Here is a 57,334-nt window from a genome sequence, read left to right as displayed (position 1 = left end):
CGCTCCGGGCGGATCCGGAAAACCGGCTCTTGTGGCGCATGAACCTGCGCCGGTTGGAAGCGGAAATCCTGCGTGATTCCATCATGGCCGCCAGCGGCAAGCTGGACTGGACCATGGGTGGACCTCCGGTCGAGGGCCCGCTGATGGCCGACGGCCTGAAGACGCTGAACCCGCACACCGATTCGCCGGGTGAGATTGCCGACGCCCAGGCCACGGGAGTCTGGCGGCGCAGCGTCTACCTGCTGGCCCGGCGCTACTTCCCGTTGGGATTCCTGGAGACCTTCGACGCTCCCATCATGCAGACCAACTGCAGCCGGCGGTTGAACTCGGTCTCGCCGCTCCAGTCGCTCACGCTGATGAACGACGATTTCGTCGTGGAGAACGCCCAGGCCTTCGCCCAGCGGGTCGCCGCCCTGTCCAACGGCGATCCGGACGCGGCGATCGAGAAGGCCTACCTGCTGGCCCTCTCCCGCCCGCCCTCAGCCGAGGAAGCCCAGATCGCCCGGGCGCATCTGGCTCGCCAGAAAGATCTCTATCTCAAGGCCAACGCCGAAGAGGCACAGGCCGAGAAGAAAGCCCTGGAGAGCCTCTGCCACCTGCTGTTCCTCACCAACGAGTTCCTCTATATCGGGTAGGAGTGGGGACATTCCTGTCCCCCGCAACTCCTCAAGGAGCGGCGGTTTCCTAACCGCCGAACTCCGGTGTAACAAACTTGGCGACGAAGACTGGGCGATTGGAAACCACCGCTCATTTTCCTCCGAATGGGGGACAGTCTTGCCCCCAATTGGCTTCAACGAAGGCGTTACGGGGACAATTGGGATTGATCATGCAAGGAGGGGCTTTATGGAGGTGGACTTGCTTTCGCAATCGTGGGTGGAAGTCGAGAAGGACTATAAGGGAGGCCTGCTGAACTCAGAGCGTTGTTTGCAGGCCTCGATGTACCGCGCGTTCAGATTGCATGCACCGGGGGAACTCGACACGTTTGTCGAGCCGGAACTTTCCCTTCGGTCCAAAAAGTATCGGCCGGATCTCGTAATCTGCGAGGACACTCGCGTCAGTGCCATTGTCGAGATCAAGTTTGTTCCTCACCGGTTTGCGCGTTACAAACGAGACATCGATAAGCTTCAAGAGTTAGCGGACATGGATGATCAACCGATTTCCATAGATCCAGCGACAGGAGAATGGTCGTCGACAACATATCGGGCCGATTGCTGCACAAAGCTGGTGTTCGCCGTCGTGGCGCGGCACGATTCGGCGGCGCTGGACTCGCATTCGATTTCGGCCCGACTGAAACCAGAGTTCAAAAAAAGGTTCTTCCTGTTGTCGGGTTCTATCGGTGGCTCGCACGGTAGCTGTTTCGGATGTTATCCCTGCACCTGAAACGGGAAACGATGGCCGCAGACGTGGTTGACCGGTACGAGCGCTGACCCCCGTTACAGCGTCTCCCAGGGATTGACAACGCCGAGGTCCAAGCTGCTGAAGTCGGCGACGTTCCTGGTTGCAAGCGCCAAGTCGTGGGCCCTGGCGGTGCCGGCAATCAGTGCATCTCCCAAGTCCAACATGCGCCCGGCGCGATGCGCCTGCGCGCGAAAGTGGGCGGCCCATTCCGCGCCCATCCTCTCCAGAGGAAGGACGCGGTCTTCATATCCGGTGATGAATTCCGACAGCGTCGCACGCAAGCGGTCGCGGCGCTGTCCCAGCGGCAGCAGTCGCAAGCCGAATTCCAACTCGTGTAACGCGATGGCGGAAACCCACAGATCTTGGTGTTCGGACAGGAAAGCGACACCCGATGGCGCCCCAGGGTCCTGATGCGCAAGAAGACGTCGGTACGCACTAAAGGCGACTCGGTGAGAAATGCAGATTGCAACCTTTCCACACCAGATAACGTGGAAACTCACACTTTTCCCACAGACTTTTTCACAGGAATCAGCGAATTTGCCCTTCGAAACAAGTTAACCGGTTGGAATGAGGATCTCGCAGGCAGGACCCGTGGCCCGCTCGAGCCTCCGGTCAAGTGTCGCCAGCGAACACCCCAACGCTTCGGCCAGCGCCACGTACCACGCATCGTAGCTGGTCAGGTTGCTCCGAAGTGCCCACACCCGGTCAGCGAATGGCGCGAACGGGAACAGGTCCAGATCGAGCCGAAGCAGATCGCGCTGTGCACTGTTGGCCTCGAGCCTCGAAATTTTCCCGATCCCTTCCAACCGGCGCAAGATGTTGCTCACCTCCGCCAGGAGCAATTCCGGACCGGCCAGAGAGTCCTGGGCCATTAACGACTCCGCCCACACCCCTTCGCGTCCCGAGTCGACCAGGGCCGCAACCAACACGGACGCATCGACGACGATGGTCACATCCGGTCCGCATCCCGGACGCGCAAAATGCTGGAGGGGCGAACGCGAGTGCCCGCCGCCGCCTTCCGCTCGCGAACGCGTTGGAGCCAATCGTCGAGGGACGGCCGGGAGGCGATCCGTTCCAACTCGTGACGCAGAAATTCCTGCATGGATTGGCGCCGCAACGCGGCGCGCGCCGCGAGTTCGTCCCGCACCTTTTCGGGGACACGCCGGATGGTGATCTGTACCGGCATGCTGTCATTATGACTGCATAGACATGGATATGAAAGCAAAATACAGTAAAGTCCAGCATTGTCAGCGGCATGCGTGCTCGTTCGCAAGGCTTGCCTCTGGGTGCCCTCACCCGACTCGAAGGCCGCAGACAGACGGGACCGGTACGGTGAGATGGCAGGCGAGAGTGCGGAATGGGATCTTGCCCGGATCTCCCAGTAGGACTATGACTTGGTTGTAGGGGTTTCATCCCCTAGAGCAGCAATACCAGTCACTGCTATGGGTGGACGATCGGGGAATTCCGCCACCAAGCTCAACTTCCCGCCCATTGCCTGGACGTAGCCACTGAGGGTGGAAATCAACAGATCGGTACGTTTCTCGATACGGGAAATGTTTTCTTGGTTGATCCCGAGTTCTTTTGCGACCTGTACCTGTGTCTGTCTCCGAGCCTTGCGGAGATCTCGGAGACACATCTCTTCAGCGATCAGCGCCTTCGCCCGCTCCTCAACCTTTTGCCGGCGCGACGCGGGGAGTTTGGTCAATCTCTCAGTGAGAGTCTTCATTTTGCCCTCCTTTCGTCTGTCAATCTGTCGAGGTGCGCATCGAACCTTTGGTCCGCCGTCTTGATCAGCCGTTTGTAGAATCGCCTCGTGTTTGATCCGGATTTGTCCCCAGCCACAAGCAGTATGGCCTTTCGCTCAGGATCGAAGGCAAAAGCGACTCGCCAGACACCGTTGTCGACCTGAAACCGCAGTTCTTTCATGTTGGCGTGGTGTGATCCTTTGAGGGTATCCACGCGGGGGCGCCCCAGGGTCGGACCGAATCTTTCAAGTAGCATTGCTAACGCAAGTAGCTCATCCTGCACAATGGTCGACAGGCTATCGAATTCCGTGTCAAAGACCGGGTCGAATCGGACTTCCCAGCTCACCGACAAAATTATGACTTTCATTACATATGACTTCAATCGCATGAGTTTTGCGACTGGCTCCTGGCGAGATCCCCTCTGTCTGCCGGCTAAGGAGGAAACAAGTAGTCTGCCGGGACGCAGCGCCCGTCGAATGGCATGTACCGCGAGTTGCTAGCCCAACTCTTTTTCCAGATCCCTGATGAATCTCGCTGAATCTCGCGCGATGTTTTCGGGGCCGTGTTCGAAATGGAAGACCTCGAGCGACACCCAGCCCGGATAGGCGAGATCCTTCAACGCCTGTAGGACCGGCTTGAAGTCGTAGTCGCCGGTCCCCGGATGGCGGCCGTCCAGTTCGTTGACGTGGACGTGCTTGATGTAGCGGTCGTATTTCCGGATCGCTTCACCGTGAGGCAGGGTCTCGCCGACGGCGTTGTGGGTGTCGAAGACAGGAGGGGACAGTCTTGTTCCCCAGTCCAGCCGACCTGATCGCTCACATTTTTCCCACAGACTTTTCCACAAGAGGTATACATGTCGTGCGTGCCTGGAGACTGCGGCGATTGTCGGCAGTATTCGACGCACAAATGCGGCGATAAATTGCCTTCTGCGGCGATTATGTCCTACAATCTCCGCGAATTATGCGGAGAATGTACATCTACGAACATCCCGACTGGCCCCATCTCCACTGGAAGAATGACAGCCTGATCGAAATGCTGGCGACCGTCCGGTATCGACAGGGACGGTTGATCGGTCAGATGGAGGCCCTCGGCTTCGATCTACGGCAGGAGGCGGTATTCGAAACCCTTACGGAGGACGTGCTGAAGACGAGCGATATCGAAGGGGAACGACTCGACGCGGATCAGGTCCGCTCCTCGGTTGCCCGACATCTCGGTCTCGACCTCGGCGGTCTCAGGCACGCCGACCGCAGGGTCGAGGGGATCGTGGAAATGATGCTGGATGCCACCGGACGCCATGAGGAGCCGCTGACCGGAACTCGACTCCACGGCTGGCACGAGTCTCTGTTTCCGTCTGGCCGTAGCGGCCGGCGGCGGATCAGGGTGGGAGGTTGGCGCGATGACCGCACCGGCCCGATTCAGGTCGTGTCCGGTCCCATCGGTCGTGAGCGGGTGCATTTCGAGGCCCCGCCCGCGGTCCGCCTTGCCCGGGAAATGGAGGCCTTTCTGGATTGGTTCAATGCGCCTGCCGACACCGATGAAGTGGTCAAGGCCGGGGTTGCCCACCTCTGGTTCGTCACCCTTCACCCCTTTGACGACGGCAATGGCCGCATGGCGCGGGCGATTGCGGACATGGTCCTGGCCCGCTCCGAGGGGAGTTCGCAACGCTACTACAGCATGTCGTCGCAAATTCGGCAGGAACGCGCCGACTACTATGACGTCCTCGAACGGACGCAGAAGGGTACGACGGACATCACGGCTTGGTTGGTCTGGTTCCTGGTCTGCCTGGGCCGTGCCATCGAGAATTCACGGAGGACGCTGGCGACGGTCCATAAAAAAGCACGATTCTGGAAACGTGTTGCCGATGTTCCTCTCAACCGGCGCCAGAGACGGGTCCTCGACCGCCTCCTGGGTGAGTTCGAGGGGAAGTTGACCACTTCGAAATGGGCCAAGCTCGCCAAATGTTCCCAGGATACGGCCCTGCGGGACATTACCGATCTGGTCCGGCGCGGTCTCCTCGCCCGCAATCCGGGAGGGGGCCGAAGCACGAGCTACAGTCTGGTCGAAACTTCGACATCATGAGCCGGTAGGCGAACTCGCGGCGTGGGCCCCGTCTGCGTCTCTCAGGAACTGGAGCAAGTTCTGACGGAGGACTTTGGGGAGCTTTGGACCGTATCGCAGTCTGTATCGTAGACCAGCTTCTTCTCCAGATCCCTGATGAATCTCGCCGAATCTCGCGCGATGTTTTCGGGGCCGTGTTCGAAGTGGAAGACTTCGAGCGACACCCAGCCCGGATAGGCGAGATCCTTCAACGCCTGCAGGACCGCCTTGAAGTCGTAGTCGCCGGTCCCCGGATGGCGGCCGTCCAGCTCGTTGACGTGGATGTGCTTGATGTAGCGGTCGTATTTCCGGATCGCTTCACCGTGAGGCAGGGTCTCGGCGACGGCGTTGTGGGTGTCGAACATGGATTGCACCGCCGGGCTGCCGATCTGCTCCACGATGGCGGTCGCCTCCCCCAGGTTGTTGACCACGTCGCAGAGATGCGGCGCCAGGGGCTCCAGGAGGATCCGCACCCGGCGCGCCTCGGCATCGGGAGCCACCTTGGCCAGCCCCGCGGCCAGGCGGCGCCTGGCCTCCCGTTGCGTTGCTCCGTCCACCGTGCCGCGCTGGCGGGCCGAGCCCAGGATCATCAGGCCGGCGTCGCCCAGGTCGCCGCACAGGTCGACGAGGCCCCGGAAGTAGTCCCAGCTTCTCTCCCTCCGGGTCCGGTCCGGCGTCGTCAGGTGAAGCCGGCGGGGGGCCTTGAGCATGTTGTGCAGCCCGGCGTAGAGGAGTCCTTCCGATTTGCGGATGTCCCGCAGCTCTCTGCGCCGGGCGGCGGAGAGGGAGTTGGGATCGTCCGAGAGCAGGTGCGGCGCGATCTCGATCCCCTCGTATCCGGTCCGGACCGCCCCCTTGCAGGCCTCGGTGAAGCTCCAGCCCTGGAACGTCCCGCTGCAGACGGCGAGGCGGAATCGGTAGCCGGCGGGCTTGCGGGGAGTTCTTCCTTCAGACCCTGCCTGGGAACGGCCGGACACCGGGTTCATAGCTGGAAGAGCGTCTTCGCGTTGCCGGTATAAATTTTCTCCAGATCCGCGGCCGGCAGGCCGAGGCTGTCGATTTTCGACACGATCAGATTGGGGTCCACCCACGGATGGTCGCTGGCGTAGAGCAGCCTGTCCGGACCGGCGAAGTCGTAGCCGTAACGGATGGCCATGGCGATGGGCGAGACCGTATCGAAATAGATCTGACGCAGGTACTCGCTGGGCGGCCGGTGGATGTTCTCCGCGCCCCGCTTGAGCACCTGGGTCTGATGGTCCATGCGCCCGATCAGATAGGGCAGCGCCCCGCCCACGTGCGGGCAAAGCAGCTTGAGCCGGGGGTGCCGGTCCAGGATCCCGGCCAGGATGATCCGGGCCAGGGCGATGGTGGTGTCGAACATCAGGCCCAGGCCGCCCACCAGGGAGCGTCCCTTCACGGCGTCGTACGTCATGGGGTAGGCGGGATGGAGCAATATGGGAATGCCCATCTCTTCGGCCCGTTTGAACAGGGGCCGGAACTCCTCTTCGTCGGGAAAACGGCCCGCCAGATTGGAGTAGAGCAGGATGCCGCGGAACCCGAGCTGGTCGACGCAGCGGTCCAGTTCCCGGAGCGACTCCTCCATGTGATGGAGCGGCAGTGTCGCCAGCCCGAAGAAACGTCCCGGATACGACTCGGCGGCGTCTCCGATGAAGTCGTGCGCCAGCTTGGCCACCTTGGGGCCGTCGGCGCCGAAGCACTCGGGTCCGGGGTCGTTGATGCTGAGGGCCGAGGTCCGGATGCCGGCCCGGTCCATGTCGGCGATCTTGGCGTCCACGTCCAGGTGTTGCGGCCGGACGCGCCGGCGCCATTCCCCCGTGAGGGTGTAGTAGGCGCCCTCCTGCTCGTAGGCCCGGGGGAGGGTGTCCCGGGTCATCATGAACTCGAGGACGGGAGGCGGGACCATGTGACTTTGGACGTCGATGCGGAAGAGGTTCGCGTCCGTCCGCACCCGCTCGCCAGTCGCCAGGCCCGGAACGGACGCGCTGCCGGTGGTGGAAGGAGACTCACTCCGATCAGACAATTCGTCTCCTCTCTCCATGCTTGCGGGTGAGCAGCGTCGCCCCTGCGAGCCGGGCTGGCTTCCGGTCGAAGGTGTACAGCGGATGGGCTCCCGATCGTTCGACCGCAGCCAGGATCATCAGGTCGGAAAAACCCGCTCCGCCTGTCCGATAACGGAACGCCGACCGGGCCACATCGCCGTCCGCCTCGACCACGATCCCTTCGGTGGCCACCAGTTCCTCCAGCACTGCCGCAATCCGGTCGCGGGAATGGCCATAGGCCCGTTCCAACACCCAGACGAGTTCGACGACCACTTCGCGGCAGACGTAACCGGGTCGGTCTGCCGTGAGCGAATCCAGCAACGAACGGGAGGCTTCCGCCTGATTGGCGTCGTCGCGAACCAGATAACGGACGAGGACGTTGGTGTCGAGTGCGATCACTCCACAATTGCCCCGTCGGCTACGGCCTGCTCCATTTGCTCCACGGTAACGGCGGGCCCTTCATGCCGGAGCACCCCATACAACCGGCCGATGGGCCGGACCGGCAGAATTCGCACGTTGCCCTCGGAAATGACGTAGCGCACCCGGTCCCCGGCCCGCAGGCCGAGCACCTCCCGCACGGGCTTGGGAAGTGTCGTCTGGCCCTTCTTGGTAATGGAAGATTCAATCATGGCAATATCCAATATTGACTTACAATATAGAGTATTACCTTACTAATATCAATAAAGTAAGGATACCGGTGGGGCTACGGCTCTAGAAGTTCCAGTTGTCTGGGGCTGGGAAAAATCCTCGAGATGAAAAGACGCTTGACATAACAGACAAATGTCTGTTATTCTCTCCGTTCCTGGTTTTTCCGGTCACTTGGCCGGTCAGGGAGGGAGAAATGGCCTATACGCCGCCTGGGGAGACGCGAAAAAAGGTCTACGAGTTCGTGCGGGAGAGGATCCTGAACGGATCGTCGCCCACCGTCCGGGAGGTGCAGCGGGCCTTCGGGTTCCGGGCGGTCCAGTCGGCGAGGCAGCACCTGGAGGCGCTGGTGGCCGAGGGGAAGCTGGTCAAGGACTCGGGCAAGGCCCGGTCCCACCGCCTGCCGGAGTTGGGGCGGGTTCGCTCCTCCCACCTGATCCCCATGCTGGGCCGCGTCCAGGCGGGGGAGTTGACCACGGCCCTGCAGGACCCGGGCGATTATCTCCTGGTGCAGAAGACCCGTTTCGACGACCGGGAGCTCTTCGCCCTGACCGTTCGGGGGGAGAGCATGCTCCAGGCCGGCATCCTGCCGGGAGACACCGTGATCGTCCGCCGGCAGCCGGCCGCCAGGCCGGGGGAGATCGTGGTGGCCCTGGTGGGGGAGGAGGCGACCGTCAAGCGGTACCGGGAAAAGAAGGGCCGGGTCGAGCTGCATCCCGAAAACGATGCCTTCGAGCCCATCGTCCCCCGGGAGGACGGAGAGCCGTTCTCGATCCTGGGCAAGGTCATCGAAGTCAGAAGGAACCTGGAGTAACAGCCCGTGGCAAAAGTCATCACGGCATTCGACCGTCCCTGCACAGGCGCGGACGGCGTTGCTATGGGCGCACATACTCCCGGTATGCGCGCCCATAGCGCCTTGTCCGGCGGGCGCAGGAACGGTCTCGGTGCTCGCGGGACTTTCACCACGGACTGATAAAGGAGGGAACATGTCAGCCTTGCAAGCCATCGATCTGCGGGGTCTCAGGACCCATCTCGATTGGGCGGCGGCGACGCCGCGGACGGAAACGCCGCTCTGGTCCCGGGAGCACTTGGCCGGCCGCCTCTGCGAGCTCTCCTCCAGGTCCGGAGCCGCGCTGCTGACGTCCGCCTTTCGCCTGGTGCTGGATGCACAGATGGAGGGCGAGCCGGTGGCCTGGGTCGCAGCCGGGCCGGACACCTTCTTCGCCCCGGATGCGGCCGGGAACGGCGTGGACCTGAACGCCCTGGTGGTGATTCGCGTCCCGGACGCCCAGTCCGCGGGACGCGCGGCGGACCGGCTCTTGCGGTCGGGAGCCTTCGGACTGATCGTGATGGATCTGAACTTCAATCCCACCATTTCGGTGCCGTTGCAGACGCGCCTGGTCCAGCAGGCGCGGACTCACGGTGCCGCCCTCCTCTGCCTGACCTCCAAGGCCCGGGGGGCGCCTTCGCTGGGGACCATGGTCTCGCTGCGGGGGCAGACTTCCTGCCGGCGTCTGGAGGTCGACCGCTTCCAGTACCGGATCGAGATCTTGAAGGACAGGAGTCATGGACCGGGTTGGAGCCACACCGAGGTCTGCCGTGGACCGGAAGGCCTGCATTAACATCCGGGCCCTGCCGCTGCAGCTCCTGATGAGGAGGCATCCGGAGTGGAGGCAGAGGCCGGTGGCGGTGGTGGAGCAGGAGAAACCCCAGAGCCCCATCCTCTGGGTCAACTCCGCGGCTGCGGGGTCCGGCATTCGGCCGGGGATGCGCTATGCCTCCGGCCTCTCCCTGGATCGGAACCTGTGTGCGGGCACGGTGTCCGGGAAGGAGATCGAGTCCGCGGTCCGGCAGGTGCACGAACTGCTGGCCGATTTCAGTCCCGGGGTCGAGCCCTCCCAAGACGAGCCCGGGGTCTTCTGGATCGATGCCAGCGGACTCGACAAGCTTTACGGCTCTTTCGAGAACTGGACCCGGCAGATGGCCGTCCGCCTCTCCCGGGAGGAGTTGCCGGCGAGCATCGTGGTGGGCTTCAGCCGTTTCGGCAGCTATGCCATCGCCAAGGCGGAGAACCGGGTGACGGTGCTCCCCTCCTTCGAGATGGAGGAGGTCTGCAGCCGCAAGGTGCGCCTGCAGCATCTGGGGATCAATCCGAGCTTGCGCGACCGGTTGGAGAAGCTGGGGATTCACACCGTCGGAGACTTTCTGGATCTTCCCCAAGGCGGCATCGTCCGGCATCTGGGCCAGGAGGCCTGGGCACTGTACCGTCTGGCGGCGGGCGAGCTTTCGTTGCCGCTCCAGCCCCGAATGATCCCCGAGCCTCTCCGTGTCCGGACGGAACTGGAGGAGCCTGAATCCAACGCGGCAAGACTCCTTTTCCGGATCAAGCAGTTGCTGGACCCCTTGCTGATGGCGGCGGCGGACAGGAACCAAAAGGTGTCCGTCCTCCGGTTGCAGCTTCTGCTGGAGGATGGAGACCGCCGCCTCGAGCAGATCCAGCCGGCCCGGCCCACCTTGAAGGTTTCGGTCCTGCTGGATCTGGTCCGTTTGCGCCTGGAGAGCCTCTCCCTGCCGGTTCCTCCGGTGGAGCTCTCCCTGGAAGTGGAGGGGGTGTCCGCCTCTCCCCAGGTGCTGAGCCTCCTGCAACGGAATCCGCGCCGGAACCTGGAGGCGGCCCTGCGCGCCCTGGCCCGGGTCCGGGCCGAGTTCGGCCCCGATTCGGTGCTCTCGGCCCGGCTCAAATCGGGGCATCTGCCGGAAGCCCGTTCCGAGTGGCGGCCCTTGGAGAAGCTCAAGGCGGCCAATCCCCGTTCGGTCTCCCTGCGCCCCCTGGTGCGGCGCGCCCACGCCCGCCCCCGGCCCCTGAAACGGTCTCTCTTGGAGTCGGCGGGCCGGTGGAAGCGATCCCCGGGACTGGGACGTCTACTGGGCTATCTCATCAACGGAGGGTGGTGGAGCCGGGAAGTCCGGCGGGACTACCGGTTCGTCAACACCGGCCGGGGCGAGATCCTCTGGGTCTACTACGACCAGAAAAGGCGGCGCTGGTACTCGCAGGGCCGAGTCGAGTGAGGAGGGGCGGTTTTCCTACCGCCCATTCTTTTCCCCCCTGATTCCCTGATGCGCCCATTTTCTCCTTCTCCCGTCTCCCACTGTCCTGTCGTGACTCCGGAGTCCGGCGGCAAGAAAGCCGCCGCTCCTCAGCCCTACGTCCCCCTCTGGTGCAAGAGCAACTACTCCTTCCTGGAGGGGGCCAGCCACCCCGAGGAACTGGTGGAGGCCTGCCGGGAGCAGGGGCTTTCCGCCCTGGCCCTCACCGACCGCAACGGGGTGTACGGGATCGTCCGCGCCCACGTCCGCGCCCGCCGCCTGGGCGTCCACCTGATCGTGGGCTCCCAGGTCGACCTCCGGGACGGATCGGAGCTTCTGCTGCTGGTCCAGGACCAGGAGGGCTACCGCAATCTCTGCCGCCTGTTGACCGGCGGGCACCTCCGTTCCTCCAAGGGGGAGTGCCGGCTGGGTTGGCGGGAGGTCTGCCGGCACAGCCCCGGCCTGATCGCCCTCTGGGGGATCCCACCGCCAGACTCCGGGTCTCACGCCCGGACCGAACCGGAACCTGTCCTGGAGCGGCTCCAAGCCGCTTTTCAGGATCGCCTCCACGTCTTGATTCCCAGGCACCGCCGGGCGGAGGAGGTGATGCGGGAGGCCAGGCTCCGGGAGTTGGCGGACCGCTTCGGGCTGCCCACGGTGGCCGCCGTGGAGGTGCTCTACCACTGTCCCGGCCGACGCCGCCTGCAGGACGTCCTGACCTGCATCCGGGAAGGAGTGACCCTGCCGGCGGCCGGCCGCCTCATCCGGCCCAATGATCAGCACGCCCTGAAGAGTCCGGACGATCTGGCCCGCCTCTTTGCCGACGATCCCGAGTCGGTCAAGCGGACCCGTGAAGTGGCCGCCCGCTGTTCCTTCTCGCTCCAGGAACTGCGTTACCGCTATCCGCTGGAACGCCTGCCGGAAGGAATGGACTCCAGCCGGTACCTGCGCCGGCGGACCTTCGAAGGAGCCGAGCACCGCCTGGGAGGGAAGTTCCGCAGCCAGATCCCGCAGTTGCAGAAGGAACTGGACCTGATCCGGGAGCTGGAGTACGAGGGCTATTTCCTGACCATGCACGAGCTCGTCGAGTACTGCCGCCGCCACGGCATCCTCTGCCAGGGCCGGGGGTCGGCCGCCAACTCCACCGTCTGCTTCGCCCTGGGAATCACCAGCGTGGACCCGACCCAGGTGGACCTCCTCTTCGAGCGTTTTCTGTCCCGGGAGCGGGCCGAGCCGCCCGACATCGACCTGGACATCGAGCACAACCGCCGGGAAGAGGTGATCCAGCACGTGTACCGGAAGTACGGGCGCGACCGCGCCGCCATGGTGTCCAACGTGGTCCGTTACCGCTACCGGTCCGCCATCCGGGAAGTGGGAAAGGTGCTGGGAGTCTCGGCCACCAGCCTGGACCGTCTGGCCAAGCTGGTTTTCCACGAGCGCTGGGGCGAAGAACTGGTGGGACAGGCAGGACTCGACTCCCGGAGCCCGGCCCTGGGCCACCTGGTGAATCTGGTGCAGGAGATCCAGGATTTCCCCCGCCATCTCTCCATCCATCCCGGCGGCTTCCTGCTGGGCCACCGGCCCGTTCACGACCTGGTGCCCATCGAGAACGCCTCCATGGAGGGCCGGACCGTCATCCAGTGGGACAAGGAGGACGTGGAACAGGCGGGCCTGTTCAAGGTGGACCTGCTGGGGCTGGGCGCCCTCACCCATCTGCACCTCTGCTTCGATCTCCTGCGCCGGCACCGCCGCCTGAGCCTTTCCCTGGCCACCCTCCCCAGGGAGGATTCAGCCACCTTCGACATGGTCTGCCGCGCCGATACGGTGGGGGTGTTCCAGATCGAGAGCCGGGCCCAGATGGCTATGCTGGGCCGCCTCAAGCCGCGCAACTACTACGACCTGGTGATCGAGATCAGCATCGTCCGTCCCGGACCCATCACGGGAGGCATGGTGCATCCCTACCTGCGGCGGCGCAAAGGGGAGGAAGCGGTCGAATATCCCCATCCCCGTCCTGAAGAAGACCCTGGGGATTCCCCTGTTCCAGGAGCAGGTGATGCAACTGGCCATGGTGGCCGCCGACTACACGCCGGGCGAGGCCGACCAGTTGCGGCGGGACATGGCGGCCTGGCGGCGTTCGGGACGGATCGAGCGGCACCATGAAAGGCTGGTGTCCCGCATGGTGAGGAAGGGAATCCGGAAGGAGTTCGCCGAGCGCGTCTTTCAGCAGATCCGTGGATTCGGCGACTACGGTTTCCCCGAGAGCCATGCCGCCAGCTTTGCCCATATCGCCTACGCCACCGCCTATCTCAAGTGCCACTATCCGGCGGAGTTCACCTGCGCCCTGCTGAACGCCCAGCCCATGGGGTTCTACTCTCCCTCCACCATCGTCAACGACGCCCGGATTCATGGGATCGGGATTCACCCCGTCAGCATTCTCGAAAGTGGCTGGGACTGCAGCCTGGTCCCGGCTCCGGCCGCTCCCGGACGGTCCGCCAAATTCGCGGTCCGCATGGGGTTGCGCTACGTCAAGGGGATGGGAGAGGGGGACTGGGACGGATTGGACGAAGCCGCCCGGCAGTCCCCCTTCAGCGATCTCCCGGACGTCGTCCGGAGGAGCGGACTCCGCCAGGACAAGCTGGAGACCCTGGCCGAGGCCGGCGCCTTCGAGTGCTTCGGCCTGGACCGCCGGAGCGCGCTCTGGCAGATCCAGGGCCTCGCCGGCCGGCGGCCCCCCCGGTTGCCGTTGAGCAGCCGCGCTTCTCCGCCCCCGTTCCCTCCTCTGAGCCGGCTGGAGAGCATCGTCTGGGACCATCGGGTCACCAGCCACAGCTCCCAGGCCCACCTCCTGAAACCGCTGCGGCCCGTTCTGACCGCCTGGGGACTGCCCACCGCCCTCCAACTCAACCGGATGCCGGACGGCCGCCGCGTCCGCTACGCGGGCATGGTCATCTGCCGCCAGCGCCCGGGGACCGCCCGGGGCGTCACCTTCATGACCCTGGAGGACGAGACGGGGTTCGTGAACCTGGTCATCTGGCAACAGACCTTCCAGCGCTATTCCGTCCTGGCCAAGACCCTCTCCTGCATGGGGGTCACCGGCAACCTCCAGGCGGCAGAGGGAGTCACCCACCTGGTGGTCGACAAGATCTGGAGGCCCAAGCTGGACAAAACCTCAATCCGCCTCAAAAGCCGAGACTTCCAATAGGAGCGGGGACTGTTAGTCCCCGACTGGGGGGTGCAGGGGGGCGATAGCCCCCCTCCGCGCTTCAAACAACCGAAAAAACCCCGGCCCATCGCAATTCCCCAAACCCCACCTCTTCCCTCTTTGCTCTCTCCCCTTTACTCTCTCCCCAGCACCACCATGCCCCCACCGCCCTCCAACAGACGAAGCTTCCTCACCCACCTGAGCGCCGGCGCCCTCCTCTCAGCCGCGCCGCCCCTCCGGGTCACATCCCAACCAGCACCCCACACCCACCCCCAAGACCTGGGCCTCGATCGCGCCTACGCCCTGGTCCAACGCATGCTCTCCCCCCGCCCCGAATACGGCGCCGCCATCCTGGCCGGCCGGCGCGACCGCATCCTCCCTCCCCGCGCCTTCGGCCGAATGGGCACCCTCGACGCTCCGGAAGTGCGTCCCGACACCATCTTCCTCATCGCCTCCTGCACCAAGCCCATCGTCGCCAGCGCCGCCTGCCTCCTGATCGAACGGGGCCTCCTGGAACTCGACCAACCGCTCCACGAGATCATTCCGGAAATCGCGGAAGAGCAGCACGGAATCCGCCTCATCCACCTCATGACCCACACCTCCGGTTTCGGCTCCATCCCCCGCAACCAGGAATTCCGGGCTACTCGTCAACCCCTGGACCGGTTCCTTCGCGAGATGTTCAAACGGCGAACGTCCGACTTCCCGCCCGGCACCGGTGTCAAGTACTGCAACGCCGGCTTCCTCCTCCTGAGTGAAGCGATCCGCCGCGCTAGCGGCATGTCCACCCCCGATTTCCTGAAAAAGGAGTTCTTCCGGCCCCTGGGTATGCCCGACTCGTTCCTGGGACGGACCGACCAGGACCGGAGCCGGATCTCAGACTGTGTCCTGCCCCCCGAGCTGGCGGCGGCGGTGAGCAACTGGAACACCGACTACTTCCACCGCCTGGCCAACCCCTGGGGCGGGATCTTCTCCACGGTGCGCGACTACAGCCGGTTTCTCCAGATGCTCCTCAACGGCGGAGAGTACCGGGGAGTTCGCGTTTTCAGCCCGGCCACGGTCCGGATGATGACCGGCAACCAGATCCCGCGGCTTCCCGGCTTGAGCCAGGCTCACCGGATCGCCCACGCCACGGGCCTGGGTTGGCAACTGCGGGACAACGGGCACTTCAAGTTCATGGGAAGCCTGGTCTCGCCGCAGTCCTACGGCCACTACGGTGTGACGGGCTGCTCGGTGTGGGCCGACCCGGAGACCGGCCTCTTCATGACCCTGTTCAGCAACAAGCCCTACAGCGACCGGGAGCTGGGAATCGTCTCCAACGCCGTCGCCGCCTCTCTGGTGGGATAGCCCGGAGGATTCCCGGCGCCTACTGCGTTGTGCCGCCCCGACCCTGCTGCGGAAGCTGCGAATAGGCTCTTTGGATCGCCGTCACCAGGGCGTGGCCGGGCCCCAGGCTCCGCTTGCCGATCTCCAGGGCCTCCCGGAGGAGCGGCTCCGCTTCCGCGTACCGTTGCTGGTCGCGATAGAGGAATCCCAGGTTTCCGAGGCTCCAGGCCACCTGTGGATGTCCCGGCGCCAGAGCCTTCTTGGATATCTCCAGTGACTGCTTGAAGAGCGGTTCGGCTTCGGAAAGCCTGCCCTGAGCCCGAAAGAGCTCGGCCAGGCCGCCCATGCTCCTGGCCACGTCGGGATGCTGCGGTCCAAGGACCTTCTCGTAGATGGCGATGGCCCTCCGGTAGAGGGGCTCGGCCTCGCCGTACCTGCCCTGGACTCGATGGAGTTCGGCCAGGGAGAAGAGGCTGGGAGCCGTCTGAAGGTGTTCCGGTCCCAGGATCTTTTCGTAGATGGCCAGGGCCTGCCGGTAGTAGGGCTCGGCCCGATCCGGTTTCCCCTGGATCCGGTGCAGGTCGGCCAGATTTTCCAGACCCGCCGCGACCTGACGGTTCTCCCCTCCCAGCGCCTTCCGGTAGATTTCGATGGCCCGGTTGTAGAGAGCTTCAGCTTGGGCGTACCGGTGCTGATGCCGGTGCAGGAACGCCAGGTTGTTGAGGCTGGTGGCCACGTCGGGATGCTCCGGTCCCAGTTCCTTTTCGACGATGGCCAAGGCCCGGGTGTAGAGCCCTTCCGCCTTGGAATAGTCCCCCTGGGCCCGGTGGATCAGCGCCAGGTTGTTGAGGCTGGCGGCGACGTCCGGATGCTCCGGCCCCAGAACCCGCTCGTAGATGTCCAGCGCCCTCTGGTAGAGGGGTTCGGCCTCGGCGTAGTTGCGTTGCTCCCGTTGAATTTCGGCCAGGTCGAAGAGGCTGGTGGCCCGGACCAGGCTCTGCTCCTTGTCCTCGTTCCAGGGGTTGTCGCCGCCGCCTGCGGCTCCCAGCAGCTCGGCGATCACCTTGTGGCCGGCGGCTTCCGCCATCGCCTTGGCCGTCATTCCGGCAGAGTCGGCGGCTCCCACCTCGGAGCCGGCGTCGATCAGGAACAGGACCGTCTCCCGGTGGCCGTTGGCCGCCGCCAGCATCAAGGGTGTCCGGCCCTGGTCGTCCCGTGCGTTCGGATCAGCTCCTGCGCCGGTCAACACCTTGACGATGGCCGTCTGTCCCTTCCCGGCCATATTCAGGAGATCCTGGTCGAAACTGGACTGGGGGAGCACCCAAGTGGATGCCAGAAGTAGAAGAATCGCCGTTCCCGGCCGTATTGCCAATCTCCGCATCGTGCCCACTCAGTCTACCGCTTCAAGAGCGTTCAACAACCTCTCCGCCACCCGGCGGCAGGTGTTCCGGGCGGCCCATCGAAATGCTCCTTGCTGGAGTTGGTTGTACCTCCCGTTGCGCCGGACCTCCTCGATCTTCTCCTGCAGTTCACCGGCAGATTCGAAGGCCAGGACGTTCTCTCCGTCGATCAGGCCGTGAGGCGCGCACCGGCGCGGCTTGCGGCCCAGGCGGAAAAAACAGGGGACCGTGTGATTGGCGGCGATCTCGTAGTGCCGCTGGCATTCCCAGCCCATCTTCTTCATGGTGACCGCGTACCGGGAACGGGCCAGGTCCCGGTAGTAGTCCTCCTCCTTTTCGAACAGATAGGACTTCCGGCAGTGCCTGCGAATGACCTCCAACTCGTACGCCTCCTCGCACTGGACGTGCCGGGCGAAGACCTGGTCCTTCTCCAGGGGCCGGGTCCGAAGCTTGGATCCGGGGATGGAAAAGTTGATCCTTCGGGAGCGAGGGAGAGCAAGCGGCAACCTGATCTCCCGCTTGAAGTAACGGCCGTAAGGAAGGGCCGGCAGGTAAGTCCGCTTGTGGTCCTCGCCGTCCAGGAACCCCACCCGGCGGAAACCGCGGCGCAGGTAACGCCTCGCGCGGAATTCCCGGAACTCCCGCTGTTGGCGCCAGATGTTGCCGAAGATCAGCGTCTCGAACTCGCCGTCTTCGATCCGCCGGTTCAGGTCCCCCCGATCCAATTGGATGTCGTCCAGCAGCTTCCAGACGGTGAATCCCCGGCCGTAGAGCTCCCCGCGGGGGACCGGGCAGTTCCGGTACAGGACGCTCTTTCGGGGATAGTCCAGAACCTGCGCCCCCAGGGACTGCCGCAGTCCCAGCAGGATCTGGTCCTGGAGGTAATCTTCGCCCGGAGATGTGAGATAGAGGACTCTCATGCCCGACTTGAGGCACCGGCCCCGGTGAGCGACGCGGGTTACAGCCAGCGGGTGTACTGCCGGACGATGTCGATGCCCACCAGCTCGCTGTACGCTTCCTGAAGCTGCTGCGTCACCGGTCCCGGGATCCGGCCCGAGCCCACGACAGACCCGTTGATGGTCGAGATCGGACAGACGCACCAACTGGTGGAGGTGATGAAGACCTCGTCCGCCGCGTAGGCGTCGTACAGGTCGATGTCCATCTGACGGACCGGCAAATTCAGGCCCTCGGCCAGCTCGAAGGTGACGTTCCGGCTGATGCCGGCCAGGACGAACCGGTCCCGGGGCGTGGCCAGCTCGCCGCCCCGGACGACGAAGATGTTGCTGCCCAGCCCCTCGCAGAGGTTGCCGTCCAGGTCCAGGAGAATGGAGAGGGCCTGGGGGTCCGCCGCCTTCACCTCCAGGTCGCCCATCACCAGGTTCAGGTAGTTGTGGGTCTTGGCCCGCGGGCTCATGGACTCGGGCGGGGTCCGCCGCACCGAGGGGGTCCGGATCGGCAGTCCGTCCCGGAAGAAACGGGAGCGTTGCAGGAAGGGGAGGGGCAGGCAGTCGACGATCACCGTGGGATCGAATCCCCCGTCCCCGCCGGGGCAGCCCCGGGTGATCCGCTGAGTCACCCAATAGTCGTCCTCCGGGTCCAGCAGGGGCAGGTTGGCCTCCAGCACCTGCATGGTCAACTCCGCCAACCGGTCCCGGCTCATGCCCGGATCGATGCGGGTGTAGCGGAGGGAGTCGAAGAGCCGGTCCAGGTGCTCGTCGAGACGGAAGATCTTGTGTCCGAAGGTCCGGGTCGTGTCGAACACGGCGTCGCCCCGGACGAAGCCGTGGTCGTGGATGGAGACGCTGGCCTCGCTCTCGGGGACGATCCGGCCGTTCACATACGCCACTCTTTCCTGATTCATGGGAGAAATGGAAACACATGACCGGGATACTGGCAACCAAACGCGCGACTCCCGGAATTGTTACCCGCTGCGCGTTCCTGTCGTTGCGGAAAAACTTTCCCCGAAAAGTGGCCAAGGCGAGGGTTGACGGCGTAAAATGGAGTTCCCTGCAACCCGCCCGCGGCAGTTACTCGGCGGGCAAAAACACTCGACAGCGGAGTCTTCAGGAGGAATCGCGTGGCTCAGTTCAAGGCAGTGAAGATCCCGGCGGGGGACCTGATCGACTATCGGGACGGCCGCCTCGTCGTCGGCGACAACCCCATCATCGGAGTCCTGCGGGGCGATGGGATCGGTCTGGACATCACCCCGGTGATGCGCAACGTGGTGGACGGGGCGGTGCAGCGAGCCTACGGCGGCAGCCGCGGCATCTCCTGGTGTCCCCTCTATGCCGGCCTGGAGGGACTTCGCCACTACGGCAGCGAGTTCCCCGACGAGACGGTGGAGGCCATCCGGTACCTGCGCATCGCCATCAAGGGCCCCTTCACCACGCCGGTGGGGGAGGAGACCCACGTCTGCCTCCGCTGCGCCCACCAGCAGTACCATGCCGGCCTCTGCGACAAGTGCGGCAAAGACGGGGTGACCGAACGTTTCCGCTCCATCAACGTCCGGTTCCGCCAGCATCTGGGACTCTATGCCTGCGTGCGTCCGGTCCGCTACTTCGAAGGGGTCCCCTCCCCCAACAAGTACGCCGACAAGGTGAACTTCGTCATCTTTCGCGAGAACACCGAGGACGTCTATGCCGGCTATGACTTCGAGCAGGGCAGCGAGATGGCGCGGGCCATCATCGACCTGATCCGGGAACGGGACGGCCGCAGCATTCGCACCGACTCAGGAATCGGCGTCAAGCCCATCTCCACCACCGGCACCCGGAATATCGTCCGCAAGGCCCTGAACTGGGCCCGTGACCAGAAACTGCCCTCGGTGACCCTGGTCCACAAGGGCAACATCATGAAGTTCACCGAGGGCTCCTTTGCCAAGTGGGGCTACGAGCTGGCCGCCGAGGAGTTCGGCGAAGACACCGTCACCGAGAAGAAGCTCTGGGACGAGCTGGGGGGCGAGATGCCCGACGGAAAGATCCTGGTGAAGGACCGGATCGCCGATTCCATCTTCCAGCAGATCCAGACCCGGCCGGACGAGTACAGCGTCTTCGCCCTGCCGAATCTCAACGGCGACTACCTCTCGGACGCCGCCATCGCCCTTGTGGGCGGCCTGGGCCTGGGTCCGGGCGCCAACATGTCCGACGACCTGGCCCTGTTCGAGGCCACCCACGGCACGGCGCCCAAGTACACGGGGATGGACAAGGTCAATCCCGGTTCCCTCATTCTCTCGGCCGTGATGATGCTCAACCACCTGAAGTGGGGCGAGGCCGCGGACCTGATCACCAGCGGCATGGAACGGGCCATCCTGGACGGCCACGTCACCTACGACCTGGCCCGGCTCATGAGGCGCGAGGGCCGGGAGGACGTGACCGAACTCTCCTGCTCCGGCTTCGGCGAGGCGATTCTGGAGAGGATGTAGCCCCCGCCCGATTCCTCCACCTGGGAGAGGGGACTTTCCTGTCCCCTTTTCTTCATGGGAGCGGGGACATTCTTGTCCCCGTCTTCAACACCGACCCACTGCTCGACGCTCGCCTTCTACGTTGCGTCGGACACATCGTGCTGATCGACGAATACGTGGGTGTCAACCAAGACCGGGCCGGTCATACAACTCATGGCGCGTCGGCTTGCGGCCATCGGGCCAATCAATCTCGCGCGGTTTCATCGCCAAGTAGCTCTTCATCGCCTCTTGGTAGTCCTCTTCCCGGCGCCGCATTCGCTCCAACAACTCGGCGATCCATCGGGATACGCTGCGGTCGTCCCCGGCCGCCTTGAGGCGCAGCCACCGGGCCAAGTCGTCAGAAACGGTGATTCTCACGTTCTTCATGGCAACAACTCCGAACCGCAAGGTTCAAGAATAGTGACATGCAGATAACGGGTCGAGGGGATGGGGCCGCGAACGGATGTCGTTATCGGCGTGGCGGGGCTGGGGTAGGCCGTTCCGGTCTCATTCCGAAGTCCCGTGTGGCACCTGGTCAAAGCCCTTCGGAACAGGCCGGGATGAGGCCGACGGCCTCCACCCGATCATGGAGGGGAAACCGGGCATCGCCGGGATAAACGACGAAGAGCCGGTCGAGCTTCAAGTCGGACAACGCGGAGTGCATGGAGCGGGTCATGGCCGGCGCGCTGGTGCGCTTGAATTCGAATCCGACCCGGCAGCTGCCGTCAAACACCAGTAGATCCAATTCTGCCCCCTGGTGTGTTGCCCAGTAGTAGCATCGGTCCCAGTCGACTCCGAGGATGCGGACCATCTCCTGCATCGCGAATCCTTCCCAGGATGCCCCCGACTTCGGGTGTCCCATGAGGGCGGACTCCGAGTCCACACCCAACAGCGCATGCAGCATCCCGGTGTCGGCGACGTAACCCTTGGGAGCTTTGACCTGCCGCTTCTTCAGGTTCTCGTACCAGGGTTGGAGCCGGCGCACGATCAACGCATCGACGAGGACGTCGAAGTATCTGTTGATCGTAGGGGCGGTGACCCCCAGCGCGCGGCCGAGTTCGGCGCTGTTCCAGCGATTGCCGTGGTAGTGGGCCAGCATGGTCCAGAACCGGCGCATGGTAGCCGCCGGCACGGAGACTCCCAACTGGGGCAGATCACGTTCAAGAAACGTGCGAATGAACTCGGTTCGCCATCTGAAGCTCCTGTCGTCACCGTCGGCGAGAAAAGATCGAGGGAAGCCCCCTCGCAACCAGAGTCTTCGGACAGCGCCGGCTCCGGTCCCGGTTTCGCTGATCCGGAATGGAGGAAGTTCGTAGTAGGCAATTCGTCCCGCCAGGGTCTCGGAGGACTGGCGCAGCAGATCGGGGCCGGCGCTACCCAATGCCAGGAACTGCGCCGAATTGGCGGGCCGGTCCACCAAAACCCGCAGGAGGCGGAACAACCCCTCGCTGCGTTGGACTTCGTCGATGACGACCAGGCCCCGCAGCGGCTCGAGGGCCAGCTTGGGATCGGCGAGCCGCCTTTCGTCGGTGGGATCTTCAAGGTCGAAGACGGTGACCGGCTCCGCGGCGTCATTGATGAGGTCACGGGCGAGAGTCGTCTTGCCGACCTGCCGGGCGCCGACCAACCCAACGACGGGGAACTGGTCGAGCAGCGCGCGAACCTCCCTCCTGTGTTCTTGACGGGATATCACTCGGCCATTATACGGGAAAATCAGAAGTGGAGATATTGATTTTCATGTTTATCGGTCGGAACAGACCCTTCCTCGGGCTGGAGAACCGGGTCGGCCGATCCAGTTGCAGAATTCGCCCGAAGGAATCACCCGCCGTGGTGTTTCGTGGATTGGATCGCCGCGGAAGTGCGCAACGGGAGGTTTGGCTCCTCAGGTAGGACTCGAACCTACAACCCTCCGGTTAACAGCCGGACGCTCTGCCAATTGAGCTACTGAGGAGCATTGATGACGGCGAACTATATCCAAGATACCCCCTTCAATCAAGGAATGCCGGCTCGTCGTCCTCCCCCCAAAGCTCCCGAATCGGCTGGTGTCCATGCCGGTCTCGGGCCTGCGTGGGACTTGCACCGGAGACTGCTATAGTCGAGCCGTTGTTCCGGTGGTCAGCCGGTTTCGGCGCTGCCGGGCGGTCCGGATCCACGATGCAGCGTAGGCCGCGCGCGCGGCCCGGCCGTCGCGGCTGCCGGGAGCTGGCCGGACGTTATCTGGCGAAGAGGAGGCCAACCGGCGAACAGGAGGTATTTCCATGAAAAAGTTGTCCTGGATGTGGTGGATCGCTGGGTTCACGGTCCTGCAAGGCCTTTCCTTACTGTCGACGCCGCCCGCGGCACAGAAGCAATATCGGGTTTTCGTGGCGCCGATTTCCGACTTTGCGCCGGACGACGATGAGGGCCCGACCCGGTGTGAGTACGTCATGAATTTTGACCGGAAAGAGTGTCTCGGTGTCTTGCCGACCTCCAGGGAGGATCTCGCAGACTTCACTGCCTGGTTCGAGTTCGAGGGGAGGCACTTCGTGCTGCTGTGGGACGCGCAAGGCAATCTGGTGTATTCCCGAGGCGGAGTCCGCAGTTCCGGCAACATCGTCAAGGACGTCTGCGAAGCGGTTCGGGAATCGGGACCGCGAAGCCGGAATTGAAGCGAGCGGAGAGGGAGAGGGATCGTGAAGGAGGATAGGTCAATGGCAACCGAATCGAGGGCAAGGGAAATCCATGAGCGGTCCATCGTGATCGACGGCCTCAACGTCAGCCGTTGGGGGGAGGAAGCGGTCTACCGCCATCTCCACGAGGGCGGGCTCACCGCCATCAACGCCACGGTGGCGGTCTGGGAGGGGACGCACGGGACCCTGCGAAACATCGCCCGCTTCTACAAGGACTTCGACACCTACTCCCGGTATATCCGGCAGGTGACCTGTCTCGACGACATCCGGAAAGCCAAGGAGGAGGGCCGGGTGGGGGTCATCTTCGGCTTCCAGAACTCCTCCCCCATCGAGGACGACCTGGACCTGGTGGAGGTCTTCCACCGGCTCGGGGTCCGGGCGATCCAGATCACCTACAACGACCTGAACCTGGTGGGGGCCGGCTGCTACGAGCGCCGGGACGTGGGCCTGAGCCAGTTCGGGGTGGACCTGGTGGCCGAGATGAACCGCCTGGGCATGGTCGTCGACCTGTCCCACGTGGGCCACCGGACCACCATGGACGCCATCGAGACCTCCGACGACCCGGTCTGGTTCAGCCACACCAATCCCCGGACCCTGTGCGATCATCCCCGGAACAAGACCGACGAGGAGGTGAAGGCCCTGGTGGCCACGGGAGGAATCGTCGGCGCCAACAGCTTCCCCACCTTCCTGGCCCGCGGCTACGATTCGACTCTGGAGGACGTGCTGGACGTGGTCGACTACTGGGTCGACCTGGTGGGCATCGACTCGGTGGGCATCGGCCTGGATTTCACCGAGCTGCATACTGCCGAGTGGTTCCACTGGCTCATGGCCGGCAAGCTCAAGGGCTCCACCGTGTTTCCGCTTCCCTATCCCATTCCCCTGCCCGACGGGATCACCCGGGCCGACGAGATGCCGAACCTGACGGCGGGCCTGGCGGGCCGGGGCTACTCCGGGGAAGACGTGCAGAAGATCATGGGGCTCAACGTCTACCGGCTCTTCGAGCGGGTCTGGAAGGAGTAACGGATTTCCAGCGGCGTTCGTTAAGGAAATAGGAGTTTAATTTGGGCCCCCCGTATGATCTGGCGCCCTGGCAGTCGCTGGTTTTTTTCAACGGGCAATTTCTTGGTTTGTTCTGACTAGTCTGACCGGTTATGCTATGCTCATGCCGACAATCTATTCCACCTATGAAGCGAAGGCGCGCTTCTCCGAGATTCTTCGCCAGGTGCGCGCCGGTAAGACGATCATGGTCTCCTATCGAGGAAAGCCCGTGGCCGAGATTCGGCCGATCGCCCCTGAACCCACGACCATTGAGGAGCGGCTTGAAGAGCTCGAACGGCGGGGTGTCCTGGTGCGCTCGACTGCGCCGGCGGAACCGATCACGACAGTGGCCCGGCGTCCTGGTGCACTCAAACGCTTTCTGGCGGAACGGGGCGAATGAGCGTCGCTTACGTAGACACTTCCGCGGTAGCCGCCATCGCCTTAGGCGAGCCAGGCGCGTTGACCCTGGACCACCGGCTGCGAGGATTCGATCGTCTGCATTCTTCCAACCTCCTGGAGGCGGAACTGCGGGCTGTGTTCTCACGGGAGAAGGTCGAATTTTCGCCGAGTCTCATCACCCGTATCGACTGGGTTTTGCCGGAGCGGCCCTTGACGCCGGAATACTCAACAGCCCTGCAAGCTGGTTACTTGAAGGGTGCCGATCTCTGGCACGTCGCGACGGCTTTGTTTGTGGCTATCGATCCCAGCCGTGTTTCTTTCGTCACACTCGACAAACAGCAAGCGTTCGTGGCAAAGACGCTTGGGTTTCGGATTCCGGATGGAATGGTATTGCGGACGTGAAGAGGCCCGCCTCCAAACTCTCCGTGATTGACGTGGCCCCACCTGCATGACTCCCGTCCTGGACCGTTTTCAGAGCCTCCACGCCGTCGACTTTGCCGCCATCGCCGCCTACTTCGCGGTGGTGATCTGGGTCGGGTTCTACTACGGGCGGCGCCAGAAGAGCACCGAGGACTACTTCCTGGCGGGACGGCGCCTGCCCTGGTTTTCCGTCGGCGTCAGCATCGTCGCCACGGTTCTCTCCACCGTCACCTACCTCTCCACGCCGGGAGAGATGATCAAGAACGGCGTTGGAGCCAACGCCCAGTTCCTCTCCTACCCTCTGGTCTTCTTCCTGGTCAGCTATCTCATCCTCCCCTATCTCATGCGGCTCCGGTTGACCACCGCCTACGAGTACCTGGAGCGGAGGTTCGACCTGGCCACCCGGCTCTTCGGCGCGTCCCTCTTCGTCTTGATCCGGACCGCCTGGATGGGGATGGTCCTGTTCACCGCCTCGCTGGCCCTGTCCAAGATCTGCGGACTCTCCTTCAGCACCGTGGTCCTGGGCCTGGTGGCCATCGGCGTCTTCTACACGGTCCTGGGAGGCCTGCGGGCGGTCATCTGGACCGACGTGGTCCAGTTCTTCATTCTCCTGGGCGGCGCCATCTTCACCGTCATCTATGTGGCCGTCGACTCGGGCACCGGTCCGGCGACGTGGTGGAACGACATGATGGCGGCCGACACGCCGTCGCAACCGGTCTTCAGCTTCGACCCCACGGTTCGGCTGAGCCTGGTGGGCATGGGCTGCTGGACCCTGTTCTGGTGGCTGGCCACCGCCAGCTCGGACCAGGTGGCGGTCCAGCGGTTCCTGGCCACCGAGTCGCTTCAGGCCTCCCGCCGGGCCTTCCTGTGCAACCTGGCCGGCGGGGTCGTCCTGACCTTGATCCTCTCCCTCTGCGGAATCGCCCTCTACTCCTACTACCAGGCCGCCATTCCCGACGACCCCGACCTGGTCTTCCCCCACTTCATTCGGCACATCCTGCCCCGGGGGCTGGCGGGACTGGTGGTGGCGGCCCTCTTTTCGGCCGCCATGTCCAGCCTGGACTCGGGGATGAACTCCATCTCCTCGGTGGTGGTCACCGATTTCTACCGCCGGTTCAGGAGCGCCGTTCCCACGCCGCGCCGGGAGCTGTTCCTGGCCCGGGTGGTCACCGCGGCGGTGGGCGGACTGGCAATGGCCCTTTGCCTGCTCCTGTACCGGATCCCCGAGGAGCAGAGGGGGAACCTGTTCGACATCCAGGGGCGGGTCACCAGTTTTCTGGTGGGAAGCCTGGGAGGACTCATGCTCATCGCCATGCTGGGGATCCGCTGCAGCGCCCGGGTGGCCATGGGGAGCGCGCTCTGCGGAATCCTGGTGGGATTTCTCTGGGCCCAGGGCCATTGGCTGTTCGGCCTTCCCGAGCTGGCCTGGATGTGGGTCATTCCGGTCTCGACCACGGTGACGGTGGGGGTGGCGGTCGGCGCCACGACGGTCCTGGGCCCGGCGCCGTCAAAGCGTTCCTGATCCTGGGAGCCTGGCCGGATCGTAGAGACTTTCGCCCCGACTTGTTAAGATTCGCCTCACCATCAGGAACCAAGGGAGAGTGACTCATGACTGATTCGGTAGACCGGAAGCCGTTGCTCGGGGCCGTCTATCCCGACGATGCCTGGGTGGACGTTGAGGCCGACGCGGTGGTGGACGAGTTCCGGCGGTTCATGCCGCGCGGAGTTCGCCTCATGTCCAGCGCCACTCCCATCCGGGACAAGGAAGCCCATGTGCCCGCCGGAATCGAACTGGCGGAAAACGGCGACATCGAGGAATCGGCCCGGAGGCTCTCCAAGTACGATCCCGATTGCTACGCGTATTACTGCACCACCATCAGCTTCGTCCGGGGCGTGGGAGGAGATCTGGACATCTCGGATCGGATCGCCCGCATGACCGGCAAGCCGGCCACCACCACCAGCACCGCCATGATCCGGGCCTTCAAGTCCCTGGGAATTTCCAGCGTCACCCTGGCCAGCCCCTACATGCCCGACGTGGAGGGACGTTTCATCCAGTTCATCCAGGATCATGGGGTCCGGGTGTTGAACAGCCTGGCTCTGAACCTGCCGAAAGACCACTCCATCGTCCCGCCCGAGCGCATCCGGAGATTGGCCGAGACCTCCAACGTCGGGGAGTCGGACGCCGTCTTCGTCGGTTGCACCGGTCAGAAGCTGGCTCTGCACCTGGACGAGATGGAGGCCGGTCTGGGGAAGCCGGTCCTCACGGCGAATCAGGTCACCTCCTGGCACGCCTTGCAGTTGATGGGAATCGAACCCTGTCTTGAAGGGCGCGGAAGGCTCTTCGCCGGAGGCGTCCTGGCGGGGGATTGATTCCGGATTTGAGAGTTGCATGAGACATCCGGGCGCGGCGGTCTGCACGATCCTGCTGATCCTGGCCGCCATTCCATCGCTTCCGGGCCAAGCCGTTGTCGACGTGGGAAGCGAACGCCAGCTCTTCCTGGACGATTTCTGGTTCGACTCCCGGCAGGGGATCCGCCTCACCCGCCACCCGCCTCAACCCCGGGAGGTCTCTCTCTCCTGTGTTGAACCGTGGGAGGGCAAGGAACTCCACTACAGCAGCGTGGTCCGGGACCGGGGCCTCTATCGCATGTGGTACCGGGTCGCGGAGAAAGAGCCCCCCTATCCGGTCTGGACCTGCTACGCCGAGAGCCGGGACGGCATCACTTGGACCCGGCGGAACCTGGGGGTCTATTCCCGCAAGGGCTCGACACGGAACAACATCATCGGGGACCCCAAGGACTTCACCAACGTCAGCGTCATCGTGGATCCGAATCAGCAACCGGGCAGTTCGGCCCGTTACAAGATGATCTCCCGCGTGGGGGGGATTTCCGGTTTCGTCTCGAGGGACGGCATCCATTGGCAGCCGGTTCGCACGAATCCACTGCTCCCTCCCGGGAAGGGTCCCTTCGACAGCCACAACACGCTGCTCTGGGACGACGAGAGGAGGCGCTTCGTCATCTATCTGAGGGGCGTCGATTCATCGGTGGAAGGCCCCTTCAAGGGGGGCCGCCGAGCCATCCGCCGGACCGAATCCACCGACTTTCTGCACTGGTCGGAACCGGAACTGGTGGTCGCGGCCGACGAGCGGGATCCGAAGGACCTCCACTTCTATACCAATGCGGCCGTCAAATATTTTCGTGCGGCCCGGGCCTTCCTCATGTTTCCCATGGTCTTGTACCCGGACCGCAGGGAAAACGAAGACGCGCCTCTCCCCGGACTCGCCGATATCGTGTTCGCCTCCAGCCGGGACGGGATCCGCTGGGACCGCCTATTCCGGAAGCCGTTCCTCTCTCCGGACCTGGACCCGGAAAACTGGGTGGACCGCAATCCCATCATGGGCCACGGAGTGGTGCCCACCGGTCCAGGCGAGATCTCCATGTACTACTCGGATCTGCTCCGTTCGGAGAGAACCCGGATCCGCCGCTGCACCCTCCGGACCGACGGCTTCGTCTCGGTGCAGGGACCCGATTCCGGCTTCGGCGAGTTCACCACCCGGCCCATCCGGTTCCAGGGGCGGGGTCTGGAACTCAACTACGCCACTTCCGGCGGAGGCAGTCTCCTGGTGGAGCTGCAGGACCAGGACGGGGACCCACTGGAGGGCCTGAGTCTGGAGGACTGCGCACCCCTGGTGGGGAACAAGATCGCCGGTATCGCCAGGTGGAGGGGAGGGTTAGACCTCTCTCGGCATGCCGGCAAGACAGTGCGCCTCCGGGTCCGAATCCGTGACGCCCACCTGTACGCCTTCCGGTTCGTTCCCTGATGACCGTGAGGTGTGGGATTGGGACGGCAATCGCCCGCCGTCCCGGCTCGGCGCGGTCGCGGTGACGGTTTCCCGAATCAAACCCGCCGAGCGTTGGGGCGCCCGGCGGGCTCTAGGCTGACTCGTCCTGCGCCGGTGGAAAAGCCAACCGGAATCTATTCTACTCGACTCACAATATTGTTTCAGTACCGCACGGATCTTTCTCCGATAGGGTCGCCTATGCCGGAAATGCGCGAGGAATCCGTCTGAACGAATCGTTTTCGGTTCTCGATGTTGGATTCCGAGCCCATCGTTGACCGTGATGCGGCCTCTCGGTCATAGTGTTGGGGTGAGGCGGCTGAGAATCGTTTTCGAATCCATTCTCTACCGCAATCCTCATCCTGGACACCAGGCCGTCTGCGCCTATCTCCCCAACGTGGTCCCCATCTCGGAACGGGAACTGCTCTGTTTCTACCGCTTGGGCCAGGCGTTCTACTCCCTGGACGGAAGGTTGGCCGTGCTCCGCTCCCGGGACGGCGGCGAAACCTGGGTCGAGGAGGGGGACCTCTGGGACCCGCAACAGGAGACCGCGCCCCATTCCTACAGCGCGCCCCATGGGACGCTGCTCCGGGACGGGACCCTGCTCCTGGTGGCCCACCGGTTTCGAGCCACGCAGGATCAATTGTTCCGGTTCAATCCCGAGACAGGAGGCCTGAAACCCTTCGAGCTGGTGCTGTTCCGGTCCTCGGACCTGGGCCGAACCTGGGCCCCTCCCCAGGCGATCCAAGTGGGAGGCGGGGGAGTGGCGGACGCTCCGTCCAATGTGATCGAACTCAGTGACGGTTCCCTGTTCCTGGCGTTGGAGCGCTGGAAATCGTGGGACGACACTTCTCCTCTGCACATCAGGGGCTCTGCCCTGTTCTCCCGGGACGGCGGGTCGACGTGGGGAGAGGAGATCGATTTCCCCAGTGCTTGCGACCCGTCCCGGATGTTCTCTCACAGCCGCTACAGCCGGATGTTGGACGGCCGCGTCTGCGCCCTTCAATGGACCCAGAGCATCGGCGGCCAGGAGAATTTCCCCCTCCATTTCGTCCGCTCCGACACGGCGGGGACCCGCTGGGAGACGCCCCGTCCCACCACCATCCCGGCCCAGACCAGTTGGGCCGCGGATCTGGGAGAGGGAGTGCTGGCGGCGGCCTATTCGATTCGGGAGAGGATGAAGCCGGGTGTCCTGGTGACCCTCAGCGAAGACGGGGGCCGGAGTTGGGACCTGGATCACCAGGTCATGGTCTGGGACGCCGTCGGCCAGGAGTTTCTGGGTGTCGATCACAAGCCGGAATACCCGGCCAGTCATGACAACATCGCCTTCGGCAAGCCCAATTTGGTTCGTCTGCCGGGAGGAGACCTCCTGGCAAGCTGGTGGTGCACCCAAGCCTGCATCACCCACATACGCTGCGCCCGGTTGACGGTGGAGGAATAAATGCCATGAGAAAATCACTGTCCGTGGGCCCGATGTTCGCCGCCGCACTTTTTCTGCTGTCCGGGACCGTCCAAGCGGACGAAGTGGAGATCGAGAAAGGGATCTTCATTTCGGCCGCCTCCCTGGTCCGGCGGGACCTTCCCGACGATTTCCCCTACCAGGTCTTCCACGAGGGATTTGCCGTGGTCCGGGTTCAGGTCCGCAACTCTTCTTCCGCCGATGTTTTCTCGCTGGACCCGGCACGGATGACCGTGCACGAACCCAAGGGAAAGACCATCAAACGTGTCAGCGCTGCCGAGCTCACTCCCAAGGTGGTCAAGTACTACCAGGGCGGAGGAGGCGGCCCGGGCGTCAGCCTGTCGACCTCGGCCGGCGGACCCGTCTTCAATCCCCGCCAGCGTCCTTACGGCGAGAGGCGGACCACGATCGGCGGCGGCGGTGGCCCCGGGATCATCCATGTGGGAAAGGTGAAGGAACTCCGGGAACTGTTGGAACGGTACGAGATCCAAGCAGCCGCCGTGGCTCCCGGCCAAACCATCGAGGGTTTCTTCTACCTGAAGACCAAGAAGAGCGGAAACCGCCTCATCGGCGGCCACGTCCGGCTGCCCGGAAACCGGACCGTCGGCTTCTGAACACGTTCAGGCCGGTTCAGTCTGACGCCGGCGCCACCGTGACCGAAACGGGCAGAGTCGTGTAGTCGGCCGATTCCGCCTTGGCGCCGCTCCTCCGCCGGCGGACGGCCTCGCTCTTGACCCGCCCCACGGCCAGGATCGGGAAGGTCATGGGCTCGACCCAGGGGTCCGCTCTCAGCTTCAGGGTCCGGCTTGTCTCGTCCTTCGAGATTACGATTCCGTTGGAACCGCTGTCCTCGACCCAGATTCCGGCCGGCCGGTTCTGGAGGATGAAGGGCACATCCAATCGGAAACCGTGATTCCGTTGGATGTGAATCGTCAACCGGACGTTCTCGCCGGGCCGGATCACCGGATCGGGCGGTTCGATCCGGGGAACGATGGGAGGGCTGGGCGCCAGCGACACCAGGTTCAGTGGCTCCGCGGGGTCGGCGGCGACTCTGCTGACGGTGCGCTCCCCGATGACGGCTTCCCCCACTACCCGGAGGTGCACCGGCTCTTCCGGCTCCCGGGCGGTTTCCAGGGCCGAGAGAACCAATGTGGTGACCAACTCCTGTGGCCGGATCAGTCCCCGGGTGGCGTGAAATCCCGGAGGCAGACCCTCCACCCGGACCCGTACAGGTCCCTCGAACCCCTCCATGCGGGCGGCGGAAACGGTCAGGGGCACGCTTCCTCCCCGGGGGACGTTGGGGTTTCTGGCGCCGGTGGCCCTCCCGTCCACGTAGAGCAGGAATCCGTCGTCCAGAAAGAGCCGGAAGTCCGGCTCGGCCGGCCGGATGGTGAGGCGGTACGCATGCCGGGGCCCTCCGGCGCCCCCCAGGCCGCTCAAATGGGCCAGGTAGGTTCCGTCTTCGGGTGGCCGGAACAGGAGGTAGGAGTCCTTCCCCCTCAGGGGGCCCCCGTCGTCGTTCCGGTAAGGGAGGGTCACGGCGGGATAGAGTTCCTGGTTCACGGGAGTGCCGGGGTCCCGCACCAGGACCTTGTGGACGCTTCCGTTGACGGGGTGGTTCTGAGGGTCCGTCCCCAGCCAACTGATCCGCTTTCCCAGAATGCCCTGGGCCACCGAAAAGTGGTCCGCCCGGCGAATGGAGCGCTCCAGCCGGATCAACTCCCGCCCGTCCAGGAAAACGAAATCCAGCGGGTAGTAGCGGGTGTCGTCCTTCAGTCCGAAGCGGTTCAGCAAGAGGGCGCCCGCGGCGAACTTGCTGTCGTGAAAGTCCTCGGACAACACTTCCAGGACGGCTCCGGCAACCGGCCGTCCCTCCCCGTCCAGCACCTGGAGAACCGAGTCCAGAGGAGACAAGAGGCGGCGGGCCCGGACTTCCAGAACCAGGGTCTCGCCCCGGCGCGCCGGAAAAGAGAACAGGTCCCCGTCCCCGGGAACGCCGGTGCGGCCGTTCACCGTCACCGGAACCGGCACCTTCTGGGCCGTTTCGGGTGCGTCGTTGGGTTCCTTCTCCCGGACCTCGGGGTTGTCCCCCAAGGCGAGAGGCAGGGTGTTGAGCGTCGGTCCCTGAGGGGTCCGGAGCCGGAGCTGGTGAGTGTCCTTCCCTGAATTCGGAGAGAGGTCTTCCCAGCGGATGGTTCTCCGGGTCCCCAGGTTGTATCCGGTGACGGCCGGTTCGTCCCGGCTCCCGCGCCTCAAACCCAAGGGGAAAACACCCGTCAGGAAGGGGAGCTCACCCGCGGTCAGGCGATAGGCGAAGGTGCGGCCTCCCCGACCCGCCCGGTCGGAGATGCGAATCCGGTATTCGCCGTCCCGAGGGCACGTGTAGCCCAACACCGAGTCGACGCTTCCGGGGAAGAAGTTGTCGTTTCGAGCCAGGAGCCGCCCCTCGCCGTCCATCAACTCCAGCACCGAGTCCAGCCGCGATCCCAGGGAGGACGCTTCCACCCGGAAAACCAGTTCCTGTCCCGACTCGCCGCGAAACCGGAAGAGGTCTCCCCGGGTTCCCCGGCCGAGCCGCCCCTCGACGGTGACGGGAAGCGTGATCTCCCGGCCGCCGGCAGGTTTCTCCTCCGGCTTCATGGCTTCGATCTGGGGCAGCCCTCCCAGGGCGAAGCGCACCCAGTTGCTGGTGCCGTAACGGGTCTGCACCCGGAATCCATGGCTTCCGATTTCCGCCTGGGGATCCACGTCCAGGCGAATCCGGACCCGTTGCCGGGGGGTTCGATAGGGAGGATTGGGAGCCGGTTCGATTCCCGTGACTGAGGCGTCAACCCCCTCTCGGCTGAAGATGAGGCGAGGCGAATCCTCCAGGTTGATCCCCTCCACGGTGATCCAGGTGGAGGCGCCGGCCTGGGCCCCCAGGGGGCTGACCCGGTAGACGATGGGGGAGGGGGAGAACTCCAGACCGGCGGCGCGTTCTCCGGCCGGGAACCCCGGAATCTGGAGCAGGAGACTGAGTGTCAGGCAACCGGTGTGAGTCCGCATCAGTGGTTGAAGAGAAACTCCTTGCTGGTGAGAATTCCGTGGGCCAGATCCGCCAGTCCGTTCCGCTCGGCGTCCATGATCTCGCCGCTGGAGGATGGGGAAGGGGCGGGACCCAGGGTTTCCAGCAGCTCCCTCATCTCCTCATCGGTCGGAGGGCGGCTGAGAGCGGCCCAATACAGGTTCCGGATCACCTCCTGCCGGGACCGTCCTTCAGCCAGGGACCGGCTCAGAAACCCCGATTCGGACTGGAGCTTCCGGTGCAGCCCTTCCCCGTGGATCAGGTGAAGCGCCTGGTTGACCGTAGGCTCCTTGACCCGCTCGGCATGGGCGTTGATCTCCCGTGCCGGGCGGCCGAAGGTGGAGAGAAAGTTGGAGGCCACCCGGGTGTCCGGGAGCTGAAGGGCCCGGGTGCCGGAGGGGAATCCGTGGAAGCGCTCCGGGACGCCCGTCACTTGGCAGATCATGTCCAGGATCACCTCCGCGGGCAACCGGCGGACACCGAAGCGCGAGTGGTATTTCTCCGCCAGTTCGGGAGAACCGGCGCCTCCGGCGCTGGCCTGGTAGGTCGCCGAGTTCATGATGGTCCGGATCAGGTGGCGGAGGTCGAAGCCGTGTTCCGTAAAGTCCCGGACCAGCGCGTCCATCAGGTCTTCGTTGGATGCGGGGTTGGTCTGCCTGAGGTCGTCCACCGGTTCCACGAGTCCCCGTCCCAGAAAGTGGTGCCAGATCCGGTTCACGGTGGCTCGCAGGAAGTAGCGGTTCTCCGGCGAGGTCAGCCAGGCGGCGAAATGTTGGCGCCGGCTGCCGGGGGCGTCCTCGGCGATGGGGTTTCCCTCCAGAGGGCGTGGCGGGAGAGGGTCTTGCCGTCCCGGGAAGGGGACTTCACCGCTACGGCTCTCGAAGATGATCACGTCTCCCCGGTCTCCCGGTTTGCGCCCCACCCGGGAGAAGAAGCTGGAGAGTCCGTAATAGTCCTCCTGCGTCCACTTGTCCAAGGGGTGATTGTGGCAGCGGGCGCAGGCCACGGAGATCCCCAGGAATGTGTGGGTGATGTTTTCCGTCGCCTTGGTGGCCTCGTCGTGCATCACCCAGTAGTTGGCGGCCCCGTTGCTGGTGTTGCTCCCCGTGGCCGTGAGGATCTCCCGGACGAAGCGGTCCCAGGGCTTGTTCTCGGCCACGCTCCGGCGAATCCAGTCGTAGAAGATCCGGTGGGACGGGGATTTCAGCTTGCTGCGGGAAACCAGGAGCAGGTCGCACCACTTGTAGGTCCAGTAGTCCACGAACTCCGGCCGCTCCAGCAGCGAATCGACCAGCCTGACCCTTTTGTCCGGGTTCGTGTCCTCGACGAACCGCCGCGCCTCCCGGGCGCTGGGCAGGACTCCGGCGGCGTCCAGGTAGGCCCGGCGGACGAAATGGTGATCGTTGGAGAGCCGGTAGGGGGGCAATCCCAGGTCTTCCAACTTTTTCAGGACCAGATCGTCGATCCGGTTGTGGCGGGGAGCCCGGGCGTAGGCTTCGGGACCGTGCCCGTCCGTCATTGGAATGGTGACCCGGGCCGACGCCACCTGATCCAGGCACCAGACGGAGATGTGGGCCTCTCCCTGGCCCAAGGCTCGGGCCCGTCCCGTCTCGTCCACGTTGAGAATGCCCGAATCGGTGGAGGAGAACTTGGCCCAGTGGGTCACGTCCTCCCGCGACCCGTCATCGAACACGGCCTGAACCAGGACTCCGTGCTGTTGTCCAGGCTGGAGGCGAAGGTGCGAAGGGATCACCCGGAGGCTCGCGACCCGGCGGTCCGTCGGCCGCGGGGGTGCGGCGCCCGTGGCGATCCACTCCGACAGCACCTGGTAATTTCGGGACGGCACCGTCAAACGCCGGCCTCCACCGTGGGGAACCGCCAGGGTGGGCTTCAGGAGCACGAGGCTCCGGGCGGGTTCCAAGGTCAGGACTCGCCGGCCCGCTCCCTCCCGGGTGAGAGCCGCGTGGTCTGCTTCGGGAGCATAGCCCCTCAGGCTCAGCTTCAGGTAGTTCTGTCCCGAGGCCGCCCCGTGGCAGGGACCGGAATTGCATCCGGCCTTGGTAAGAGCCGGCAGCACGTGGTTTCGAAAGCTCCACCGAACGGGTTTCGCGGACCCCAGAACCCGGATGCGGGCGCTTGCCTTCCTGCCGTCCGGGAGATGGGCCAAGAGGGTGGTGCTTCCGTCCGAGACCGCCGCGATGGTGGAGTTTTCCTCCACCGCCGCCACCTCCGGATCGGAGACGGCGAAACGCACTTCGTCCGTCCAGTCCCGGACCGACTCTCCACCCTCCGCCGGCTCCACCACCAGCAACCGTTGGGTGGTCCTGGGTCCCGAGAGGACGATCTCCTCCGGAAGCAGCTTGAGAGCCTCGGGCTCGGCTTGAAGAAGCGCCCCCGCCAGGAGACAGGAAATCCAGGTCATCAGCCGCCGAAGAGCTCGTGAATCGGCTCCACGCCGATGTCCACGATGGGGATGGGCCGGCTCTGGGGACCGGGCAACTCGGTATGGAGGTCGATTCCCAGCGACTTGTAGATGGTGGCCAGGACCTCCTGGGGTCCCACGGGCCGGTCGCGCGGTTCCGCCGCGATTCGATCCGAAGAACCCACCACCTGTCCGCCCTGAATCCCTCCTCCCGCCAGGATAATGGTGGAGACCGAGGGCCAGTGGTCGCGTCCCCCGGCCGGGTTGATCTTGGGGGTCCGTCCGAATTCTCCCATGGCCACCACCAGCGTCTGCTCCAGCAGGCCCCGGTCGTGGAGGTCTTCGATCAGGGATGAGTAGGCGTTGTCGAACATGGGCCCCAGCTTGTCCAACTCGGTGATGGGGCTGAACGGGGACGAGCCGTGAACGTCCCAGGAGACACCGCCGCCGAAGTCGTCGAACATGTTGATGGTCACGAAGCGGACTCCCGCCTCCACCAGGCGCCGCGCCAGGAGGCAGCTCTGGCCGAACCGGTTCCGCCCGTAACGGTCCCGCAACTGGTCTTCCTCCGACTTCAGGTCGAACGCCTCCCTGGCCCGGGCCGATGAGACGATGCTGTAGGCCTGGTGATAAGCGGAGTCCAGGAGCCGCGTGCTGGTGCTCCCTTCCTCGAAGTTCCGGAAAGCGCGGTCGACCACGTTCCGAAACGACCGGGCGCGTTCCACCCGGATGGCGGAGACATACTCCGGCGGAACCAGGTCCTGAATCCGGAAATCGTCCCGGGAGGGGTCCGAGTGGATCAGGAAGGGGTCATGGGTCTTGCCCAGAAAACCGGCCGACTGTCCCTTGCGGGACGTCAGCGGGATGGGAAGGACCAAGTGGGGGGGCAACTCGGAATCGGCGCCCTTCAGAAAACCGGTGGCGGAGCCCAGATTGGGGTAGACGATGCCGGGAGAGAAGGCTTGGCCCGTCTGCACCAGGTAGTGGGCCAGGGGATGGGCGGGGACATTGTGGTGAAAGGACCGCACCAGGGCGTAGCGGTCCGCATGCCGGGCCATGCGGGGGAAGATCTCCGAGATCCGGATCCCCGGGACGTTGGTGGGGATGGGCCGGTAGGGCCCGCGGATCTCGGAGGGCGCCTCCGGCTTCATGTCCCAGGTGTCCATCTGGGAGGGGCCGCCCACCAGGAAGAGAAAGATGCAGTTGACGTCGCGGCTCTTGTCCACGGCGCCCCGGGCCTCGAGGCCGCAGAGGTCGGCGAGGCTCAGCCCCAGGCAGGACAGGGCTCCCGCATGGAGGAAGTCCCGTCGATTCAGACCGTCACAGAAGGGGACCGCGCGCGGGGTGTCCAGGCGAAACATTTTTTCGTTTCAACAATTTAGCAGCGGCCGGAAGAGGGAGTCAATTGCCCCCGCCGGGGTCCAATGGCTCCATGACCCCCAGCTTCAGATGGGTGGCGTGCCGGGGCGAGCGGTAGACCCGGTGGGTCGCCCGGATGAAGTCCTCGGCTCTGGCCTTGAATATGTTGGGAACGTACTTCTGAGGGTTCCGGTCCACGAGGGGGAACCAACTGCTCTGAATCTGGACCATGACCCGATGGCCCGCCTTGAAGGTGTGGAAGACGTCCTGCAGGGGAAGCCGGACCCGGGTCGGACGGCCCGGCTCAAAGGGCTCCGGGTGTTCGTACGAATTCCGGAAACGTCCGCGGATCACCTCGCTCCGGATCATCATCTGGTAGCCCCCCATCCGAACCCGCCTGGGGTTGGGATCGTTGTCGGGGGCCGAGTCGGGAAGAACGTCGATGAGCTTCACCACCCAGTCGGCGTCGCCGGCCGTGGTAGAGACCCAGAGTTCCGCCTCCAACGGTCCGGCGACGGTCAGGTCCTGCTCCAGGACCGGGGTCTGATAGGCCAGGACGTCGGGACGCCGCGCCGCGAACCTCTGGTCGTCGGTCATGTATTCCCGGGTCATTTGGGGCGAGATGTCCTGGCTGAAGGGGACCGGTTTGGCCGGGTCGCTCACGTATTCGTCAGAACCCTCCTCGCCGGTTTCGGGAGGCTGGGCAGAAAGATCCCCCTGGGCCCGGAGGTAGAGGCGGTACGGCTGCAGCGAGGGAGGAGGCCAGGAATCGAAGGTCCGCCACCGGTTGGCGCCGGTCTCGAAGACGTAGGCTTCGGGGAGGTCCGCCTTGCCCGCCTGCTTCAGGTGGTGGCGGAAGAAGGGACGGATGATCCGCTTCCGGTAGAAGTCGGAGGTGTCGAAGCCAAAGCGGGCGTTGCCCAGTCCCGTTCCCGGCCGTCTCCCCCAGTCGCCGTGTGCCCACGGACCCATGACCAGGACGTTGGAGATTTCGGGATTGTTCCGCTCCACCGAGCGGTAGATCTCCAGCGGACCGTAAAGGTCCTCGGCGTCGAACCAGCCCCCCACGGTCATCACGGCGCAACGAACGTTCTTGAGATGCCGGACGATCCCGCGCTTGCTCCAGAAGGCGTCATAGCGGGGGTGCTCCATCATCTGGTTCCAGAACTCGATCTCTCCCTTCAGGTGGACCCGGTTGATGTTCGTCAGGGGGCCCAGGTCCAGAAAAAACTGGTATCCGTCCGGCGTTCCGTATTCGAAGGGGACCAACGGTTCGGTGGTGGGCTGGGGCCGGGGTTTGGCGTGCCGGGCGAAAAAACTGAAGGCATGGGCCAGGAAGAAGGCGCCGTGATGGTGGAAGTCGTCGAAATAGAAGTCGCCGATGGGGGCCTGCGGAGACGCCGCCTTCAAGGCCGGGTGGGTGTCGATCATGCCCGCCGCCGTATAGAAACCGGGGTAGGAGATGCCCCACTGGCCCACCCGTCCGTTGTGTCCCGGCAGGTGGGTGACGAGCCATTCGATGGTGTCGTAGGTGTCGGTGCTCTCGTCGATGTCCTGAGGAGTTCTCTTCTCAGGCAGATGGGGAGTCAATTGGACGAAGTCCCCTTCCGACATGTACCGGCCCCGGACGTCCTGGTAGACGAAGATGTATCCGTCCCGGGCGAATTGGGGCGTGGGTCCCAGGGAGGACCGGTAGCGGTCCGCCCCGTAGGGCCGGGAACTGTACGGTGTCCGGTAGAGCAGGATCGGATAGGTCCGGGAGCGGTCGTTGGGCGCGTACACCGCGGTGAAGAGCCGGACTCCGTCGCGCATGGGAATCCGGTGCTCGAACTTGTTGTAGTTGGCTCGAACGTACTCCTTCTGGTCCGGCTGTTGGCCGGAGAGGGGGAGAAGGGTCCAAATGAAGGGGAGCAACAGGATCGTTTTCTTCATGGCATTACCTGCGTGTGTTGCAAGCACTATACAGTGAGCGGCGAGTTCCAATCGCCGAAAAGGAGCGGTTTTCAACCGCCGAAAAGGAACGGCGGTTTCCAACCGCCGATCTTCATAACACCCATAGACCAGGAAAGGAGCGGGCGACCGGAATTCGCCCCTCCTGAACTGTATTCGCGGCGACGGCGCTGCTATCCTGTTGCCCCCATGTCTGACTTCGAGGTGCACCGTTCCGGTCGCCATTTCCTCCAGATTCCGGGTCCCACCAACGTTCCCGAACGGATCCTGCGCGCCATGTCCCGCGCCACCGAGGACCATCGGGGACCGGAACTGGCAAGCTTGACCCTGCGGGTCCTGCGCCGTCTCCGGGACGTGTTCCGGACCCGGGGCCCGGTTCTCCTCTACCCCTCCTCCGGGACCGGCGCCTGGGAAGCGGCCCTGGTGAACACGCTCTCTCCCGGGGAGCGCGTGCTGATGTTCGAGACCGGTCACTTCGCGGTCCTCTGGTCCCAACTGGCCGGCCGCCTGGGGCTGGAGGTCGAGCTGGTGCGGGGAGACTGGCGCCGCGGGGTCGACCCGGCCGAAGTCGAGTCCCGGTTGTCCCGGGACGCCTCCCACCGAATTCGGGCCGTGGGGATGGTGCACAACGAGACCTCCACCGGGGTCACCAGCGACGTGGCGGCGATCCGTCAAGCCATGGACCGCGCGGGGCACCCGGCCCTGCTCCTGGTGGACACCATCTCCTCCCTGGGCTCCATCGACTACCGCCACGACGAGTGGGGGGTCGACGTGACCGTGGCCGCCTCCCAGAAGGGGCTGATGCTGCCGCCCGGCCTGGGATTGAACGCCCTGAGCGAAAAGGCGCTGGCCGCCGCCGGGCAGGCCCGGTCGCCGCGGTCGTACTGGGACTGGAAGCCGGCATTGAAGGAGAACGCCAAGGGGTTCTTCCCCTACACTCCCGCATCGAATCTCCTCTACGGGCTGGACGCGGCCCTGGACATGCTCCTGGAGGAGGGTCTGGAGAACGTCTTCGCCCGTCATTCCAGGTTGGCCGAGGCCACGCGGCGGGCGGTCCAGGGCTGGGGTCTGGAACTCCAGGCGCTCGACCCGGGCGAATACTCCGATTCTCTGACGGCGGTGCGGGTCCCCGGCGGTCACGACGCGGACCGGCTGCGGAAGCTGATCCTGGAGCGTTTCGACATGTCTCTGGGGACGGGACTGGGAAAGGTGAAGGGGCGGGTCTTCCGGATCGGACACCTGGGCGACTTCAACGAGTTGATGCTGGCCGGGACCCTCTGCGGCGTGGAGATGGGTCTGGATCTGGCGGGCGTCCCCCATCGCGCGGGCGGCGTCGGCGCGGCGCTGCAGTACCTGGCCCGAACCCCTTGAGCGGATAAACCCATGGATCCTTCCCGGCAGGCCATCTCCGATCCCGTCCTCGCGCTAGTCGGCTTCTTCGCCGTCGTGGTGCTGCTCCTCTTCCTGGCGGCCCGCTGGAAGTGGCACGTCTTCCTGGCCCTCATGGTCCCCCTCCTCCTGCTGGGCCTGATGCCGGGAGTAAACCGGTCCGTCTTCATCCAGGCCTTCCAGGAGGGCTTCGGCAACACCCTGGGGAAGATCGGAGTGGTCATCGTTCTGGGCTCGATCATCGCCGAGTTCCTCAGGCACACCGGGGCCATCCAGGTCATCACCCGGTCCATGGTGAACCTGGCGGGAGCCCACCGCATGCCCTTGGCCCTGACCCTGAGCGGCTTCGTGCTGGGGGTGGCCATCTTCTCGGACGTGGCCTACGTCATCCTGAACCCCCTGGTCCACTCCGCGGCCCGGGTCATGGGCGTCGGCATGGGGGTCATGTCCATCGGACTGGTGTCCGCGATCCAGTTGACGCACGCCGTGGTCCCTCCCACGCCGGGTCCGCTGGCGGCCGCGGCCCTGGTGGGCGCCGACATCGGCCGGACCATCATCTACGGCGGCCTCGCCTGCCTGGCCGGTTCCCTGGCCGGATGGGTCTGGGGCCAGTACCTGGTGGGACCCCGCCTCAAGACCCTTCCTTCCGAGGAGTTCTCGAAGGATCCGGCCTCGGAGGAGGAAGGCGCGGGTTATCCGGGCACCCTGCGGTCCTACGCCCCCATCGCGATTCCGGTGGTGTTGATTTCGAGCCAGAGCGTGGTCCGTTTCCTGCTGGAGGAGGGTCACCCGGCGCGCCGGATCCTGGAGTACCTGGGATGGCCCGTGATCGCCCTTTCCATCGGACTGGTCCTGGCCTGGTGGAACATCCGGAGTTCCGAGGACCGGAAGTCCGCCAGATCCGGTTGGATCGAGGACGGGCTCCGGGCCTCCGCCATGATCCTGGTGGTCACCGGCCTGGGCGGATCCCTGAGCGCCATCCTCAAGGCGACGCCGGCGGTGGGAGTGCTGGCCGAGGCCTTCGCGGCGTCGGGACTGCCGGCCATTCTTCTGCCCTTCGTCATCGGCATTCTCGGGAACATGATCACCGGGTCCACCACGGTGGGCGTCATCACGGCGGCGTCCCTGGTGGCGCCCATGCTGGACGACCTCTCGCTGTCGCCCGAAGCCGCCATGCTGGCCGGTGCCTGCGGGTCCGTGATCATCAAGTATGTCAACAGCAGCTATTTCTGGGTCTGCACGTCGTTGAGCGGACTGCCGGTGAGAGAAGCCATCTGGGGCTACGGCGGCGGCACGCTGGTGGGAGGAGGAGTCTCCTTCGCCGTGGTCTATCTGCTGTGGGCGGTGGGGATCCTCTGAACGGCCGTCGTTGACGAGGAGAGAGTTTCATGCAGGCATCACGCAGAACCGTCATCGAGCCGGAGGGGATTCCGGCGCCGGCGGGCCAGTACTCCGAGGCCATCCGTGCGCGGGGAGGTCATTTCCTGTTCATCGCCGGACAGGTGGCCCAGAATTCCAAGGGAGAGATCATCGGCAAGGGGGATGCCGAGGCGCAGACCCGGCAGGTTTTCACCAATCTGGGACTCATCCTGAAGAGCGCGGGCGCCTCGTTTCGGGACGTGGTGGAATTCACCACCTACCTGGTGGGTGTCGAATCCGTGCGGCCCTTCCTGAAAGCGCGGTCCGAGCTCTTCGTGGACCTCTACCCCAACGCCGACTATCCCGCCAACACCTTGATCAACATCGAGTCCCTGGGCGGCTCCGACGCCCTGGTGGAAATCAAGGCCGTGGCGGTCCTTCCTTGACCCGGGCCCCCAAGGCATGGAATCCGAATCCCTGAGCAAGACCCTCGAATCGACCCTCCGCTCCGCCCTCCGGGGGGAGGTCCGCTTCGACCGGATCTCCAGGGCCATCTACTCCACCGACGCCAGCATCTACCAGATCATGCCCCGGGGAGTGGTCGTCCCCCGGTGCGTTGAGGACGTGATCCGGACCGTCCGCACCTGCCGCCGCTACGGCGTCCCCATCACCGCCCGCGGCGGAGGGACCTCCCAGGCCGGCCAAGCCATCGGCAGCGGTCTCCAACTGGATTTCTCCAAGTACATGAACCGGATCCTGGCCCTGGACGTGGAGGGCCGAACCGTGGTGGTGGAGCCGGGGATCGTCCTGGACGAGTTGAACCTCGCCCTCAAACCCCACGGACTGGTCCTGCCGTTGGACCTCTCCACCGCAAACCGCGCCACGGTGGGAGGCGCCATGGCCAACAACTCGGCCGGGACCCGGTCCGTGGTCTACGGCAAGACCATCGACTACGTCCTGGAGCTGGACGTGGTGCTCTCGGACGGGAGCGTGGTCCACTTCGCACCCGTGGCGAAGGAAGACCTGGACGCCCGCTGCCGGAGCGGGGACCTGGAGGGTCACTGCTACCGGATGGTGCGGTACCTGGCGCGCCGCCACGCTGACGAGATCGACCGGCGCTATCCCAAGATTCTGCGCCGGGTCGGCGGCTACAACCTGGACGACTTCGTCCCGACGGCCGAGTCCTTCAACCTCTCGCGAATCATGGTGGGATCGGAGGGGACGCTGGGACTGGCCGCGGCGGCCAAGCTGCGCCTGGTCCCCCTTCCCAAGCAGCGGGTGCTCTGCTCGGTCCAGTTCGATGGGGTCCTGGACTCCCTGGACGCCGTTTCGCCCATTCTGGAGCACGGCCCGTCGGCGGTGGAGCTCCTGGACCGCTTCATCCTGGATACCACCAAGGGCAAGACTGATTATGAACCGCTGCGCGACTTCATCCAGGGAGACCCCGGAGGGGTCCTGCTGGTGGAGTTCACGGGGGACACGGTGGAAGAGCTCGCCGGCCGGGTCGACCGCCTGGAAGCGGACCTGGCGAGCCGGCAAATGGGCAGCCACTTTCACCGGGCGCTGGAGCCGGATGCCCAGGCCCGCATCTGGCGGTTGCGCAAGGCGGGGCTCGGCCTGTCCATGTCGCAACGGGGAGACGCCAAGGCCCATTCCTTCGTGGAGGACACGGCGGTGGCGCCGGAGAACCTCAAGGAGTACATCCGGCGCTTCATGGAGGTGTTGGAGCGCCACCAGACCCGGGCGGGTTTCTACGCCCACGCCTCGGTCGGCCTGCTTCATGTCCGGCCCGTCGTGGATCTCAAGACCGCGGACGGAGTGGAGAAGTTCGCCCGCATTGCCAACGAAGTCGCGGACCTGGTCCTGAGGTACGGCGGCGCCCTTTCCGCCGAGCATGGCGACGGCCTGGTCCGGAGCCCGTTTCAGGAGAAGATGTACGGCCCGGTCCTGTACCAGGCCTTCCGCCGGCTCAAGGAGGCCTTCGACCCCACCGGCGTCTTCAATCCGGGCAAGATCGTGGACGCGCCGCCCATCACCGAGAACCTCAAGTTCGGGACTCAATACACGACGCACGAGGTGGAGACCGTCTTCGACTTCTCCGACTACGGAGGCATTTCACGGGCCGCCGAGCAGTGCAGCGGGGTCGGCGCCTGCCGGCAGAGCCTGCGAGCCACCATGTGCCCCTCCTACCGGGCCACCCGGGACGAGGTGGACGTCACCCGCGGCCGGGCCAACGCTCTGCGGCTGGCCATCTCGGGTCAATTGGGTCCCGACGGGTTGGCCGACAAGGACCTGTATCCGGTCCTGGACCTCTGCCTGGAGTGCAAGGCCTGCAAGACCGAGTGTCCCACCGGCGTGGACATGGCCCGGCTCAAGAGCGAGTTTCTGCACCACTACCACGCCCGCCACGGCGCTCCCCTCGGGGCTCGCGTCGCCTCCCGCATGGATCTGCTGGCGCGCCTGGGAAGCCGTCTGGCGCCGCTGTCCAATTGGCTCTCGGCCGCCTCCGTGAGCCGCTGGTTGAACGAGAAGCTGTTGGGACTGGACCGCCGGCGCCGGCTTCCCGAATTCGCCGGCCGGACCTTTCTGGACTGGTGGACCCGCCGGAATGGAGTCTCTGGGGGCGCGGACCAGGGTGACGTGGCCATATTCGCCGACACCTTCACCAACTACTTCGAGCCGCAGCATGGAGTGGCCGCGGTGCGGGTGGCCCGCCGCCTGGGAGCCCGGGTCGTGGTGCCGGCCCGGGTCTGTTGCGGGCGGCCCCTCATCTCCAAGGGATTCCTGCGGCAGGCGGCGCGGCAGGCCGAAGCCACCACCCGGACCCTGATCCCCCTGGCGCGGCGGGGGATCCCGATCGTCTTCTGCGAGCCCAGTTGTTATTCGGCCGTCTGCGACGACCATCCGCACCTGGTGTCCGAATCCATGCGGGAACGGGCTCGAGCCGTGGCCCGGGCGGCCCGAACCTTCGAGGAATGGTGCGGTCAGGCGCTGGAGGGTCTGCCGGAACCGGAGGTCGGCAGGCTGTTGGGCAACGGAGCTTCAGAATCCCAACAGATTCTGCTCCATGGCCACTGCCATCAAAAGGCTCTGGTGGGAATGGAGGCGGCCGTCGGGCTACTGTCGAAAATCCCGGGAGTTCAGGTCACACCTTTGGACAGCGGCTGCTGCGGCATGGCCGGGATGTTCGGATACGAGAGCAAGCACTACGAGGTGTCCCGCGCGGTGGGAGAACTGCGCCTCTTTCCAGCTCTCAGAGAAGCCGCCTCCGGCACCGAGGTGGTGGCGCCCGGTTTCTCCTGCCGGCATCAGATCGATCACTTCACGGATCGACAGGCGGTCTCCTCCATGGAACTGCTGGCGTCGCTGATGGGAGAAGCCAGGACTCGGCCCTGACGGGACTTCGCTAGCCGGAGGCAACTCCGCCGCCGCGATGCCCCACCATTCCCATCGATCAGCGGTCCCATGGGAACGTCAGGGAAGAGTGTGGTGGACTGATTCATGGCAGTCCGTCCAATTCACCAGAGTGTGGGTGCGGGATAGCGGGTAATTATCGGATCAGGCGTCACGATGGTCATCCCGTGGAGGATCGCCTGTGACACCAGACCCCGGTCGAACGGGTCGGAATGATACGGGGGTAGCTGAGTGTCATGTGCCGCGCAGGCTTCGTCGAAGGCCAACGATTCAATCTGCAGTTGCTCCCGTTGGTTGACCACGTAGCGTCCGGGCGATTCGGGTAGCGGCAGCCGCCCCAGTCGATGCTTGATGGCGATTTCCCACACAGAGAGCGAGCTGAGGTAGACGGCGTTCGCCGGATTCACGAAAGCAGCACGAACCCGGGCCGTAAGACGAGGATCGTTACCCGCCAACCAGAGGAAAGTGCAGGTGTCGACCTCTCACTACGACTCGCCACCACTTCCGAAAGCCCGGAGGATGTCCTCAGGAAGCGGCTCGAAGAAACTGTCAGGCACCTTCAGGCCCGGATCGGTACCGATCGGACGTTTCTTCATGGGCAGCTTTGGAAGGGGTCGGATCTCGGCAATGGGCACATTGCGTCGACACAGGACCACCGTCTCACCCCGTTCGACGCTCTGGAGGTACTCTGAGAGACGGGCTTTCGCTTGCGCGATGTTTGCCTTGATCATGGTCAAATACTAGATCAACAATATGACTATCAACAAGTTACAGATAGAGGTGGAGCTGTGCCAGAAGCGTTTTCGTGTGCAGGTCGCCGAACCGGAAGTGGTCCCGGTAGTACGACAGGCTCACGTGCCAGTGGGTCCGCGGATAGAAGTCCAGGCCGTACACCATGCGGCGCACTTCACCCCAAGGGTCCTGGTCGGTCCAGCGCACCTGCGGCGACACTCTCAGCCAGATCCCCCGGAACGCTTCCACCGACGTCTGGTTGGCGACTATGTACGCCCGATCGCTCCGGGCCAGACTTTGGAGCCGGCGGTCGGCGTGGGTCCAGGTGACCAGCCAGCGCACCGGGGCGTATCCGAAGGACACGCCGGTGTGCGTGCTTCGGGGGCTGAAATCCGTCGCGCCGCGGTACAGCAGCGACCCCGCGACGACGGTGCGCGGGGTGAGGTCGAACTGGTACCGGCCGCTCACGGTGAATGCTGCCCGGCCCTTGCCGTCGATGAGGGAATCGGCGCGGCCCGGACCGACCGACATTTGCAGCAGCGATCGATCGAGCGACACCCCCACCTCGACCCCGTAGACCTGATCGTCCTGCGCGAGGCCCGGCCCCTCGCGTGTAAATGAGGTGTGATCCGCGAACCGAACGCCGTAGGCCGGCAGGAAGCGCCCTCCCCGCACGCTCAGCGCATCGCTGACCTGGTAGGCCACCCAATGTTCGTAGGAGACGAACTCACCGCCCCTTACGGGCTTTCGACCAACGCTCCCGTAGGCTGTCCATCGGTTTCGCTGCCAGGCGGCCTGCAGATCGAGGTTCATCAGAAAATTGCGGTCGTCGATGGCGATGCCGGGCACCGTGACGCTCACGTGCGAGGGCCGGAGGTCGAGGCCGAGTTGCAGGGGGGAGTCGCTCCCAATGGCGCCGTACAGGAAGGATTCCTCGCTTCGGGTCCCTCCCGGGGATGCCGCGCCGGCCGCTGGGCGCCGGCCGAAAGTCGAGATCTCCTCCCGCGACAGCGACCGCCCGTAAGGCGTGAGCAACCCACCGCCCGATGCCGAGTAGTGGCAGGCCGTGCATCGCGGGTACTGCTTGGAGAGAAAAATCGGTTCGGCGGATGCAGGCGTCATGCCCCAACCGCCGAGGAGAGCGGCGGCTGCGAGACCCGTACCCAAGCTTCGGCGCAACGTTGCCGTACGGATCATTGGGGTCCACCGGCGGGAGAGTTGCCGCTGACCGCGTCGAAGGTGACGAGGATTCCGACCTCGTCGCGCACACCGACGCCCAGATAGCGGGGAGGGGGGATGTCGAATACCTTCAGGCTCAACGAGAACGCCGCCTGCACGTGAAGCCGCCCGTCGCGCCGGCTCAGTTCCGCCTTGCCCGCGATGGCCCTTTCGACTCCGTGCAGCGACAACGTTCCCGAGAACGGCGTCTTGTGGCGGGCGGCGTCCGGCGGGAGCGGGACAGCCAGTTCGATGCCGGTCAGGGCGGCGTGCCGGAACCGCTCACCGCGGGCCACCTCCAGATAGGTCTCCCGCAGGTGGTTGTTGCGCAGTTCGATGCCGGTGTCGAGGGGGACGAGATCGACCCGGAGCGTGCCCGCATAGGACGCTTCGGGCCCGGTTTGCCGCAAGGTTCCGGAAATCGCCGACGTGGCGGCGTCGAAGCTGCCGCCGACGGTGAAGCGGCAGCGGACCCGCACATTCCCGGACGTAAGATTCCAGGATTGTTCGGCACTTGCCGGCCATGCGGCGGCCAAGTCGAGGGTGGCCGGCAGAAGCGTCGTTGCGAGGGCGATCGAGACGACCCTCCGCGGAACCTTCAGGGTAAGTCCCCCGCTCGTATGAAGGACTCGCGAACACGTTGTCATTGCATCGGTGCAACGGGAAGGCTTGCCATATTATTTCCGGAACTTATACGCAGGACTGTAGCCGCCACCTGGCCATGTGACGGAACGACCTCCAGAACACCCTGGAAATCTGTCAAGTCGGGGACAGGATCGTCCCAATTGAACTCCTCGATGAAGCGGGCCATGTGTCCATTTCCAGACAACGGATCTGTGGCCACTGTTCCCGTTCCTGTCTCAGCGCCATCCAGGTCGACGAGCCTCACTTGAAGGGTCTTTTCCTCGGCGTCCAGATTCATCACAGCCACACCCGTTCTGATGAACTTGTCACCGGTACGGTTTTCCGCAGGCGCTCGAAACCCGGCCAGCGGCTCACTATTGCCGACCCCGGCCACACCCAGAGTTGCGCCCTCGAACAAGACAACGCCGCTCAGCGGCCCGTCGGAATGAACAGTCAAAGATCCTGCAACGACCGGCCCCTGGCCGTCGCTTGCGTAAACTGCGCCTCCACCGCCTGCAATACTGAAGACCTCGGTTTCTCCCGAAACCATCTCCCCGTTCAGAACCACATTCAGGGGAGCCCCATCGCCGCCCCGTAGTTCCAGCTTCGCGTTGACAGCTTCCCCAATACCATTCAGAAGAGAGATCTGGCTGACAATCCCGGCCCCATTGGCGAATTGCGCGAAATGGAGCCTTTCGGTCAACTCGACGGGACTCGGGACATTGATCTCGCTGTCGGTGGGAATTGAGACATCGAGAGTGTTGATCGCATCTCCCGTCGGCCTGTCGTTACCGTCGGCGGAATTGGACGCCACCCTCAATGTCACGCTTGTCTCTTTCGGATCCATCGGCGCCGTCCACTGAAAGTCGACCATCCCGGCATCCAGGTTGTTGGTATGAGTCAGTATCTGCGGCCCCGCCCCGTCGACCACGGTGGTGTCTTCGGTGACGGCCGTAAGGGCGCCCGCCTGCGTGCCATCGGAGAAAACAGCTGCCACCTGGAACCCGTACGTCGTGCCTCCAGTGATCGTGATCCCCAAGTCGTAAGTTTCGCCAGGAACGAAACTATCGGGCAGATTATTGAAGGAGACGGAACCGGCCTCGTTCAACGTGCTGCCGGAAGCAAAGTGACAGCCGGGCACGTAACAGCCGCGATCGTTGAGGACGCTGCCGGCTAACGGAATTTTCCGACCGTCAGGAAACCCTCCGATTGAGGCCACGAACAATAGGGACAGGAAGGCAAGCAGAGTTCCGAAACCGGCCAGAGCCGGCAGTCTTTCCCAGAACTTCTTCATGGTTTTGATCCTCGACGAATTATCTGATGACCGTATGTCAGCGACGGCCCGGCGTCAATTCACTTCCCTATCGCGATCAACGGGTGACGCCGAGTTTTTCCTGAAAGCTCAGACCGATGGGAGAGGATGACCGTCGGCCCTGAAGGACTGGCTCGAAACCGCACCGGTTCCCCGGCCCGTCGTCCCGCGCACAGAAGCGATCAGCGATCCCAGGGAAACGCCAGCGTGGGACTCTGGGAGTAACGATCCAGAGACAAAACAAGTCGTCCGCCGCTCCCCGGCTTCAGCCGGACCCGGAAATGGGAGTCGTTCACCGGGGTCGCCCGGCCCCTGTGGTTCACCGAGAGGCATTGGTGCTCGGCGTAGCCGCCGGTTTGAACCACCACTTCCCGTGCGTGTACGGGGCTCACGTTGACCAGCGTCAAGGTGACGGACCCTGGCCCGAGCTTTTCCACCAGTGCTCCCACGCCGGGCGGCAGGCCGGGCCGCCGGCGGTCCGGATCGAAATACCGCACCTGCGCATGGAGCGCATTCCCCGATCCCCCCGGGTAGTTGGCTCCCATCATCAGGTGCAGCAGCGAGGTGACGGCGACGGTTCGGGCAAAACCGGTTGAGGACCGGGTGTCTCGAGTCGCTCCGTCCTCTCTCAGACGTTTCATCTGAAGGCCGATGACGGCGAAATCCTGTTGCAGCGCCTCCAGCGGGTAGCTGTCGTACCGACCCTCCAGGTAGCGGATCCAGGGGTGGGCCGAGACCCGCCCGCGCTGGACCGGATCGACAGGTTTGTCCAGAGACCAGAGATAGAGATCGACCTGCTCTTCCAGGTAGACGTTTTCGGTGTATCCGTACCAGCCGTCGTCTCCGTGCTTGTGAGGAATGAGAATCCGTCCGTTCTCCTCCCGGCCGGCCGCATACAGGTTGTCCATCTGGCGCCTGATGACGGCCGGGTATTCGCGATCTCCCGTCAATAGCAGGGCGATGCCGAAGCCGATGCGCGATCCCCGAATGAACATGTTGTTTCCCGGATTGGGTTGCCCCTCGCGATCGGGCGTGAACTCGTCGAAACGGGGACGAAAGTTCCAACCATAGACTCCCCCGTACCACTTTCCGTCCCACTGGCCCCCGATTTGTCCGTCCAGGCCGATATTGGTGGGAATGTTGCCGCCGTTGGCCCGGGCCCTTTCCTTCCAGGCATCCACGTACTCCAGGATCCAGTTCCGGTACTTCTTCTCGTGGGTGAGCATGTAGGCCGTCATGGCCAAGTGCGTGGCCATCAGGTTCAGAGGATGGTCGCCGCTCAGGTCCACCATGTAGCCTTGGCGGGAGAACCGGAGGGTCCTTCGGGGCCGGCCCGGTCGGGAGTCGTGCCGGGGCCGGGGAGGTCCGGCCCAGTGGGCCTCGGTGGGTACTCCCAGCAGGGGCCCCTGGCTGCCGTTGAAGAGGCTCCGGATGATCTTGCGCTCCGGATCGTAGTTGGGAGCCGACGGGTCCTCGTCCATGTAGAAGGCGCTGAACCGCCGGGCGCGAATCAGGTACTGGGGATCCTTGGGGCGCGCCATCCCGTACCAGTACCAGCCGGCCATGCCTTCGCCGATGTGCTCCCAGTCGAAGGAAGGACAGAACTCCCGGTAGTACATCCCATCCCGGGTCGCCTCCACCAGCGGCTCCCGAGCCTCGGTGAACTGCTCCAGGTGCCCCTCCCAGATCTTCTTGTAGGTGGCGAGGACCGATTCGGATCCCCCCAGGATGTAGAGCAGCGGCCAGTGCCGGAACCTCTCCATGACGTCGTCGGCCCCGTCCATCCCGCCCCAGTTGGGCGTGATGGCCAGCCAGCCCCGCTCGTCCATGTACCTGTCGGCGAGCCGTTGGGCTTCTTCGGCATTGGCTTCGAGGAGAGCACGCTGCGCCAGAGCCCACGCCGGCGGAGGCATGGGATCGTCCAGTGTGATCCGGGTCTCGGAGCGCACCGGCGTAGAGATGGCCAGGAAGAACAAAATGCCGAGTCGGCGCATCGGAAATCCTCCGTAAACGGGCAGTGCAGGCTAACGAAAGGGAGTGACGTCTTCCTGCTTTTCCGGGCAATTGTAGTCACAAAGATTACATGGGTGAACCACTCGTCGTTGGGGTCCGGGAGTTCAAGGCACGGTTGGGAACTGATCTCGGTTGGGTACGCGAAGGGCGCATCCTGACCATCACCGATCGGGGCCGGCCGGTGGCGGAAGTGACGCCGATCGAGTTTGACGGCCGTTCTGTGGAAGCACGTCCGGCTCGTTTACGGAGGCAGGGCGTGGTGACGGGCCAAGCGAAACCGGTGCCGCCGATCGCCAGGCCGATCATAGGAAGAGGCCGGAGCTTCTCTGAGGCTGTTAGCGAAGATCGGGAGGATCGAGTCCTCAGCGCATCAGATAGTCCCAGCGGGCAGCGGCTCCCTTGACGACCAGGGGAACATCCTGTGACAGCAGGTATCCCTGATCCATGAGTTCAAGGGCAACTTCGGTGACCCGGCCCAGGTACTCGTCACGGCTCTCGTATCTCTCCCCGATGGAGAGCCGGGGGTCACCCGCTTCGAGACGCTCTTCCTTGCTCCGGGCGAAAGGAATGTAGGAGCCGCGGAAGCTGCAGATTTCCGTCGGCGGACCCTGGCCGGGGCCGAAGAGGTTCCACCCCGCATACGTGGCCAGGGGGACCGCCACTTCCGGAAGGCGGATCCCCGCCAGCTCGTTCCCGTCGGCGTCGACCTTGGGCACCAGGATCGGAAAGGGAGCGCCGACTCGCGGCGGCTGGAAGCTCACAATGCCCTCCGAACGAAACCGGGGGCCGTAATCCACCCGGTAGGCACGGTGGATTCTGGTGGGCACCCGGATGCCCGGCAACCGGGGAAACTCGAACTCGGGAAACGGGACCAGAGTGGCCTCGTCCAAGCGGGGATACCGGCTCGGCGGCGGAGTCGCTCCGTCGGCCACCCACCGATCCAGGGCCAGGAGCAGGGCGCGCATCGCCCAGCGGAAATCCAGCGGATTGTCCAGTTGCTGCCCCCTGGATCGGGAAGGAGGGAAGGGTCCCACGCCATGCTGGCTGCCCGTAAAATGATAGTGGCGAACCTGGTCCATGAACTCCACGTCCCGGGTTCCGTCCACGGTGGTGTGAATCAGGGAAGAGGCGCGGCCCCAATATTCGTAGGAGGAGTTGGTGTAGAAGATCTTGGGGCAAAGCTCGGGCCGGGCGAAGTGGATCAGAAGTCCGTCGGTCTTCCCCGTCACCGGGTCGGTCTGGGCCCTGCCGGTGAAGGGAAAGATGTCGGTGGGATAGAAGAAGTTGGAGAAGGGCTGGGCGTCCCGCGACGGCTGGGCGAACCGGTGGTTGAAGCTGCCCCGACCGGCCCCCGCCACGTGCGGTATGAGTCCGTCGAAGACCCGCCGGTTCTGTTCGTCCGCGTTGAAACCCTGGTAGAGGAAGGTCCGCAGGAAGCGCCCGCTCTGCGAACTCCCGTACCCCAGGGCGCGGTTCAGGGCGGTCCGTGGAATGGACAGGTCCGGATCGCCTTCGTACTTGAGGTGGGAGATCATGTCTCGCACGGCCGTCGGGCCCAGTCCCACCAGGGGAGGATCCTGGCCCCGGTAGACCACTTCGTAAATCCGGCCGGGCTCGAATCCCCCTTCCAGAACGACATGAGTCGGGTCGGGCACCGCCTGTCCCCCCTCCATTCGGGCGAACCGCCAGCGGTTCCTGGGAACGGGCTGGCGCTCACCCTCGACTTCATCCCGGACCGTCATGGAGTTCTCGGGGGCGTCGGGATCGGACACGGGGTACGGAATGTGGCTGCGGTCCGAGAGAATGTGGTGGTCGGCGCGGGTCTTGACCACGAAGTCGCATCGCACCAGGCCGGTGATGGGACGGTCCGGGTCCCGGGCGACGGCCGGGTAGACGCGAATGTTCCCCGACCGGTGGGGCGGGTCCAGTTGCCATCCCAGCCACAGCAGAGTGAAGCCCTGCCGCATGAGGAAGCCGTCTCCGAACTCCTCGCGGGTCTTGGGTGTCGGGCTGTACCGGGCCAGGTTGAAGTGTGCCACCAGGGCCTTCCCGCCCCGGTTGGAGACCTCGTAGAAAATGGCGCCGTTCCCTCGCTCCACCTGGACCGGTTTCAGCAGCGCCAGATCGGAGGAGAACTCAACCTCGCCCTGCTCGTTCCGGGGCGCCTTCCCGATGTCGGTGATGATCCGATTGGGTCCCACTTCGGGATCGACGGCGAAGTGCACCCGTCCCGTGATTATTTCGTAGGGACCTACCAGGGGATAGGGCTCGCCATCCAGGATCGGATTCCGTTCGTGGATCTCCACCCGGACGACGCGCGCCCACAGAGGGCTCAACGAAAAAAGTAGCGAAGAGATGACGATGAACAGGCGTGCCATGCTGGCCATTAGAGTCGGAGCGGGAGATGGGAGTCAAGACGCAGGGAGGGTGACCTGACTTGATCGTCCGGCTGGACGGGGTCCCTCGCTACCGGCGCCAGTATCGATCGCTCAGTTCCGTCTTCGCGGGACGCTGAGCGATTGCGCCGGGACCCGGCGCGACGAGCAGCCGAAAATTCTCTTGCCGTACTCGTTCCGCGTCCTTGTGGCCACGGGCCTGCTTGGTCAGTCAAGCGTGCCCATGGCGGAAAAAGACGTCAGCCGAGCACAGTTTCGGCCACATCCTCTGCCTTGTTCACCAACATGATCGCAAGGACTATGACAATGACAACAGCAATCAAGAGCACCAGGATCATTCCCATGCCGCCGGCCCTAGCCTGTTCGTTCACCTGCCTGCTTTGCCGGGCCAGCTCGGCCAATGTCTCGTTGTCCAGCGTGGGGACTGCAACCGCGACTTTCTCCAGGTCGAAAAGGTGCCCCACGTGATCTTGAACCCCCTGGTCACGGAGCAGCGTCTGGACTTCGCGAATGTTGCCGGCGCGTTCGGCCGTTTGTGCCGCGACCTGGTCCCGCAACTCCTCGATCGATACCAGGTGAACCGTTTTCTGTGCCGGGAGGGGACCGGCCTGCAAGCTGGTATGTGAGACCAAGAGGACCGAAAGGAACAAGGATATGGCTTTCACTGACTACCTCCTCTGCATCTGAATCGCTGGCAGTATAACGCCACGGAAGTGAAACATCGTGCGCGGGTTGAGATCGAGGGCCGGGATAGGCCTCGAGATCCGGATCCAGGGATTCCAACCGGCCGATTTTTTCGCCCGGGTCCTCGTGTCCGGATGGGCTGATTGACACTCTCGGTCCACATGCGCTATGCATTATTCACATTCCCCCATTGAGAACCGAAATGAACTGGAAGCATGTCAGCCTCAAGGCCCTGGTCGTCATTGGCGCGATCATGGTCTGCGGATCTGTGGGGGGCGTGGTGTTGGCAAGCTATATGATCCACCATTTCGGCCCGAAGCTCATCTATTCGCAGGGACTCAGCGTTGCTATGTGGGGCACAATTTGGGGGGTGATCTGGCTCGTGGATACCCATCACCTCTCCATGTCCCGAAAGGCGCTGTCTGCAGCCGATCCCGCGACGGCGAAAAAATATCTGGGACGAGTCCGATTCCTGCGTAGCAAGGAGGAGTCGATCAGGCGGGAGCATGGCTTGGTACGTTCCTATTCCGACCCGGGCCGGCCCTTGGGCCTGGACTCTCGCAAAGGGGACTAGTGGGAGTCTGCAGGAGGCAAGGGGCTTGGCTTTCCTCTGAGAGAAGGTGGAATCGGCAAGGCGATCAAGAACATCGAGGTGTGATGGCGGAAGTGTCTCGTGGCTTGGTGCTCGTGCTGTTGTTCGGCGCGACGAGTGCCTCGGTTCACACCCAGGATCGCTGGAGCGTCGCGGAAGAGGAGATCGTGCGCCTGGCTCCCGCGGCATTCGAAAAGGTTCCGGCGGCGATCCGGAAGGGACTTTCCGACCTGGGTTGCTCGATCCCTCAGGCCTGGGGCAACGCAGTGGGCAAGAACGATCACGGCTGCTCGCTCCCTCCACCCCGAGGCAGCGACCGGCCGCATAACGTCGTCTCAGGCGAATTCATGGAAGCCGGCCAGACGCTGTGGGCCGCGCTCTGCTCTCGCAATCGAACATCAGCCATCATTGTGATCGATGAAAACGGGCGAGTTCGGGCCAAACTCGCTTCGGCCCCGGACCGGAGTTATTTACAAGGTATCGGGTGCGGAAAGATCGCCTATTCGCGCTGGTTGAGCCCGGCCGGGGCTGATTTCATCCTGTCCGTCTACCACGCCTACGGAGGACGGAAGCCACCGCCGATCGATCATCAAGGTATCGACAATGCCTTTCTTGAAAAGGCCTCCACGGTGCACTACTTCCACGAAGGAAAGTGGCTGCGGTTGACTGGAGCGGACTGAGTCGCCGAGACATCCCCTTTCCGGTCCGTTTTCGGTCCGGTAGGCCAGGAACCAGATGCCGTCCGTCGGTGTGAGGGAACGGCGGCGCCCCGTAGCTCTTGCCGATCTCGAGGGTGATCATCGCTCCGGCGTAAGGTCCACCCAGGAGCAGCCACGCCGAATGGACCAAGGCGGGTGCGGAACCCCTGGATTTGAATGTTGATTGGCGATAGCAGGCCGGACATCGATTAGGAGGAGTGATGGATGACATTGATACACTCTGGTTCGGATCGAATCACGCCGCCAGGAACGGCGATTTCCAGTCGCCGAACTCCAGAGCAGCGCCGGGCCAAGAAGGGAACGGGCCAAGAAAGGAATGGGCGATTGGAAATCGCCCCTCCAAATCGCCCCTCCAGATCGCCTCCATGGCTCTTGCGCCGAACCGGAACCCTCCTGTAACATCTTCCGTATCAATACTTTTCAAGTTTCGGCAGTCACGTCCGCCGTCCGGTCCGGCCGCTGACCGGATTTGTCCATTGAGGAGTCGCCAGTCATGAGCCAAGCATCCATTCACCGCCGTTCCTTTCTGACCCGTTCGGCCGGAGCCGGAGCGGGTCTGGCCCTGGCCGGCTTTCCCGGCATCGTCAGCGCCCGCAACGTCAACAATCGACTCAACCTGGGAATCGTGGGGCCGGGAGGGCGCGGCACCGGACGACTGAAGCGGTTCTTTCAGATGAACCGGCGGTTCAACGCCCGGCTCGTCGCCGTCTGCGACCTCTGGAGCTACCGCCGCGAAAACGCGGTGGAGTTGGCAAAGGCCGAGCAGGGCTACGCCCCCAAGGCCTACCGCCATCACGAAGAGATTCTGGCCGATGCCGAGGTGGACGCCCTGATCATCGCCACCCCCGACCACGCCCACGCTCAGATCCTGAAGTTGGCCGCCGACGCGGGCAAGGACGCCTACTGCGAAAAACCCATGGCCAACGTGCTGGAGGAGGCCAACGCGGCCCTGGACGCGGTGCGCCAATCCGACACCATCGTCCAGATCGGGACCCAGAGACGTGCCAATCCCAAGTATCGCCAGGCCAGCCGCATGATTGCCGAAGGGTTCATCGGCGACGTGGTCAAGGCCGATTTCCATTGGAGCAAATACAGTCCGTATCGTTGGGCCCGGAAGGAAAAGGACATCCTGATGGCCAAGGAGAGCGATCTGGACTGGAACACCTGGCTCATGGGACGCCCCCACCGGCCCTTCGACCCCCGGATCTTTCGCTGTTTCCGGCTCTTCAAGGACTTTTCCAGCGGCATCATCGACCAGTGGATGAGCCACGGCATCGACTTGGCGCACATGCTCACGGGTGTTACCTACCCCTCGACCGTCGTGGCCCATGGCGGGATCTACCAGTGGAAGGACTACCGGGAGAATCCGGACACTCAGGAGATCACCCTGGAGTACAAGAAGGGTGACCGGAAGTTCCTGACCGTCTACTCCACCAACTGGATCAACGGGTACGGCAGCGGCACCCGGGTCCACGGGACCCTGGGAAGTTTCAAGGGCGAGGCCATTTCCCACCGTGACGACGACTGGCATTTCACCGGCAAAGGGGTGAAGGCCGACGGCAAAGTGGCGGACAAGGTTCCGGTTGAAGGGGACCCCGGAGAGACCGACCACATGGCCAACTGGCTGGACGCCGTCCGCAGTCGAGATTCAAAGCGGCTGTATTGTCCCGTCGAGGCCGGCTACGGTCATTCCATCGCCTGCATCATGGCGACCGATTCCTACTGGAGCGGGGAACGAATGGTCTTCGACCCGGTAAAGCGAACCATCCTGGCCGGATAGGAGGGGACTTTCCTCTCCCCCCGACCCCCCCGGAGTGGGGGGGGGGGGGCCCCCCCCCCCCCCCCCCCCCCCCCCCCCCGGGGGGGGGGGG

General features: G+C 64.4%; 50 protein-coding genes, 1 tRNA gene and 2 pseudogenes (1 of these 53 cut by a window edge). 25 read left to right on the top strand and 28 right to left on the bottom strand.

The window, feature by feature from the left end; all coding sequences use genetic code 11:
- Positions 1-635: the end of a PSD1 and planctomycete cytochrome C domain-containing protein gene (locus OXT71_07230; protein MDE2926172.1), read on the top strand. Its footprint begins 2,320 nt before the window's first position; only the last 635 of its 2,955 coding nucleotides appear in the window; its start codon lies off the left edge, out of view; its stop codon occupies positions 633-635.
- Positions 636-843: 208 nt separating this feature from the next.
- Entirely contained in the window at positions 844-1,380 is a 537-nt protein-coding gene (locus OXT71_07225; GenBank protein MDE2926171.1) for a hypothetical protein, read from the top strand.
- Positions 1,381-1,433: 53 nt separating this feature from the next.
- Here OXT71_07225 and OXT71_07220 read toward each other — a convergent pair whose 3' ends face one another.
- The 6 genes from OXT71_07220 to OXT71_07195 form a co-directional block, all read right to left on the bottom strand.
- Positions 1,434-1,898: a PIN domain-containing protein gene (locus OXT71_07220; GenBank protein ID MDE2926170.1), complete on the bottom strand. Its 465-nt coding sequence runs from the start codon at positions 1,896-1,898 to the stop codon at positions 1,434-1,436.
- Positions 1,899-1,952: 54 nt separating this feature from the next.
- Complete coding sequence (locus OXT71_07215) at positions 1,953-2,351, bottom strand: type II toxin-antitoxin system VapC family toxin (GenBank protein MDE2926169.1); 399 nt, start codon at positions 2,349-2,351, stop codon at positions 1,953-1,955.
- Positions 2,348-2,584: a hypothetical protein gene (locus OXT71_07210; GenBank protein ID MDE2926168.1), complete on the bottom strand. Its 237-nt coding sequence runs from the start codon at positions 2,582-2,584 to the stop codon at positions 2,348-2,350. The genes OXT71_07215 and OXT71_07210 overlap by 4 nt, the downstream gene beginning before the upstream one ends.
- 201 nt (positions 2,585-2,785) lie before the next feature.
- Positions 2,786-3,124, bottom strand: a complete 339-nt coding sequence (locus OXT71_07205) for an XRE family transcriptional regulator (GenBank protein ID MDE2926167.1) — start codon at positions 3,122-3,124, stop codon at positions 2,786-2,788.
- Complete coding sequence (locus OXT71_07200) at positions 3,121-3,489, bottom strand: type II toxin-antitoxin system RelE/ParE family toxin (protein ID MDE2926166.1); 369 nt, start codon at positions 3,487-3,489, stop codon at positions 3,121-3,123. The genes OXT71_07205 and OXT71_07200 overlap by 4 nt, the downstream gene beginning before the upstream one ends.
- A 150-nt stretch (positions 3,490-3,639) precedes the next feature.
- Positions 3,640-3,987 (bottom strand): TIM barrel protein, encoded by a 348-nt coding sequence (locus OXT71_07195; protein MDE2926165.1) that lies wholly within the window; start codon positions 3,985-3,987, stop codon positions 3,640-3,642.
- A gap of 125 nt (positions 3,988-4,112) precedes the next feature.
- Between OXT71_07195 and OXT71_07190 the strand changes: the two genes are divergently transcribed.
- Entirely contained in the window at positions 4,113-5,222 is a 1,110-nt protein-coding gene (locus OXT71_07190; protein ID MDE2926164.1) for a Fic family protein, read from the top strand.
- Positions 5,223-5,263: 41 nt separating this feature from the next.
- Here the strand turns inward: OXT71_07190 and OXT71_07185 are convergent, their stop codons facing one another.
- The 4 genes from OXT71_07185 to OXT71_07170 are packed head-to-tail and all read right to left on the bottom strand — an operon-like array spanning position 5,264 to position 7,929.
- The gene (locus tag OXT71_07185; protein ID MDE2926163.1) at positions 5,264-6,226 is read right to left on the bottom strand and encodes a sugar phosphate isomerase/epimerase; all 963 of its coding nucleotides are present in this window, start codon (positions 6,224-6,226) and stop codon (positions 5,264-5,266) included.
- Positions 6,223-7,281: an amidohydrolase family protein gene (locus OXT71_07180; GenBank protein MDE2926162.1), complete on the bottom strand. Its 1,059-nt coding sequence runs from the start codon at positions 7,279-7,281 to the stop codon at positions 6,223-6,225. Before OXT71_07180 ends, OXT71_07185 begins: the two co-directional genes overlap by 4 nt.
- On the bottom strand, positions 7,274-7,699 hold the full coding sequence (locus OXT71_07175; protein ID MDE2926161.1) for a PIN domain-containing protein: 426 nt from the start codon (positions 7,697-7,699) through the stop codon (positions 7,274-7,276). The genes OXT71_07180 and OXT71_07175 overlap by 8 nt, the downstream gene beginning before the upstream one ends.
- A complete protein-coding gene (locus OXT71_07170) occupies positions 7,696-7,929 on the bottom strand; it encodes a type II toxin-antitoxin system PrlF family antitoxin (protein MDE2926160.1) in 234 nt (77 codons plus the stop codon). Before OXT71_07170 ends, OXT71_07175 begins: the two co-directional genes overlap by 4 nt.
- 212 nt (positions 7,930-8,141) lie before the next feature.
- Between OXT71_07170 and lexA the strand changes: the two genes are divergently transcribed.
- From lexA to OXT71_07145, 5 genes and pseudogenes are all read left to right on the top strand, one after another.
- Complete coding sequence (gene lexA, locus OXT71_07165) at positions 8,142-8,759, top strand: transcriptional repressor LexA (GenBank protein ID MDE2926159.1); 618 nt, start codon at positions 8,142-8,144, stop codon at positions 8,757-8,759.
- A gap of 172 nt (positions 8,760-8,931) precedes the next feature.
- Positions 8,932-9,567 (top strand): recombinase A, encoded by a 636-nt coding sequence (locus OXT71_07160; protein MDE2926158.1) that lies wholly within the window; start codon positions 8,932-8,934, stop codon positions 9,565-9,567.
- On the top strand, positions 9,512-11,014 hold the full coding sequence (locus OXT71_07155; GenBank protein MDE2926157.1) for a DNA polymerase Y family protein: 1,503 nt from the start codon (positions 9,512-9,514) through the stop codon (positions 11,012-11,014). The genes OXT71_07160 and OXT71_07155 overlap by 56 nt, the downstream gene beginning before the upstream one ends.
- A gap of 90 nt (positions 11,015-11,104) precedes the next feature.
- Positions 11,105-14,234: pseudogene (locus OXT71_07150) on the top strand (error-prone DNA polymerase).
- Positions 14,235-14,390: 156 nt separating this feature from the next.
- Positions 14,391-15,578: a serine hydrolase gene (locus OXT71_07145; GenBank protein ID MDE2926156.1), complete on the top strand. Its 1,188-nt coding sequence runs from the start codon at positions 14,391-14,393 to the stop codon at positions 15,576-15,578.
- A 19-nt stretch (positions 15,579-15,597) separates the two neighbouring features.
- Here OXT71_07145 and OXT71_07140 read toward each other — a convergent pair whose 3' ends face one another.
- The 3 genes from OXT71_07140 to OXT71_07130 are packed head-to-tail and all read right to left on the bottom strand — an operon-like array spanning position 15,598 to position 18,818.
- Positions 15,598-16,938, bottom strand: a complete 1,341-nt coding sequence (locus OXT71_07140; protein ID MDE2926155.1) for a tetratricopeptide repeat protein — start codon at positions 16,936-16,938, stop codon at positions 15,598-15,600.
- Between the two features lie 9 nt (positions 16,939-16,947).
- Complete coding sequence (locus tag OXT71_07135) at positions 16,948-17,877, bottom strand: hypothetical protein (GenBank protein ID MDE2926154.1); 930 nt, start codon at positions 17,875-17,877, stop codon at positions 16,948-16,950.
- 38 nt (positions 17,878-17,915) lie between these two features.
- Positions 17,916-18,818 carry an aminotransferase class IV gene (locus OXT71_07130; GenBank protein MDE2926153.1) on the bottom strand — a complete coding sequence of 301 codons (903 nt, stop codon included), beginning with the start codon at positions 18,816-18,818 and terminating at the stop codon, positions 17,916-17,918.
- A 216-nt stretch (positions 18,819-19,034) separates the two neighbouring features.
- On the opposite strand from OXT71_07130, the gene OXT71_07125 reads away from it, so the two are divergent.
- Complete coding sequence (locus OXT71_07125) at positions 19,035-20,375, top strand: isocitrate/isopropylmalate family dehydrogenase (GenBank protein ID MDE2926152.1); 1,341 nt, start codon at positions 19,035-19,037, stop codon at positions 20,373-20,375.
- A 162-nt stretch (positions 20,376-20,537) separates the two neighbouring features.
- Here the strand turns inward: OXT71_07125 and OXT71_07120 are convergent, their stop codons facing one another.
- The 3 genes from OXT71_07120 to OXT71_07110 all read right to left on the bottom strand — a co-directional run bounded on the left by OXT71_07120 (position 20,538) and on the right by OXT71_07110 (position 22,344).
- Positions 20,538-20,780, bottom strand: coding sequence for a hypothetical protein (locus OXT71_07120; GenBank protein MDE2926151.1), 243 nt, complete (start codon positions 20,778-20,780; stop codon positions 20,538-20,540).
- Between the two features lie 148 nt (positions 20,781-20,928).
- Positions 20,929-22,086 (bottom strand): ATP-binding protein, encoded by a 1,158-nt coding sequence (locus OXT71_07115; protein ID MDE2926150.1) that lies wholly within the window; start codon positions 22,084-22,086, stop codon positions 20,929-20,931.
- A 182-nt stretch (positions 22,087-22,268) separates the two neighbouring features.
- Positions 22,269-22,344, bottom strand: a tRNA-Asn gene (locus OXT71_07110).
- 307 nt (positions 22,345-22,651) lie between these two features.
- Here OXT71_07110 and OXT71_07105 point away from each other — a divergent pair.
- From OXT71_07105 to OXT71_07065, 9 genes are all read left to right on the top strand, one after another.
- Positions 22,652-23,041 (top strand): hypothetical protein, encoded by a 390-nt coding sequence (locus OXT71_07105; protein ID MDE2926149.1) that lies wholly within the window; start codon positions 22,652-22,654, stop codon positions 23,039-23,041.
- A 42-nt stretch (positions 23,042-23,083) separates the two neighbouring features.
- Positions 23,084-24,082 carry a dipeptidase gene (locus OXT71_07100; protein MDE2926148.1) on the top strand — a complete coding sequence of 333 codons (999 nt, stop codon included), beginning with the start codon at positions 23,084-23,086 and terminating at the stop codon, positions 24,080-24,082.
- Between the two features lie 142 nt (positions 24,083-24,224).
- Positions 24,225-24,500 (top strand): type II toxin-antitoxin system prevent-host-death family antitoxin, encoded by a 276-nt coding sequence (locus OXT71_07095; protein ID MDE2926147.1) that lies wholly within the window; start codon positions 24,225-24,227, stop codon positions 24,498-24,500.
- Positions 24,497-24,901, top strand: coding sequence for a PIN domain-containing protein (locus OXT71_07090; GenBank protein ID MDE2926146.1), 405 nt, complete (start codon positions 24,497-24,499; stop codon positions 24,899-24,901). The genes OXT71_07095 and OXT71_07090 overlap by 4 nt, the downstream gene beginning before the upstream one ends.
- Before the next feature lie 46 nt (positions 24,902-24,947).
- Positions 24,948-26,441 carry a sodium/solute symporter gene (locus tag OXT71_07085; protein ID MDE2926145.1) on the top strand — a complete coding sequence of 498 codons (1,494 nt, stop codon included), beginning with the start codon at positions 24,948-24,950 and terminating at the stop codon, positions 26,439-26,441.
- A gap of 86 nt (positions 26,442-26,527) precedes the next feature.
- A complete protein-coding gene (locus OXT71_07080) occupies positions 26,528-27,289 on the top strand; it encodes a hypothetical protein (GenBank protein ID MDE2926144.1) in 762 nt (253 codons plus the stop codon).
- A 19-nt stretch (positions 27,290-27,308) separates the two neighbouring features.
- Positions 27,309-28,739, top strand: coding sequence for a hypothetical protein (locus tag OXT71_07075; GenBank protein ID MDE2926143.1), 1,431 nt, complete (start codon positions 27,309-27,311; stop codon positions 28,737-28,739).
- Positions 28,740-29,067: 328 nt separating this feature from the next.
- Positions 29,068-30,198 carry a sialidase family protein gene (locus tag OXT71_07070; GenBank protein MDE2926142.1) on the top strand — a complete coding sequence of 377 codons (1,131 nt, stop codon included), beginning with the start codon at positions 29,068-29,070 and terminating at the stop codon, positions 30,196-30,198.
- Positions 30,199-30,203: 5 nt separating this feature from the next.
- Positions 30,204-30,830: a hypothetical protein gene (locus OXT71_07065; GenBank protein ID MDE2926141.1), complete on the top strand. Its 627-nt coding sequence runs from the start codon at positions 30,204-30,206 to the stop codon at positions 30,828-30,830.
- Between the two features lie 16 nt (positions 30,831-30,846).
- On the opposite strand, the gene OXT71_07060 is transcribed toward OXT71_07065, so the two are convergent.
- From OXT71_07060 to OXT71_07045, 4 genes are read right to left on the bottom strand one after another with little or no spacing between them, the layout of a single operon-like run.
- On the bottom strand, positions 30,847-33,261 hold the full coding sequence (locus OXT71_07060) for a hypothetical protein (protein MDE2926140.1): 2,415 nt from the start codon (positions 33,259-33,261) through the stop codon (positions 30,847-30,849).
- Positions 33,261-35,702, bottom strand: coding sequence for a DUF1549 and DUF1553 domain-containing protein (locus OXT71_07055; GenBank protein MDE2926139.1), 2,442 nt, complete (start codon positions 35,700-35,702; stop codon positions 33,261-33,263). The genes OXT71_07060 and OXT71_07055 overlap by 1 nt, the downstream gene beginning before the upstream one ends.
- The gene (locus OXT71_07050; GenBank protein ID MDE2926138.1) at positions 35,702-37,063 is read right to left on the bottom strand and encodes a DUF1501 domain-containing protein; all 1,362 of its coding nucleotides are present in this window, start codon (positions 37,061-37,063) and stop codon (positions 35,702-35,704) included. The genes OXT71_07055 and OXT71_07050 overlap by 1 nt, the downstream gene beginning before the upstream one ends.
- Before the next feature lie 40 nt (positions 37,064-37,103).
- Positions 37,104-38,993, bottom strand: a complete 1,890-nt coding sequence (locus OXT71_07045; protein ID MDE2926137.1) for a CocE/NonD family hydrolase — start codon at positions 38,991-38,993, stop codon at positions 37,104-37,106.
- A gap of 207 nt (positions 38,994-39,200) precedes the next feature.
- On the opposite strand from OXT71_07045, the gene OXT71_07040 reads away from it, so the two are divergent.
- Genes OXT71_07040 through OXT71_07025 form a run of 4 tightly spaced genes read left to right on the top strand, consistent with a single transcriptional unit; the run spans position 39,201 to position 45,155 of the window.
- A complete protein-coding gene (locus tag OXT71_07040; GenBank protein MDE2926136.1) occupies positions 39,201-40,382 on the top strand; it encodes an aminotransferase class V-fold PLP-dependent enzyme in 1,182 nt (393 codons plus the stop codon).
- Positions 40,383-40,394: 12 nt separating this feature from the next.
- Positions 40,395-41,759 (top strand): SLC13 family permease, encoded by a 1,365-nt coding sequence (locus OXT71_07035; protein ID MDE2926135.1) that lies wholly within the window; start codon positions 40,395-40,397, stop codon positions 41,757-41,759.
- A 29-nt stretch (positions 41,760-41,788) separates the two neighbouring features.
- Positions 41,789-42,205 (top strand): RidA family protein, encoded by a 417-nt coding sequence (locus OXT71_07030; protein MDE2926134.1) that lies wholly within the window; start codon positions 41,789-41,791, stop codon positions 42,203-42,205.
- 16 nt (positions 42,206-42,221) lie between these two features.
- Entirely contained in the window at positions 42,222-45,155 is a 2,934-nt protein-coding gene (locus OXT71_07025; protein MDE2926133.1) for an FAD-binding protein, read from the top strand.
- Positions 45,156-45,277: 122 nt separating this feature from the next.
- Here the strand turns inward: OXT71_07025 and OXT71_07020 are convergent.
- The 8 genes and pseudogenes from OXT71_07020 to OXT71_06985 form a co-directional block, all read right to left on the bottom strand.
- A pseudogene (locus OXT71_07020) lies at positions 45,278-45,640 on the bottom strand (type II toxin-antitoxin system VapC family toxin).
- A gap of 18 nt (positions 45,641-45,658) precedes the next feature.
- Positions 45,659-45,904 (bottom strand): type II toxin-antitoxin system prevent-host-death family antitoxin, encoded by a 246-nt coding sequence (locus OXT71_07015; GenBank protein MDE2926132.1) that lies wholly within the window; start codon positions 45,902-45,904, stop codon positions 45,659-45,661.
- Positions 45,905-45,941: 37 nt separating this feature from the next.
- Entirely contained in the window at positions 45,942-47,102 is a 1,161-nt protein-coding gene (locus OXT71_07010) for a hypothetical protein (GenBank protein MDE2926131.1), read from the bottom strand.
- Positions 47,099-47,602, bottom strand: coding sequence for a YceI family protein (locus OXT71_07005; GenBank protein MDE2926130.1), 504 nt, complete (start codon positions 47,600-47,602; stop codon positions 47,099-47,101). Before OXT71_07005 ends, OXT71_07010 begins: the two co-directional genes overlap by 4 nt.
- A gap of 164 nt (positions 47,603-47,766) precedes the next feature.
- Positions 47,767-49,041: a hypothetical protein gene (locus OXT71_07000; GenBank protein MDE2926129.1), complete on the bottom strand. Its 1,275-nt coding sequence runs from the start codon at positions 49,039-49,041 to the stop codon at positions 47,767-47,769.
- Positions 49,042-49,241: 200 nt separating this feature from the next.
- A complete protein-coding gene (locus tag OXT71_06995; GenBank protein ID MDE2926128.1) occupies positions 49,242-51,053 on the bottom strand; it encodes a hypothetical protein in 1,812 nt (603 codons plus the stop codon).
- A gap of 381 nt (positions 51,054-51,434) precedes the next feature.
- Complete coding sequence (locus OXT71_06990; GenBank protein ID MDE2926127.1) at positions 51,435-53,450, bottom strand: alpha/beta hydrolase domain-containing protein; 2,016 nt, start codon at positions 53,448-53,450, stop codon at positions 51,435-51,437.
- Positions 53,451-53,707: 257 nt separating this feature from the next.
- Positions 53,708-54,133 carry a hypothetical protein gene (locus OXT71_06985; protein MDE2926126.1) on the bottom strand — a complete coding sequence of 142 codons (426 nt, stop codon included), beginning with the start codon at positions 54,131-54,133 and terminating at the stop codon, positions 53,708-53,710.
- Positions 54,134-54,354: 221 nt separating this feature from the next.
- Between OXT71_06985 and OXT71_06980 the strand changes: the two genes are divergently transcribed.
- The 3 genes from OXT71_06980 to OXT71_06970 all read left to right on the top strand — a co-directional run bounded on the left by OXT71_06980 (position 54,355) and on the right by OXT71_06970 (position 57,243).
- Positions 54,355-54,726 (top strand): hypothetical protein, encoded by a 372-nt coding sequence (locus OXT71_06980; protein MDE2926125.1) that lies wholly within the window; start codon positions 54,355-54,357, stop codon positions 54,724-54,726.
- 104 nt (positions 54,727-54,830) lie between these two features.
- A complete protein-coding gene (locus OXT71_06975; protein MDE2926124.1) occupies positions 54,831-55,424 on the top strand; it encodes a hypothetical protein in 594 nt (197 codons plus the stop codon).
- A gap of 532 nt (positions 55,425-55,956) precedes the next feature.
- Positions 55,957-57,243 (top strand): Gfo/Idh/MocA family oxidoreductase, encoded by a 1,287-nt coding sequence (locus OXT71_06970; GenBank protein ID MDE2926123.1) that lies wholly within the window; start codon positions 55,957-55,959, stop codon positions 57,241-57,243.
- The last annotated feature ends 91 nt before the right edge of the window (positions 57,244-57,334 follow it).

The organism is Acidobacteriota bacterium (assembly GCA_028874215.1).
Classification (GTDB): domain Bacteria; phylum Acidobacteriota; class UBA6911; order RPQK01; family JAJDTT01; genus JAJDTT01.
The sequence above is the reverse complement of the archived record's forward strand: the minus strand, read 5'-3'. Positions and strand labels throughout refer to the sequence as shown.

What these genes read in the sequence shown, in the direction of transcription:
- OXT71_07015 (MDE2926132.1), bottom strand. Translation starts at nt 45,904, where the DNA reads ATGATCAAGGCAAACATCGCGCAAGCGAAAGCCCGTCTCTCAGAGTAC.
- OXT71_07090 (MDE2926146.1), top strand. Translation starts at nt 24,497, where the DNA reads ATGAGCGTCGCTTACGTAGACACTTCCGCGGTAGCCGCCATCGCCTTA.
- OXT71_07160 (MDE2926158.1), top strand. Translation starts at nt 8,932, where the DNA reads ATGTCAGCCTTGCAAGCCATCGATCTGCGGGGTCTCAGGACCCATCTC.
- OXT71_07185 (MDE2926163.1), bottom strand. Translation starts at nt 6,226, where the DNA reads ATGAACCCGGTGTCCGGCCGTTCCCAGGCAGGGTCTGAAGGAAGAACT.
- OXT71_07155 (MDE2926157.1), top strand. Translation starts at nt 9,512, where the DNA reads ATGGACCGGGTTGGAGCCACACCGAGGTCTGCCGTGGACCGGAAGGCC.
- OXT71_07130 (MDE2926153.1), bottom strand. Translation starts at nt 18,818, where the DNA reads ATGAATCAGGAAAGAGTGGCGTATGTGAACGGCCGGATCGTCCCCGAG.
- OXT71_07100 (MDE2926148.1), top strand. Translation starts at nt 23,084, where the DNA reads ATGGCAACCGAATCGAGGGCAAGGGAAATCCATGAGCGGTCCATCGTG.
- lexA (MDE2926159.1), top strand. Translation starts at nt 8,142, where the DNA reads ATGGCCTATACGCCGCCTGGGGAGACGCGAAAAAAGGTCTACGAGTTC.
- OXT71_07140 (MDE2926155.1), bottom strand. Translation starts at nt 16,938, where the DNA reads ATGCGGAGATTGGCAATACGGCCGGGAACGGCGATTCTTCTACTTCTG.
- OXT71_07030 (MDE2926134.1), top strand. Translation starts at nt 41,789, where the DNA reads ATGCAGGCATCACGCAGAACCGTCATCGAGCCGGAGGGGATTCCGGCG.
- OXT71_07040 (MDE2926136.1), top strand. Translation starts at nt 39,201, where the DNA reads ATGTCTGACTTCGAGGTGCACCGTTCCGGTCGCCATTTCCTCCAGATT.
- OXT71_07050 (MDE2926138.1), bottom strand. Translation starts at nt 37,063, where the DNA reads ATGTTTCGCCTGGACACCCCGCGCGCGGTCCCCTTCTGTGACGGTCTG.
- OXT71_07075 (MDE2926143.1), top strand. Translation starts at nt 27,309, where the DNA reads ATGAGACATCCGGGCGCGGCGGTCTGCACGATCCTGCTGATCCTGGCC.
- OXT71_07065 (MDE2926141.1), top strand. Translation starts at nt 30,204, where the DNA reads ATGAGAAAATCACTGTCCGTGGGCCCGATGTTCGCCGCCGCACTTTTT.
- OXT71_07095 (MDE2926147.1), top strand. Translation starts at nt 24,225, where the DNA reads ATGCCGACAATCTATTCCACCTATGAAGCGAAGGCGCGCTTCTCCGAG.
- OXT71_07035 (MDE2926135.1), top strand. Translation starts at nt 40,395, where the DNA reads ATGGATCCTTCCCGGCAGGCCATCTCCGATCCCGTCCTCGCGCTAGTC.
- OXT71_06990 (MDE2926127.1), bottom strand. Translation starts at nt 53,450, where the DNA reads ATGGCACGCCTGTTCATCGTCATCTCTTCGCTACTTTTTTCGTTGAGC.
- OXT71_07120 (MDE2926151.1), bottom strand. Translation starts at nt 20,780, where the DNA reads ATGAAGAACGTGAGAATCACCGTTTCTGACGACTTGGCCCGGTGGCTG.
- OXT71_07055 (MDE2926139.1), bottom strand. Translation starts at nt 35,702, where the DNA reads ATGACCTGGATTTCCTGTCTCCTGGCGGGGGCGCTTCTTCAAGCCGAG.
- OXT71_07080 (MDE2926144.1), top strand. Translation starts at nt 26,528, where the DNA reads ATGACTGATTCGGTAGACCGGAAGCCGTTGCTCGGGGCCGTCTATCCC.
- OXT71_07225 (MDE2926171.1), top strand. Translation starts at nt 844, where the DNA reads ATGGAGGTGGACTTGCTTTCGCAATCGTGGGTGGAAGTCGAGAAGGAC.
- OXT71_07205 (MDE2926167.1), bottom strand. Translation starts at nt 3,124, where the DNA reads ATGAAGACTCTCACTGAGAGATTGACCAAACTCCCCGCGTCGCGCCGG.
- OXT71_07145 (MDE2926156.1), top strand. Translation starts at nt 14,391, where the DNA reads ATGCCCCCACCGCCCTCCAACAGACGAAGCTTCCTCACCCACCTGAGC.
- OXT71_07010 (MDE2926131.1), bottom strand. Translation starts at nt 47,102, where the DNA reads ATGATCCGTACGGCAACGTTGCGCCGAAGCTTGGGTACGGGTCTCGCA.
- OXT71_07190 (MDE2926164.1), top strand. Translation starts at nt 4,113, where the DNA reads ATGTACATCTACGAACATCCCGACTGGCCCCATCTCCACTGGAAGAAT.
- OXT71_07045 (MDE2926137.1), bottom strand. Translation starts at nt 38,993, where the DNA reads ATGAAGAAAACGATCCTGTTGCTCCCCTTCATTTGGACCCTTCTCCCC.
- OXT71_07170 (MDE2926160.1), bottom strand. Translation starts at nt 7,929, where the DNA reads ATGATTGAATCTTCCATTACCAAGAAGGGCCAGACGACACTTCCCAAG.
- OXT71_07085 (MDE2926145.1), top strand. Translation starts at nt 24,948, where the DNA reads ATGACTCCCGTCCTGGACCGTTTTCAGAGCCTCCACGCCGTCGACTTT.
- OXT71_07135 (MDE2926154.1), bottom strand. Translation starts at nt 17,877, where the DNA reads ATGAGAGTCCTCTATCTCACATCTCCGGGCGAAGATTACCTCCAGGAC.
- OXT71_07105 (MDE2926149.1), top strand. Translation starts at nt 22,652, where the DNA reads ATGAAAAAGTTGTCCTGGATGTGGTGGATCGCTGGGTTCACGGTCCTG.
- OXT71_07210 (MDE2926168.1), bottom strand. Translation starts at nt 2,584, where the DNA reads ATGCCGGTACAGATCACCATCCGGCGTGTCCCCGAAAAGGTGCGGGAC.
- OXT71_07000 (MDE2926129.1), bottom strand. Translation starts at nt 49,041, where the DNA reads ATGAAGAAGTTCTGGGAAAGACTGCCGGCTCTGGCCGGTTTCGGAACT.
- OXT71_07060 (MDE2926140.1), bottom strand. Translation starts at nt 33,261, where the DNA reads ATGCGGACTCACACCGGTTGCCTGACACTCAGTCTCCTGCTCCAGATT.
- OXT71_06995 (MDE2926128.1), bottom strand. Translation starts at nt 51,053, where the DNA reads ATGCGCCGACTCGGCATTTTGTTCTTCCTGGCCATCTCTACGCCGGTG.
- OXT71_06980 (MDE2926125.1), top strand. Translation starts at nt 54,355, where the DNA reads ATGAACTGGAAGCATGTCAGCCTCAAGGCCCTGGTCGTCATTGGCGCG.
- OXT71_06970 (MDE2926123.1), top strand. Translation starts at nt 55,957, where the DNA reads ATGAGCCAAGCATCCATTCACCGCCGTTCCTTTCTGACCCGTTCGGCC.
- OXT71_07025 (MDE2926133.1), top strand. Translation starts at nt 42,222, where the DNA reads ATGGAATCCGAATCCCTGAGCAAGACCCTCGAATCGACCCTCCGCTCC.